General features: G+C 71.0%; 46 protein-coding genes and 1 pseudogene. 27 read left to right on the forward strand and 20 right to left on the reverse strand.

From position 1 onward, the window contains the following. From LQ326_RS41890 to LQ326_RS41900, 3 genes and pseudogenes are all read right to left on the reverse strand, one after another. A pseudogene (locus tag LQ326_RS41890) lies at positions 1-345 on the reverse strand (ABC transporter ATP-binding protein); the annotation flags it as partial. Between the two features lie 309 nt (positions 346-654). Beyond that, positions 655-1,098, reverse strand: a complete 444-nt coding sequence (locus LQ326_RS41895; RefSeq protein ID WP_234544335.1) for a hypothetical protein — start codon at positions 1,096-1,098, stop codon at positions 655-657. Then, complete coding sequence (locus LQ326_RS41900) at positions 1,095-1,802, reverse strand: ATP-binding protein (protein WP_234544336.1); 708 nt, start codon at positions 1,800-1,802, stop codon at positions 1,095-1,097. Before LQ326_RS41900 ends, LQ326_RS41895 begins: the two co-directional genes overlap by 4 nt. Positions 1,803-2,167: 365 nt before the next feature. Here LQ326_RS41900 and LQ326_RS41905 point away from each other — a divergent pair, with 365 nt between their 5' ends. Together LQ326_RS41905 and LQ326_RS41910 are read left to right on the forward strand one after the other, a co-directional pair. Continuing rightward, entirely contained in the window at positions 2,168-3,028 is an 861-nt protein-coding gene (locus LQ326_RS41905; protein ID WP_234544337.1) for a Sco1979 family transcriptional regulator, read from the forward strand. Then, complete coding sequence (locus LQ326_RS41910; RefSeq protein ID WP_181807552.1) at positions 3,029-3,304, forward strand: DUF397 domain-containing protein; 276 nt, start codon at positions 3,029-3,031, stop codon at positions 3,302-3,304. A gap of 402 nt (positions 3,305-3,706) precedes the next feature. Here LQ326_RS41910 and LQ326_RS41915 read toward each other — a convergent pair whose 3' ends face one another. The 3 genes from LQ326_RS41915 to LQ326_RS41925 form a co-directional block, all read right to left on the reverse strand. After that, positions 3,707-5,194: a glutamate synthase subunit beta gene (locus LQ326_RS41915; RefSeq protein WP_234544338.1), complete on the reverse strand. Its 1,488-nt coding sequence runs from the start codon at positions 5,192-5,194 to the stop codon at positions 3,707-3,709. Between the two features lie 242 nt (positions 5,195-5,436). Next, entirely contained in the window at positions 5,437-5,916 is a 480-nt protein-coding gene (locus tag LQ326_RS41920; RefSeq protein ID WP_234544370.1) for an anthrone oxygenase family protein, read from the reverse strand. A gap of 244 nt (positions 5,917-6,160) precedes the next feature. Beyond that, positions 6,161-6,862 carry a DUF2293 domain-containing protein gene (locus tag LQ326_RS41925; RefSeq protein ID WP_234544339.1) on the reverse strand — a complete coding sequence of 234 codons (702 nt, stop codon included), beginning with the start codon at positions 6,860-6,862 and terminating at the stop codon, positions 6,161-6,163. A 163-nt stretch (positions 6,863-7,025) separates the two neighbouring features. Between LQ326_RS41925 and LQ326_RS41930 the strand changes: the two genes are divergently transcribed. Together LQ326_RS41930 and LQ326_RS41935 are read left to right on the forward strand one after the other, a co-directional pair. After that, positions 7,026-7,658, forward strand: coding sequence for a nucleoside/nucleotide kinase family protein (locus tag LQ326_RS41930; RefSeq protein WP_234544340.1), 633 nt, complete (start codon positions 7,026-7,028; stop codon positions 7,656-7,658). Between the two features lie 69 nt (positions 7,659-7,727). Beyond that, positions 7,728-8,141, forward strand: a complete 414-nt coding sequence (locus tag LQ326_RS41935; RefSeq protein WP_234544341.1) for a PPOX class F420-dependent oxidoreductase — start codon at positions 7,728-7,730, stop codon at positions 8,139-8,141. Between the two features lie 23 nt (positions 8,142-8,164). Here the strand turns inward: LQ326_RS41935 and corA are convergent, their stop codons facing one another. Next, complete coding sequence (gene corA, locus LQ326_RS41940) at positions 8,165-9,292, reverse strand: magnesium/cobalt transporter CorA (protein WP_234544342.1); 1,128 nt, start codon at positions 9,290-9,292, stop codon at positions 8,165-8,167. 270 nt (positions 9,293-9,562) lie between these two features. On the opposite strand from corA, the gene LQ326_RS41945 reads away from it, so the two are divergent. Next, positions 9,563-10,357 (forward strand): methyltransferase, encoded by a 795-nt coding sequence (locus LQ326_RS41945; RefSeq protein WP_234544343.1) that lies wholly within the window; start codon positions 9,563-9,565, stop codon positions 10,355-10,357. A 60-nt stretch (positions 10,358-10,417) separates the two neighbouring features. Here LQ326_RS41945 and LQ326_RS41950 read toward each other — a convergent pair whose 3' ends face one another. Together LQ326_RS41950 and LQ326_RS41955 are read right to left on the reverse strand one after the other, a co-directional pair. Then, on the reverse strand, positions 10,418-11,350 hold the full coding sequence (locus LQ326_RS41950) for a carbohydrate kinase family protein (protein WP_234544371.1): 933 nt from the start codon (positions 11,348-11,350) through the stop codon (positions 10,418-10,420). Between the two features lie 32 nt (positions 11,351-11,382). Next, positions 11,383-12,291: a pseudouridine-5'-phosphate glycosidase gene (locus tag LQ326_RS41955; RefSeq protein ID WP_234544344.1), complete on the reverse strand. Its 909-nt coding sequence runs from the start codon at positions 12,289-12,291 to the stop codon at positions 11,383-11,385. Positions 12,292-12,388: 97 nt separating this feature from the next. On the opposite strand from LQ326_RS41955, the gene LQ326_RS41960 reads away from it, so the two are divergent. Further along, positions 12,389-12,817, forward strand: coding sequence for a VOC family protein (locus LQ326_RS41960; RefSeq protein WP_234544345.1), 429 nt, complete (start codon positions 12,389-12,391; stop codon positions 12,815-12,817). 76 nt (positions 12,818-12,893) lie between these two features. Here the strand turns inward: LQ326_RS41960 and LQ326_RS41965 are convergent, their stop codons facing one another. Together LQ326_RS41965 and LQ326_RS41970 are read right to left on the reverse strand one after the other, a co-directional pair. Next, the gene (locus tag LQ326_RS41965) at positions 12,894-13,448 is read right to left on the reverse strand and encodes a methylated-DNA--[protein]-cysteine S-methyltransferase (protein WP_234544346.1); all 555 of its coding nucleotides are present in this window, start codon (positions 13,446-13,448) and stop codon (positions 12,894-12,896) included. Positions 13,449-13,523: 75 nt separating this feature from the next. Further along, positions 13,524-14,393 (reverse strand): glycerophosphodiester phosphodiesterase, encoded by an 870-nt coding sequence (locus tag LQ326_RS41970; protein ID WP_234544347.1) that lies wholly within the window; start codon positions 14,391-14,393, stop codon positions 13,524-13,526. A 277-nt stretch (positions 14,394-14,670) separates the two neighbouring features. On the opposite strand from LQ326_RS41970, the gene LQ326_RS41975 reads away from it, so the two are divergent. The 7 genes from LQ326_RS41975 (at position 14,671) to LQ326_RS42000 (ending at position 23,138) form a co-directional block, all read left to right on the forward strand. Then, the gene (locus LQ326_RS41975; RefSeq protein WP_234544348.1) at positions 14,671-15,537 is read left to right on the forward strand and encodes an MHYT domain-containing protein; all 867 of its coding nucleotides are present in this window, start codon (positions 14,671-14,673) and stop codon (positions 15,535-15,537) included. A gap of 40 nt (positions 15,538-15,577) precedes the next feature. Further along, positions 15,578-17,725 (forward strand): excinuclease ABC subunit UvrB, encoded by a 2,148-nt coding sequence (gene uvrB / locus LQ326_RS41980; RefSeq protein ID WP_234544349.1) that lies wholly within the window; start codon positions 15,578-15,580, stop codon positions 17,723-17,725. A gap of 157 nt (positions 17,726-17,882) precedes the next feature. Beyond that, positions 17,883-18,461 carry a TerD family protein gene (locus LQ326_RS41985; protein ID WP_234544350.1) on the forward strand — a complete coding sequence of 193 codons (579 nt, stop codon included), beginning with the start codon at positions 17,883-17,885 and terminating at the stop codon, positions 18,459-18,461. A gap of 49 nt (positions 18,462-18,510) precedes the next feature. Next, positions 18,511-20,457, forward strand: coding sequence for a TerD family protein (locus LQ326_RS41990; RefSeq protein WP_234544351.1), 1,947 nt, complete (start codon positions 18,511-18,513; stop codon positions 20,455-20,457). A gap of 222 nt (positions 20,458-20,679) precedes the next feature. Next, positions 20,680-21,681: a TerC family protein gene (locus LQ326_RS41995; RefSeq protein ID WP_234544352.1), complete on the forward strand. Its 1,002-nt coding sequence runs from the start codon at positions 20,680-20,682 to the stop codon at positions 21,679-21,681. An 81-nt stretch (positions 21,682-21,762) separates the two neighbouring features. Next, entirely contained in the window at positions 21,763-21,891 is a 129-nt protein-coding gene (locus tag LQ326_RS48110; RefSeq protein ID WP_268208243.1) for a hypothetical protein, read from the forward strand. 146 nt (positions 21,892-22,037) lie between these two features. Next, positions 22,038-23,138 carry a calcium:cation antiporter gene (locus tag LQ326_RS42000; RefSeq protein WP_234544353.1) on the forward strand — a complete coding sequence of 367 codons (1,101 nt, stop codon included), beginning with the start codon at positions 22,038-22,040 and terminating at the stop codon, positions 23,136-23,138. Between the two features lie 15 nt (positions 23,139-23,153). Here the strand turns inward: LQ326_RS42000 and LQ326_RS42005 are convergent, their stop codons facing one another. Further along, entirely contained in the window at positions 23,154-24,425 is a 1,272-nt protein-coding gene (locus LQ326_RS42005) for an MFS transporter (protein WP_234544354.1), read from the reverse strand. A gap of 179 nt (positions 24,426-24,604) precedes the next feature. Here LQ326_RS42005 and aroQ point away from each other — a divergent pair, with 179 nt between their 5' ends. Continuing rightward, the gene (gene aroQ, locus LQ326_RS42010) at positions 24,605-25,078 is read left to right on the forward strand and encodes a type II 3-dehydroquinate dehydratase (protein WP_234544355.1); all 474 of its coding nucleotides are present in this window, start codon (positions 24,605-24,607) and stop codon (positions 25,076-25,078) included. A gap of 4 nt (positions 25,079-25,082) precedes the next feature. Here aroQ and LQ326_RS42015 read toward each other — a convergent pair whose 3' ends face one another. From LQ326_RS42015 to LQ326_RS42035, 5 genes are all read right to left on the reverse strand, one after another. Further along, on the reverse strand, positions 25,083-25,835 hold the full coding sequence (locus LQ326_RS42015; RefSeq protein WP_234544356.1) for an amino acid ABC transporter ATP-binding protein: 753 nt from the start codon (positions 25,833-25,835) through the stop codon (positions 25,083-25,085). Further along, complete coding sequence (locus LQ326_RS42020) at positions 25,832-26,761, reverse strand: amino acid ABC transporter permease (RefSeq protein WP_234544357.1); 930 nt, start codon at positions 26,759-26,761, stop codon at positions 25,832-25,834. Before LQ326_RS42020 ends, LQ326_RS42015 begins: the two co-directional genes overlap by 4 nt. Further along, positions 26,758-27,642, reverse strand: coding sequence for an ABC transporter substrate-binding protein (locus tag LQ326_RS42025; RefSeq protein WP_234544358.1), 885 nt, complete (start codon positions 27,640-27,642; stop codon positions 26,758-26,760). Before LQ326_RS42025 ends, LQ326_RS42020 begins: the two co-directional genes overlap by 4 nt. Before the next feature lie 345 nt (positions 27,643-27,987). Then, positions 27,988-28,644, reverse strand: a complete 657-nt coding sequence (locus LQ326_RS42030) for an MBL fold metallo-hydrolase (protein WP_234544359.1) — start codon at positions 28,642-28,644, stop codon at positions 27,988-27,990. A gap of 44 nt (positions 28,645-28,688) precedes the next feature. After that, a complete protein-coding gene (locus LQ326_RS42035; RefSeq protein WP_234544360.1) occupies positions 28,689-29,378 on the reverse strand; it encodes a maleylpyruvate isomerase family mycothiol-dependent enzyme in 690 nt (229 codons plus the stop codon). 224 nt (positions 29,379-29,602) lie between these two features. Between LQ326_RS42035 and uvrA the strand changes: the two genes are divergently transcribed. After that, positions 29,603-32,650 (forward strand): excinuclease ABC subunit UvrA, encoded by a 3,048-nt coding sequence (gene uvrA / locus LQ326_RS42040; protein WP_234544361.1) that lies wholly within the window; start codon positions 29,603-29,605, stop codon positions 32,648-32,650. A gap of 161 nt (positions 32,651-32,811) precedes the next feature. On the opposite strand, the gene LQ326_RS42045 is transcribed toward uvrA, so the two are convergent. Continuing rightward, entirely contained in the window at positions 32,812-33,729 is a 918-nt protein-coding gene (locus LQ326_RS42045; protein ID WP_234544362.1) for a carbohydrate kinase family protein, read from the reverse strand. Next, a complete protein-coding gene (locus LQ326_RS42050) occupies positions 33,710-34,810 on the reverse strand; it encodes a LacI family DNA-binding transcriptional regulator (RefSeq protein WP_234544363.1) in 1,101 nt (366 codons plus the stop codon). Before LQ326_RS42050 ends, LQ326_RS42045 begins: the two co-directional genes overlap by 20 nt. A 279-nt stretch (positions 34,811-35,089) precedes the next feature. On the opposite strand from LQ326_RS42050, the gene LQ326_RS42055 reads away from it, so the two are divergent. After that, a complete protein-coding gene (locus tag LQ326_RS42055) occupies positions 35,090-35,527 on the forward strand; it encodes a Rieske (2Fe-2S) protein (RefSeq protein WP_234544364.1) in 438 nt (145 codons plus the stop codon). 28 nt (positions 35,528-35,555) lie between these two features. On the opposite strand, the gene LQ326_RS42060 is transcribed toward LQ326_RS42055, so the two are convergent. Next, positions 35,556-36,503 carry a hypothetical protein gene (locus LQ326_RS42060; protein ID WP_234544365.1) on the reverse strand — a complete coding sequence of 316 codons (948 nt, stop codon included), beginning with the start codon at positions 36,501-36,503 and terminating at the stop codon, positions 35,556-35,558. Between the two features lie 582 nt (positions 36,504-37,085). Between LQ326_RS42060 and uvrC the strand changes: the two genes are divergently transcribed. From uvrC to LQ326_RS42115, 11 genes are all read left to right on the forward strand, one after another. Then, on the forward strand, positions 37,086-39,239 hold the full coding sequence (gene uvrC / locus LQ326_RS42065) for an excinuclease ABC subunit UvrC (RefSeq protein WP_234544366.1): 2,154 nt from the start codon (positions 37,086-37,088) through the stop codon (positions 39,237-39,239). Beyond that, on the forward strand, positions 39,236-40,282 hold the full coding sequence (gene rapZ / locus LQ326_RS42070; RefSeq protein ID WP_234544367.1) for an RNase adapter RapZ: 1,047 nt from the start codon (positions 39,236-39,238) through the stop codon (positions 40,280-40,282). The genes uvrC and rapZ overlap by 4 nt, the downstream gene beginning before the upstream one ends. Then, a complete protein-coding gene (locus LQ326_RS42075) occupies positions 40,279-41,346 on the forward strand; it encodes a gluconeogenesis factor YvcK family protein (protein ID WP_234544368.1) in 1,068 nt (355 codons plus the stop codon). Before rapZ ends, LQ326_RS42075 begins: the two co-directional genes overlap by 4 nt. After that, positions 41,337-42,326 carry a DNA-binding protein WhiA gene (whiA, locus tag LQ326_RS42080; protein WP_030347991.1) on the forward strand — a complete coding sequence of 330 codons (990 nt, stop codon included), beginning with the start codon at positions 41,337-41,339 and terminating at the stop codon, positions 42,324-42,326. Before LQ326_RS42075 ends, whiA begins: the two co-directional genes overlap by 10 nt. Before the next feature lie 577 nt (positions 42,327-42,903). Then, positions 42,904-43,914 carry a type I glyceraldehyde-3-phosphate dehydrogenase gene (gap, locus tag LQ326_RS42085; RefSeq protein WP_181806329.1) on the forward strand — a complete coding sequence of 337 codons (1,011 nt, stop codon included), beginning with the start codon at positions 42,904-42,906 and terminating at the stop codon, positions 43,912-43,914. 151 nt (positions 43,915-44,065) lie between these two features. Further along, positions 44,066-45,277: a phosphoglycerate kinase gene (locus LQ326_RS42090; protein ID WP_234544369.1), complete on the forward strand. Its 1,212-nt coding sequence runs from the start codon at positions 44,066-44,068 to the stop codon at positions 45,275-45,277. A gap of 41 nt (positions 45,278-45,318) precedes the next feature. Further along, complete coding sequence (tpiA, locus tag LQ326_RS42095) at positions 45,319-46,074, forward strand: triose-phosphate isomerase (RefSeq protein ID WP_234544372.1); 756 nt, start codon at positions 45,319-45,321, stop codon at positions 46,072-46,074. Between the two features lie 125 nt (positions 46,075-46,199). Then, positions 46,200-46,436: a preprotein translocase subunit SecG gene (gene secG, locus LQ326_RS42100; RefSeq protein WP_181806326.1), complete on the forward strand. Its 237-nt coding sequence runs from the start codon at positions 46,200-46,202 to the stop codon at positions 46,434-46,436. Between the two features lie 208 nt (positions 46,437-46,644). Next, positions 46,645-46,980 (forward strand): RNA polymerase-binding protein RbpA, encoded by a 336-nt coding sequence (locus tag LQ326_RS42105; protein WP_003976875.1) that lies wholly within the window; start codon positions 46,645-46,647, stop codon positions 46,978-46,980. A gap of 138 nt (positions 46,981-47,118) precedes the next feature. After that, positions 47,119-48,369, forward strand: a complete 1,251-nt coding sequence (locus LQ326_RS42110) for an MFS transporter (RefSeq protein ID WP_372497100.1) — start codon at positions 47,119-47,121, stop codon at positions 48,367-48,369. Between the two features lie 71 nt (positions 48,370-48,440). Further along, positions 48,441-49,193: phosphoglucose isomerase-related protein (locus tag LQ326_RS42115; RefSeq protein WP_491074094.1), on the forward strand; the 753-nt coding region annotated here is incomplete at its 3' end.

A 49,193-nucleotide genomic window follows, 5' to 3' on the forward strand; every position in this document is an offset into this window, starting at 1 on the left:
TTCGACCTTGGGTTCCAGACGGCCGGTGGCGTACGTGGAGGCCGCGCGCAGCAGGGCGGCAACGAACAGGACGGCGGCCATGGTCACCAGGGCGGGGGCGGCGCCACGCAGCCGTTCCTCGATGGTGCCGGTGCCGATCAGCCGGCCCAGCACGCTGTTCACGGCGAGCAGGCTCACCGCCTGCGCCGCTCCGACACCCACCTGCGAGGCCAGGACGATCCGCGCGGCCCGGGCGTCCGCCTGCCGGGCCAGCCGCAGACTGGACGCGAGCATGCCGGGCAGCCGGGTCATCATGGCGCGGAAGTCCAGCTCCAGAAAGGCGTCCCCGTGCTGGTTCCAGCCCATGTCGTAGCGGAGCGGTCCCCCGAACAGCAGCTGCTCCGACTCCGACACCTCGGACGCCGCCGTGTCCTGCCTCTTCCTCACCGCGATCCTCCCCGGGGCCGTGGCCGTGGACGAACGGCCACTATCGCGGCCGGAGCCGCCCCCGGGGCAGGGCGCGCGACGAAGCTCGCGGGGCGCGGGGGAGTGCGCGAGGGGTGCGGACCGAGACCGCCCTGGACGGGGTCGCGGTCGGATGGAGGGCGCCTCGGGCTCGCTCACACTCGGACGGGTCGGCCATCCTGGCGTCCGAAGGCGCGCGGCGTCACGCGCTCACGCGCTCAGCGGGCGGGACCACTGCGGTGTCGTCCCCGTCACCCGGCACAGGGTGACGTACAGCGGTATCGGCGGGGTGTACGGCAGCGTGCCGTCGGGGCGGTGGATGAGGCGGGCGGTGCCGGGGAGCGGGGCGCCCGGGCCGTAGAGGGCCGGGGCGGGCCAGGTGAGGGCGTCGTCGGAGTCCGACGGGACGATCCACCACCAGCGCGTGCCATCGGCGAACACGCACCCCACCCGCGGCAGCCGCGACACGACCAGCGGCCCCAGTCGCGCCGGTACCGCCACGGCGTCGCGGCCCAGCGGTGCCGTCATGCCCTCGGGCAGGGGAAACGACCCGTGTCCGCCGGCGCCGTCGGCGGACGACGACCGCCGGTCGCGCTTCAGGCGGACCAGGGTGTCGAGGCCCAGCGACTGGCCGGAACCGGGCGCGCCGTTCATGCCTGCCTCCGCCGGGGTACGGACCCCGGCGCCGCGGACCGCCCCTGCGCGCCGGAGCCCGACGACGGTGGGTGCGCCGGAGTGTGCGCGGGCCCGGGCGACGAGCCGCGCGACGGCCCCGGAGCGGGGCGAGCGCCCCAGCCAAGGTCGCCGCGTGGCTCGGCGGTGTCCAGGGCGCCGTCGGTCTGGCGCGACAGCTCCGCCCACACCAGCAGCCCGGGCCCGTGCTCCTGAGCCCCCCAGGCCTGACACAGCGCGTCGACGAGGAGCAACCCCCTCCCGTGCTCCTCCTCCGGGCGCTGCGGGGACGGGTGGGGCTCATCGGGCGCACAGCCCTCGTCGTGCACGGCAATGCGCACCGTGTCGTCGTGGTCGTGCAGCTCGCACACGACGCGACTGCTCGCGGTGTGCACGATCGCGTTGGTGACCAGCTCGGATATGACCAGGGCGGCGGTGTCGCAGGTGTCCGCGCAGACCGACCAGCCGGTCAGTCGGGCACGCACCAGGCGTCTCGCCTGGGCGGCGGAACCCGGATGAGCGGCCAGCTCGAACCGGAACCGGCGCCTGGCGGTGCCCTCACCTGGGTCGACTGCCTCTCCCACGCTCGAAGCAATGCGCACGGGAGAACCCCCATCGGTACCGAGACCAAGTCGGTCTGCGGCGGCGTCTGTTCCTAAGGGCGCGGACGGAATCACGCTTGCCACTATCGCCCTGCCGTGAACACTTGGCAAGTATCACTCTGAAAAATGCAGAGTGCTGTGTGACGCGGTGAAGGGCCGTGGCACACTGCTCGCAACAACATGCCGAGCGGCGCCAGTTGGGATCAGTGCGGATCCGGCGGACCGATCCGGCCAATGCGACCGATGTCACCGAACGGGAGTGTTCCGGCTGTTCGGGTCAGTTCGGTCTCCCTGGTCGTCACGGTCATTCCGTCAGATCTTCGAATGACTCTTCGAGTGGCGCCGCTGGGTTGTCGGCATGCCGGGTGACACCTGTATGCGCGTTGACGGCCAGGAGGCCGGCGAGCCCGACGGGCGAGCCCGGCCGGGGAACTTCGTGGAGGTGGGGCGTGAGCGAGCCGCGGTCCGCGCCGACGGTGGGCCAGGTGGTCCTCGGCCGGCGCCTCCTCGACTTGCGTGAACGCGCGGGACTCAAGCGCGAGGAGGCCGCCCGGGTGCTCCGCGTGGCGCCCGCCACCGTCCGTCGTATGGAGATGGCCGAGGTCGCCCTCAAGATCCCGTACATCCAACTGCTCCTGAAGGCCTACGGAGTGGCCGACGACGAGGCCGACCTCTTCGTCCGGCTGGCCGAGGACGCCAACAAGCCGGGCTGGTGGCAGCGGTTCCACGACATCCTGCCGAGCTGGTTCTCCATGTACGTCAGCCTGGAGGGCGCGGCGACCCTGATCCGCTCCTACGAGCCGCACTTCGTGCCCGGACTGATGCAGACCGAGGACTACGCGCGCGGGGTGCTGAAGTCGGGCGCCGTCGGCCACACCGAGCCGGACGAGATCGAGCGTCATGTCGCCCTGCGCATGCAACGCCAGCAACTGCTCACCCGCACCGATGCCCCACGCTTCTGGGTGGTGATGGACGAGACCGCCCTGCGCCGCCCGGTCGGCGGTCCGGAGGTGATGCGCGCGCAGATCGACCGACTGCTCGAAGTCACGAAGCTGCCCAATGTGACGCTCCAGGTCGCCCCGCTCTCCAGCGGGCCGCACCCGGGGACGTACGGGCCCTTCGTGCTGTTCCGATTTGCCATGCCCGAACTGCCGGACATGGTCTACAGCGAGTACCTGACCGGCGCCGTTTACCTGGACGCGCGCACCGAGGTGGCGACCCACCTCGAGGTCATGGACCGCATGGCGGCGCAGGCTGCTACGGCACAACGCACGAAGGAGATCCTCCGGGATCTCCGCAAGGAGCTGTGAATGGACCGCATAAAACCCCAGTCCGGGCCGCGGAACCGCATCGGGCGGATCTACAACGGCATGCCTGCCCGGGAACTGGGCAGCGAGGGCTGGCACAAGCCGTGGAGCGGCGGCAACGGGGGCAACTGCCTGGAGGCGATGAAGCTGGCCGACGGCAGGATCGCCGTCCGCCAGTCGACCGACCCGGACGGGCCGGCGCTGATCTACACCACGGACGAGATGACGGCCTTCATCGAGGGCGCCAAAGCGGGGGAGGCCGACTTCCTGCTCTCCTGACCTGTTCCTTTGCCCTGCTTTCCTATGCCTCTGGCCCTCCCCTTCCTGCATCCCCTTTCCTTCCTCCCCTTCCTCGTTGTTCAACTTCTTTGTAATGGTGCTGAACCGAACGTCCACCGCGTAGGAGGCTTACGGAGCGCATGACCGCCAGGACCGCACCCGCCAGGGCGCGTCCACCAGCGGACCACTCCGTGGTCGACCTGTTCGTCCGCGCCGATCTGCCCCGGGCGACGGCGGTCCGGCCGTGAAAGCGACCCGGACCGCCGGCTTCGGCGGGACGGTGACGGGGTCAGATGGGGGTGCCCACGGCCGCCGCACTCCCGGGCGGCCACGACACGCCTCCCGCACCCGTCGTCGCACCGCCGCTGCACCCCATGCCGTCCGGACCCGCGGGGCCTGCGCCTACACCGTCATCGGCCGGTCATGCGGCGATATCGGCGACGGCAGTTGCGAACTCCCCGTCAGATAGCGGTCGACGGCCGCCGCCACGGCCCGTCCCTCCGCTATCGCCCACACGATCAGCGACTGCCCGCGCGCCGCGTCCCCGGCGGCGAACACGCCGGGCACGTTCGTGGCGAACCCCGTGTCCCGGGAGACGGTGCCGCGCGGCTCCGTCGCCACCCCGAGCTGGTCGAGGAGTCCGTCCTTACGGTCGGGCCCGGAGAAACCGAGCGCCAGCAGCACCAGGTCGGCGGGGAGCGTCCGCCCGGTCTCCGGCACCGGCCGCCGCGCCTCGTCCACCTCCACCAGGTGCAGCGACCGCACATGCCCGCTCGCGTCGCCCGTGAAGCGAAGCGTCGACGCGGCGAACAACCGCGCGTCCGCGTCAGCCGAGGGCGCCGTCTCCAGGTCCCGAGCCTCCTCGTGAGCCGCCGACAGCCGGTAGATCTTCGGATACGTCGGCCACGGCTCGACATCCTCGTCCCGCTCCGCGCCGGGCTGCGCGTAGATGTCCAGCTGGGTCACCGACGCGGCCCGCTGCCGTACCGCCGTCCCCAGACAGTCCGCCCCCGTGTCACCCCCGCCCACGATCACCACATGCTTACCGGCCGCCGACATCGGCGACTCCGCCAGATCCCCCTCGCACACCCGGTTGGCCAGCGGCAGATACTCCATCGCCTGGTGTATTCCGTCCAACTCCCGACCCGGCACCGAAAGTTCCCGCCACGCCGTCGCCCCGGTCGCGATCACCACCGCGTCGTACCGGGCCCGCAGCTCCGCCGCCCGCAGGTCCCGCCCGACCACCACCGACGTACGGAACTTCGTCCCCTCGGCCCGCATCTGGTCCAGCCGCCGTTCCAGGTGGTGTTTCTGCATCTTGAACTCGGGGATGCCGTACCGCATCAGCCCGCCGAGCCGGTCGTCCTTCTCGTACACGGCGACCGTGTGTCCGGCCCGGGTCAGCTGCTGCGCGGTCGCGAGCCCGGTCGGCCCGGAACCGATCACCGCCACGGTCCGCCCGGACAGCCGCTCCGGCGGCCGCGGCGAGGCGAGCCCCTCCGCCCACGCGTGGTCCGCGATGGCGCACTCGACGTTCTTGATCGTGACGGCGGGCTGGTTGATCGCGAGCACGCACCCCGCCTCGCACGGCGCCGGGCACAACCGCCCTGTGAACTCGGGGAAGTTGTTCGTCGCGTGCAGCCGGTCGCTCGCCGCCCGCCAGTCCTCCCGCGACACCAGGTCGTTCCACTCGGGGATCAGGTTGCCCAGCGGACACGCGTCGTGGCAGAACGGCACCCCGCAGTCCATGCAGCGGTCCGCCTGTTTGCTGATGATCGGCAGCAGCGCCCCGGGGACGTACACCTCGTCCCAGTCCCGGACCCGCTCCTCGACGGGCCGCCGCGGCCACTCCTCGCGCGGTGTGGTCATGAACCCCTTGGGATCGGCCATGGTCGTCTTCCTCGCATGCGGTTACCCAGGCCGTGCTTCATCTGGCGGCGCTCTTTCGGTCACGATACGTCCCCTCGGTCAGGCCCGCAGGGTGGCTGACAGCGCTTTCTGGCAGGTCTTCCTCAGGGTGGAGCCAGCCGGGGTTCACTCTGAGCCGGCGGAGGGCCGGCGGGGGATCAGAGAGGGGCCAGAGGGGATCCAGGCCGAAGCCGGCCGGGGGTCGGTCTTCTCCCGCGTCTCCCTCAGGACAGGGCCAGGACATAGACGAGTGCCGCCGCGGCCGCTGCGACCGTGCGCACGTGGTTCCAGAGTGTCCACTCACGCACATAAACGGGCCAGTAGGAGACGGCCTCCGGGGTGCCCGGCTCCAGCTTGGCCAGCGCCTCGTTGCGGGGCACGTTCGCCATCGCGGTCAGCCCGAAGGAACCGAACAGGTACAGCCCGCTGCCCAACAGCAGCTCCACCTTGCCCTGGTCCGGCCACACCACGAACGTCACCACCGCGATCATCGCGCACAGCACCGCCGACCCCGCGAACACCAGCATGAACGCCGGGGCCAGGGCCGCCCGGTTGATCGCGTTCATCGCGGCGACGCCCTGCGCCGGCGGCAACGAGGCCAGCCCGCGCATCACGAAGGCCGAGAACCCGCAGAACACCCCCGCCACCAGTCCGGTCCCCAGCACCCCCACCAGGACCAGCACGTAATACGGCCCGTCGATCACGACCACCACACCCACTCTCGCCCCCGGACACCTCCGCCACTCAAGTCAATGCCCACGAGTCGCCCCTCCCCATGGCTGTGAAGCCCGTCCCCACACACATCCGACCGGAATTCACCCCATACCTTTCCCAGGTGACGGCGCCCCGGCTCCCAGGGCCTGACGGGCCGCTCCCCGCGGCGAGGACGCGCGTTCTCGCGACGGATCACGCCGTCCCGCCGTCCCGTCGTCCCGCCCTTGACCGGCGTCACCCGGTCAAGCGGATCTCCGCCCCGGCCTCCCACTCCCGCAGCACCGCCTCCACCGTCCGCGCGATCCGCCGCCGCGCCTCGTACCGCGGAACCCCGCTCATCAGCAACTGGTCGTACGGCGTGTCCACGTGCCGTACCCCCGCCACCACCGCCGAAACCACCGCCCGCTCCGTCAGTGCCCGCCCGGCCGCCGTGCGCCCGACCCGCCCGCTGCCCCGCACCGACGCGTGCGCCGCGATCGCCCGGGCCCGCTCCGCCGGACAACCCGGGAACAGACGCAGGATCTCCGCCGCGAACGCGTCCGTGAACCGCACGTCCTCGGCCGCCCGCCGCTTGGCGTCCCGCGCCCGGCGCCGCCGCCGCGCCTCGGCGTCGGCCAGGCACCGCGCCTCGGCCCGGGCCAGCGCGGCCTCCTCCACCAGGATGCCCCGTCGCTCGTAGCGGCTCTTGCGCCGGTTGAACCGCACCACCACCGCCGACAGCGTGCTCTCCTCACGCGCCCGCCGGGTCAGCGCGGTGTCCCCACGTGGCAGGAACACCAGATGCCCGAGATCGGCACACTCCAGGCACCGCGGCACCCCGTCCTCCACCACCAGGAGCGGCAGCGGCCCCCGCCGGCACGCCGCACACCGCCTGTGCCGCAGCGGCTGTACGACGAGAAGCCCACCGCGCTGAGGGGGAGTTGCAAGGCGCGTCATATGCGGTACCTTCCCCTCTCCGGGGGGTGATCTCACGTGGTTCGCGGCACCCGGCGAGCCGGACCGCGTCGTTCTTCCGCCCTGCTCGCGGCCCGTCCCGCCACCGCCGCCGCACCCGGAACCTCCCCGCCGTGTCGAACGGCCGACCCGGCATCATGATCCTGTGCGACTCGAAGCGATCACCTGGGACCGGCTCGCCGAGCGTCTCGCCGAGCGGCTGGCCGAACTGAGGCCCGCCGACGGGAGTGCCTGGCCACGCGTCGCCTTCGACGGCGCTCCGGCCGCCCGGCCGGGCGGCCTCGCGGAGCGCGTCGGCGAGGCGCTCCGGGTCCGGGGCCGGCCGTCGCTCGTCGTGGGCACCGAGGGCTTCCTGCGCCCCGCCTCGCTGCGACTGGAGCACGGGCGCCGGGACGCGGAGTCGTACTACGGCGGCTGGTTCGACACCAACGCCCTGTGGCGCGAGGTCTTCGGCCCCCTCGACCCCGGCGGGACCGGCCGTGTCCTGCCCGATCTGTGGGACCCGGCCACCGACCGCGCGACCCGCAGTGCCTATGTCCAACTCCCGCCCAGCGCCCTCCTGTTGCTGCACGGGCCGCTTCTGCTGCGGCACTGGTTCCCGTTCGACCTGACCGTCCACCTCCTGCTGACTCCCGGCGCCCTGCGCCGCCGTACCCCCGAGACCGACCACTGGACCCTCCCCGCCTTCGAGCGCTACGCGGCCGAGACCGACCCCACCGGTACGGCCGACGTCCTGGTCCGCGCGGACGACCCGCGGCATCCGGCGTGGAACGGCTGAGCGGCCCTGCGCGGGGCGTGATCCGGCAAACCTCTTTTATATGCGCGTGCATCTAAGTAGCCTGGCCGCATGACGAACTCCTCGATCACTCCCGTCGCCTTCGACGAGTCCCTCCGCGCCCTCCTCGATGCCAGGAACTTCGCCAGCGTGGCCACCCTCGGTCCCGACGGTGCCCCGCACAACTCGGTGGTCTGGATCAAGCGCGAGGGCGACACCGTCCTCTTCTCCTCCACCGACGGCCGTCAGAAGGTGCGCAACCTCCGCCGTGATCCCCGCGTCAGCCTCACGGTCTTCGACCTGGCGAACCCCTACCACTCGGCCGAGATCCGCGGCACCGCCGAGATCCTCCCGGACGCGGACAAGCGGCTCCCGCACGAGCTCTCCCACAAGTACCTCGGCATCGACCCGCCCGCGGAGAAGGACGAGGAGACCCGCCTGATCATCAGGGTCGTGCCGCGCAGGGTCGTTGCCTTCTCGGCCTGAGGCGCCGCTCGTGGGCGGACGGCTCAGAGCCAGCCGTTGCGCCTGAAGCCCCGGTACAGCACCAGGCACGCCACGGCTATGACGCCGATGACGAGCGGATAGCCGAATCGCCAGTGCAGCTCCGGCATGTGATCGAAGTTCATGCCGTACACGCCGCACACCATCGTCGGCACGGCGATCACCGCGGCCCAGGCCGTGATCTTCCGCATGTCCTCGTTCTGCGCGACCGTCACCTGTGCCAGATGGGCCTGGAGAATGGAGTTGAGCAACTCGTCGAAGGCTGCGATCTGTTCCTTCGCGCGCATCAGATGGTCGAGCACGTCCCTGAAGTAGGCCTGTATCTCCGGAGCGATCACCCGTATCGGCCGGGTGGTCAGCTCCTCCATCGGCCTGCCGAGCGGCACCACCGCCCGCTTCAGCTCCAGGAGTTCACGCTTCATCTGGTAGATCCGGCCCGGGTCGGCCCGCGCGCCGTTCTCCGCGAACACGTCCGCCTCGACCTGGTCGATGTCGCCCTGCACCGCGTCCGTGACGTTCAGGTAGTCGTCGACCACGTGGTCGGCGATGGCGTGCAGCACCGCCGCCGGCCCCTTGGCGAGCTGGTGCGGCGCGGCCTCCAGCTCCTCGCGCAGCGGCCCCAGCGAGCTGTGCCGGCCGTGCCGTACCGTGATCACGAAGTCCTCGCCGAGGAACACCATGATCTCGCCGGTGTCGACCACCTCGCTGGTCGCCGTCAGCTTCTCGTGCTCGACGTAGCAGACGGTCTTGAACACCGCGAACAGCGTCTCGCCGTACCGCTCCATCTTCGGGCGCTGATGGGCCTCGACCGCGTCCTCCACGGCCAGCGGGTGCAGGTCGAACAGTTCGGCGATGCCTGAGAACTCCGTGTCCGTCGGTTCGTGCAGCCCCAGCCAGACGAACCCCTCGCCCTTCTTGCGCACCCGTTCCACGGCGGAGAACAGATCACTGCACTCCGGGACCCGTACCCCGTGCTCGTACGTCACGCAGTTGACCACCGAGGAGCCGAGCGGGGACCGCGCGTGATGGTTCAGGTCGACGCGCGGCAGCCGCCGGGCCAGCCGCGCCACCCTGCGCAGGCCGCCGGACCTGCCCAGCTCCGTGACCTTCCGCAGATTCCCTGCCATCGTCATCCGGATCTCCTCGCGTGGATCCACTCGCGCAACGCTTCCCGCCTTGCCCGGCAAAGTCTGCCAGCCCGGTGTGAGACACGGGTAAGCCTGTGGGAACGGCGGGTTCCGCTTGGTTCCCGCCTGTGGACAACCGGATACCCGGCTCGGACACCCGCCCGCCGACAGCGAGTTGTCCCGGTAACCGGAGTTCCCCGTCTCCGCCGACAGCACGCTCGCCGCGGCCGGGCGCCGGCTGCCCCGGACAAGCCGGGCAACTGGGATCATCGCTTCATGACACAGGCCGACGGATATCTCCTCGACAACCGCCAGAGCGAGGCCGGAGAGCGCTTCGACGCCTTCGCGGACCTCTTCGACCCGACCACCTTCCGCCACCTCGAGGCACTCGGTCTCGGACCGGGCTGGCGCTGCTGGGAAGTCGGGGCCGGCGGCACCTCCGTGGTGTCCTGGCTGGCCGAGAAGGTCGGGCCGGCCGGTCGGGTCGTCGCCACCGACATAGACACCTCGCTGCTGGCCGCGGCCGCCCAGGCGCCGGTCGAGATCCGTACCCACGACGTCGGTGCCGAGGAGCCGCCGGGGGAGGGCTTCGACCTGGTGCACGCCCGGCTGGTCCTGGTCCATGTGCCGGACCGGGACAGGGCGTTGAGCTCCATGGTCAAGGCCCTGCGCCCCGGTGGACGACTGCTGATCGAGGACGCCGACCCTGCACTCCAGCCCCTCATCTGCCCCTACGAGTACGGCCCCGAGCAGCGGCTCGCCAACCGGCTGCGCCAGGGCTTCCGCAAGCTCCTCGCCGAACGCGGCGCCGACCTCTCGTACGGCCGCAAGCTCCCCCGGCTGCTCCGTGAGGCCGGGCTGCACCAGGTGGAGGCCGACGCCTGCTTCCCCGTCGCCTCGCCCGCCTGCACCGCCCTGGAGACCGCCACGGTCCGGCAGATCCGCGACCGGCTCGTCACGGCCGGTCTGGCCACCGACGAGGACATCGACCAGCACCTGGCCAATGTCGCGACGGGCAGCATGGACCTCGCCACCGCCCCGATGATCTCCGCATGGGGCCGCAAGCCGTAGCCGGCCGCTTCCGGGCGCCGCGCCGTGGCCGGCCGCGCCGTTCCGTGGCCGATGCAGTGGTCACTCGCGGGCGGGCGGTCTCGCGCCCACGCGTTCCACCGCCCGGGCGCCCGCCCGGCAGCCCCGCTCCGCCGCCTGCCGCGCATCCGCGCCGGCGACCAGCGCGGCGAGGAACGCCCCGGTGAAGGCGTCACCGGCGCCCGTGGTGTCCCGGGGCGTGGCCGGTGCGGCCGGGATACGCGCGAGGACCTCGCCCGACCGTGCCACCAGCGCACCGTCCGCCCCCGCCTTGGCCACCACCAGCGGCACCTGGCGGCTCAGCTTGGCCGCGGCGTCCGCCGGATCGGGCAGCCCCGTCAGCAGACAGGCCTCGTCCCGGCTCGGCAGCAGGACGTCCACCCCCTCGACGAACTTCAGGAAGCGGTCCACGCCCAGCGCCACGAGGAACCCGGCCGACGCCGGGTCAAGGCTCACCGGCACGCCACGCGCGCGTGCCGCCGAAAGGGCCACCGCCACCAGCGCCCGGCTTGGTTCGGAGAACAGCAGATAACCGGAGAGATGCAGCCGGGCCACTCCGTCGAGCAGCGTGTCCGACCAGTCGGCGGGTTCCAGCCGCAAGGAGGCCCCGCTGTCCGTGAGAAAGGTGCGTTCGGCCGAGGCACCATGGTCGACCAGGCAGATCACCGTTCCCGTCGCCGCCTCCGGGTCCACCACGAGCCGGGGCCGCACCCCGGCGGCGACCAGTTCCCGCTCGTGCCACCGTGCCACGTCCGCGCCCACCCGCCCCAGCAGCCGTACGTCCGCACAGCCTGTGTGGGCGGCCCAGCTGGCCACATTGGCGCCCGCCCCGCCGGGCAGCGTCCGGATTCCGGCGGCCGTGTCGGTGCCGGCCGCGAGCGGCCCCCGGTACCGCGCGACGACATCGGTGACGACGTCCCCGACGACCAGCAGCGCCCCGCCTCCGCCCGGCGCCCGGTCGCCGCGAGGCGTCACCTCGCCGCCCGGTGCCGCCTCCCGCCCGGTCGTCACCCCCTGGCCCACGCCGAGGCGATCCGCGCCGCCAGCCGGACGTTGCCGCGTACGGCTGCGAGGTTGGCCTCCAGCGAGGCGCCGTCCGTGTGCCGGACCAGATAGCCGAGCAGGAACGGTGTGACCGCCTGACCGGTGATCCCTTCCGCGTGGCACGCGTGCAGCGCGTCGGCGAGCACGCGCGCGTGCAGCACGGGGTCGAGCTGCTCCGCCTCCGGGACGGGGTTGGCGACGATCAGCGCCGTGTCCGACGCGTCGAGCGCGTCCTGCGCCCGCATGACGTCCGCGACCTGTTCCGGGGTCTGAAGCGTCCAGTCGACCGGATGCCCGGAGTCGGACAGGTAGAAGCCGGGGAAGCGGTCCGTACCGTATCCGGCTACGGCCACCCCCAGGGTCTCCAGCCGCTGGAGGGTCGCCGGCACGTCCAGGATCGACTTCACGCCCGCGCACACCACCGTGATCCGGGTGCGGGCCAGCAGGCCCAGGTCGGCGGACTCGTCCTGGGTCACCGTCCACTCCCGGTGCACGCCGCCCAGACCGCCCGTCGCGAACACCCGGAGGCCGGCCAGCGCGGCCAGCTGCGCCGTCGCGGACACGGTGGTCGCCCCGCTCGCCCCCGCCGCCACGGCGAGCGGCAGATCGCGGTGGCCCAGCTTGCGGATTCCCTCCTCGTTCGCGACCCGCTCCAACTGGTCCTTGTCCAGGCCGACATGAGGCCGCCCGTCCAGCACGGCGATGGTCGCGGGCACCGCGCCCGCACGCCGTACCGTGTCCTCCAGCTCCAGTGCCACCTGGAGGTTGCGCGGGCGCGGCAGCCCGTGCGCGATGATCGTGGACTCCAGGGCGACCACCGCGCGGCCCGCGTCGAGCGCCTCCCTGACCTCTTCCGACACCACCAGCACCACGCCTGCCTCCTGTCCGTCGGTCTTCCCTCATCTCTGGCGGGGGCCACCCCCGGATAAACGTTTGCGGCCTGTGGGGGACGCCACCAGGCTGGGCGGCATGACGCATCACACGGCACGTCTGGACCATGTCGTCCTCTGGGTGTCCGACCCGGCCGCCGCGGCCGGCTTCTACGAGCGGATGCTCGGCCTGGAGCCGCTGCGGGTGTCCGAGTTCACCGCGGGAGCGGTGCCCTTTCCCTCCGTACGCGTCAACGAAGAGTCCATCATCGACCTCGCGCCGCTCACCCTGGCCGAGCGCATGCCCGCGCTACCCGGCGCCGCCGACAGCGCGGGCCACCCCGTGAACCACGTCTGTCTGTCCCTGCCGTCCGACGCCTTCGACGCCCTGCGCGCCCGCCTCGCCGAGCACGCCGTCCCCATGACCGACATCGGACACGACTCCTTCGGCGCCCGCGGCCCGGCTCCGCGCAACTTCTACTTCCGGGACCCCGACGGAAACGTCGTGGAGGTACGGCACTACGGCTGACACCCCGGCGGGGCGCCGCACGACCAGGGCTGACCGCGCCGACGGGGCGCCGCACGACCGCGGCTCGGGCCGCGTCTCAGAACAGCGGCTCTGGCAGCACACCCTCCAGGGCGAGCAGTCTTCGCTTGGTCTCCAGACCGCCCCCGAACCCGCCGATCCCGCCGTCGCTCTCCACCACCCGGTGACACGGCACGACGACCGGCAGCGGGTTGGCTCCCATCGCCGCGCCCACCGCCTGCGCCCCGCCGGGCTGCCCGACCCGCCTCGCCAGATCGCCGTATCCGACCACCGTGCCGTACGGGACACCGGCGGCCAGTTCGCGCAGCACCTGCCGGTTGAAGCCCGAGATCAGCGACCAGTCCAGCGGCAGGTCGAAGTCCTGCCGTCGGCCCGCGAAGTACGCGTCCAGCTGGGACACGGCCTCGGCCAGCAGCGGGTCCGCGGGATCCTCGACGGGCTCGGTGCCCAGCCGGGCCGCCAGCCGCTCCAGGGTCCGCTCCCGTATCGCGTCGGTGGCGTGGAACACCACATTGACCAGCCCGCTGCCGGTCGCCGCGAGCAGCAGCGGACCGATGCCGGTGCCCACGACGGCCCACACCACCCGCTGCCCGTACTGCCCTTCGCTGTCCATGCGTCCCACCGTACGGCCCGCCACTGACAATGCCCCCGGCCCCGGCCCCGGCCCCGGCCCCGGCCCCGGTCCAGGTCAGCTCGCGCGCAGCGCGGCGCGCACCACGTCCGGCTTGTTGGTGATGATCCCGTCGACGCCGTAGCCGACGGCCTTCCAGGTGGTGACCGCGTCGTCCACCGTCCAGGTGAAGACGCGCAGTGGCCTGCCGTGCGGTCCGTCGAGCGAGTGCACGGTGTTCACATAGCCGGCGGAGATCGAGTTCACCGAGGGGTTGACCAGGTCGGTGAAACCCGCGTACCGGTGCAGGGACGCCACGGACGGTGTGCCGAGGTAGCCGGTCGTCACAGCGGGCCGGAGACCGTGCACGACACGCAGGCTGTCCGCGCTGAAGCTCTGCACGACGAGCCGGTCCAGGTGCCGGCGGTCCAGCCACCCCTCGTCGCCCAGCAGCCCGAGGATCTGCCGCTCGATGCCGGGATACAGCTCCGGGTTCTTGATCTCCAGAAGCAGCTTCTCGTGGTTGTGCTCGACCCGGCGCAGGTACTGCGGCAGCGTCGGCACGCGCGTGCCGGTGTAGGAGCGGGAGAACCAGCTGCCCGCGTCCAGCCGGGCGATCTCGGCCGCGGTGAAGTCCTTCACCTTCCAGGGCGCCCGGCCGGGGAAGACCTGTTCGGCGTCGGTGGTGCGCCGAAGGCTGTCGTCGTGGATGACGACGAGCCGGCCGTCCTTGGTGCGCTGGACATCGTTCTCGACCCAGGTGAAGCCCAGCGCGGCCGCCCTGTCGATGGCGGCCAGCGTGTTCTCCGGGGCGTAGGCGGAGGCGCCCCGGTGCGCGAGCACGGTGGGCTCGGCGGCGTCACCGGCCCGGGCGGCGGGGACAGGGCTCAGCAGGGCGGCCGTTCCCAGCAGCGCGGTGGCCGTGGCGGCGACTGCGCGCGCGTGCATGCGTAGTCCTCACGTCGAGCGAATACGGACAGCACCAGAGTGACAGCAGTCAGTCAACAGCGGTCGGGTACGGAACGGCCACAGATTGAATGGAGTTGCCCAAGCCCGCTCACTGTTGCCGCACAACTGCGGCAAGGGCGTGTTTCTTTGCCGGAAAATCGTTCGACCATTCCGGTGCGGGTCATACTCTCTGCGTCGACCCTGACCGCTCGGGCGGTCCTGGGGCGGGGGCGCATGGCACATATTCCGGGTCGCAAAGGGTGAAGGGCAGCCGCGCATGCAGGGCACGGTCGACGGATTCAGCTATGGGGTCGTCACCCCGCTGGTGGCCTATGTGATGGCCTGCCTCGGTGGCGCCCTGGGGCTGCGCTGCACGACCCGGGCGATGCTGGTGGCCCACTCCTGGCGGCCCGCCTGGCTCGCCCTGGGCTCGGCGGCGATCGGCTCCGGCATATGGACCATGCACTTCGTCGCCATGATGGGGTTCAGCGTCAAGGAGACGCCGATCCACTACGACAAACCGATCACCTATGCGAGCCTCGGCCTCGCCATCGTCATGGTGAGCGTCGGGATCTTCATAGTCGGCTACCGAGGCGCCACCGGGACCGCGCTCTTCACGGGCGGCACCGTCACCGGTCTGGGCATCGCCTCCATGCACTACCTCGGCATGGCCGGCCTGCGCCTCAACGGAAGCCTGACGTACGACACGCCCACGGTGGCCGCGTCCGTGGTGATAGGGGTCGTGGCCGCCACCTCGGCCCTGTGGGCGGCCGGACAGGTCCGCGGCTTCCTGTGGAGCGTCGGCGCGAGCCTCGTCATGGGACTCGCCGTCAGCGGCATGCACTACACCGGCATGGCCGCCCTCTCCGTCCACCTCCACAGCGCCGGCGTGACGACGCCGGGCGACTCACCGGCCTCGCTGCTCGCCCCCATGCTGATCGGCCCGCTGGCCTTCCTCTGCATCGCCGCCGCCGTCGTGATCTTCGACCCGCTGATGGTCATGGGCAAGCCCGGCCGGCTCCGCGTGGAGCACAAGCCGGGCGTCCCGGCCGACGAGGTCACCCACCACCCGAGCCGCCGCCCGTCCCTGCGCGTCGGCCGCCAGCAGAGCCACCACGCCTCGCGAACCCCGCAGAACCGCTGATCAGAACCGGTTGTCAGTGCGGGGTCGTACGGTGGAACCCATGCGGCCCGTTTCCCACATCGAACGCACGGTGGCGCCCTTCGAGGTCGTCAGCCCGTACCAGCCCAGCGGCGACCAGCCGGCGGCCATCGCCGACCTGGCCAGGCGGATCGAGGCCGGTGAGAAGAACGTCGTCCTCCTCGGCGCGACCGGCACCGGCAAGTCCGCCACCACCGCGTGGATGATCGAGAAGCTCCAGCGCCCCACCCTGGTGATGGCGCCGAACAAGACGCTGGCCGCCCAGCTGGCCAACGAGTTCCGCGAGCTCCTCCCGAACAACGCGGTCGAATACTTCGTCTCGTACTACGACTACTACCAGCCCGAGGCGTACGTCCCGCAGTCGGACACCTACATCGAGAAGGACTCCTCGATCAACGAGGAGGTCGAGCGGCTGCGCCACTCCGCCACCAACTCGCTGCTCACCCGCCGCGACGTGATCGTGGTCGCCTCCGTCTCCTGCATCTACGGCCTCGGTACGCCGCAGGAGTACGTCGACCGGATGGTCCCGCTGCGGGTCGGCGACGAGATCGACCGCGACGACCTGCTGCGTCGTTTCGTGGACATCCAGTACACGCGCAACGACATGGCGTTCACCCGCGGCACCTTCCGCGTCCGCGGCGACACCATCGAGATCTTCCCGGTCTACGAGGAGCTCGCGGTCCGCATCGAGATGTTCGGTGACGAGATCGAGGCGCTGTCCACGCTCCACCCGCTCACCGGCGAGATCATCAGCGACGACCGGCAGCTGTACGTTTTCCCGGCCTCCCACTACGTCGCCGGCCCCGAGCGCATGGAGCGGGCCGTCAACGACATCGAGAAGGAGCTGGGGGAGCGCCTGGCCGAGCTGGAGAAGCAGGGCAAGCTCCTGGAGGCCCAGCGGCTGCGCATGCGTACCACGTACGACATCGAGATGCTCCGCCAGATCGGCACCTGTTCGGGCGTGGAGAACTACTCGATGCACTTCGACGGCCGCGCGCCCGGCTCCCCGCCGAACACCCTGCTCGACTACTTCCCCGAGGACTTCCTCCTCGTCATCGACGAGTCGCATGTCACCGTGCCGCAGATCGGCGCCATGTACGAGGGTGACGCCTCCCGCAAGCGCACCCTGGTGGACCACGGCTTCCGGCTGCCCTCCGCCCTGGACAACCGCCCGCTGAAGTGGGAGGAGTTCCAGGAACGGATCGGACAGGCCGTCTATCTGTCGGCGACCCCCGGCGCGTACGAGCTCTCCCGGGCGGACGGCGTCGTCGAACAGATCATCCGCCCCACCGGCCTCGTCGACCCCGAGGTCGTCGTCAAGCCCACCGAGGGCCAGATCGACGACCTGGTGCACGAGATCCGCAAGCGCACCGAGAAGGACGAGCGCGTCCTGGTCACCACGCTCACCAAGAAGATGGCCGAGGACCTCACCGACTACTTCCTGGAGCTCGGCATCCAGGTCCGCTATCTGCACAGCGACGTCGACACCCTGCGCCGCGTCGAGCTGCTGCGCGAGCTGCGCTCCGGCGAGTACGACGTCCTGGTCGGCATCAACCTCCTGCGCGAGGGTCTCGACCTGCCCGAGGTGTCCCTGGTGGCGATCCTCGACGCGGACAAGGAGGGCTTCCTGCGCTCCGGCACCTCGCTGATCCAGACCATCGGCCGCGCGGCGCGCAATGTCTCCGGCGAGGTCCACATGTACGCCGACAAGATCACCCCGGCGATGGCGAAAGCCATCGACGAGACCAACCGGCGGCGGGAGAAGCAGGTCGCCTACAACACGGCCAACGGCATCGACCCGCAACCGCTGCGCAAGAAGATCAACGACATCGTCGCCCAGATCGCCCGCGAAGAGGTCGACACCGAGCAGCTGCTCGGCTCGGGCTACCGCAAGCTGAAGGACGGCAAGGCCGCCAAGGCTCCCGTCCCGGCCCTGGGCGACAAGGCGGCCAGGGGCGCGAAGGCCGGCAAGACCGCCAAGGGCAAGGCCAAGGAAACGGTGCCCACCGACCGGCCGGCCGCCGAACTCGCCGAGCAGATCGAGGAGATGACGGAGCGTATGCGTGCCGCCGCCGCGGATCTGCAGTTCGAGATCGCGGCCCGGCTGCGCGACGAGGTCTCCGAGATGAAGAAGGAGCTGCGCCAGATGAGAGAGGCAGGCCTGTCCTGACCTCTGGACCGCTGCCGAACCCCGGCAAGGGCGCGAAGTGTTGCAAGACCGACACAAAGCGCGGGCCGGGGTTCGGCACTGTCAGCGGCGCTGCATAGGGTTTGGGGCAACCGCGCACTTCGCGGGAACCGGGGACATCCGACGAGGGGAAGCAGCCGTGACCGTCAACATGACCAAGGGCCAGGCCATCAGCCTGGAGAAGAAGGACGGCGGCTCCCTGAGCGCGGTCCGCATGGGTCTTGGCTGGAAGGCGGCACCCCGGCGCGGGCTGTTCGGCTCGCGCACCCGTGAGATCGACCTGGATGCCTCGGCGGTGCTGTTCGCCGACAAGCAGCCCGTCGACGTCGTGTTCTTCCGGCACCTGGTGAGCGACGACGGCTCGGTCCGCCACACGGGCGACAATCTCGTCGGCGGCGCCGGCCAGGGCGGCGACGACGAGGCCATCCTCGTCGACCTCGCGCGCGTCCCGGTCCACGTCGACCAGATCGTCTTCACCGTCAACTCCTTCACCGGGCAGACCTTCCAGGAAGTGCAGAACGCCTTCTGCCGACTGGTCGACGAGACCACCGGCCAGGAACTCGCGCGCTACACGCTCGACGGCGGCGGGGAGTACACCGCCCAGATCATGGCGAAGGTGCACCGGTCGGGATCCGGCTGGACGATGACGGCCCTGGGCGTCCCGGCCAGGGGCCGCACCTTCCAGGACCTGGTGCCGGCGATCCTGCCGAACCTCTAGCAGCGGCCCGACGGCACACGAGGACACGACACACAGGGGGACGTGCGCAATGGCGGCCGAGCTGGTGCGTGGGCAGAACCATCCGCTCGCGCGGAACCGGATCGAGATCCGGATCTCGGCCGACGCGCCCTTCGTGGCCGGCGCGACCCTCGCCGACGAGAGCGGCCGGGTGCGGGGCGCCGACGGGGTGGCCCATCCGGGCGCGCCCACGCTGCCCGGGATCGAGGTCTCCCGGCAGGCGGCCGCCGAGCACCGGCTCGCCGTCGATCTCGACGCCATGCCCGAGACCGTGCACCGGGTCAGCGTCCTGATCGCCCTGCCCGCCACGCCCGGCGGCCCGACCCGCTTCGGCGCCCTCGCGGCGCCGCGCGCCGCGGTGACCGGACTCGACGGCACCGAGGTCGCCGGCTACACCCTCACCGGCCTGGACGCCGAGTCCGCGGTCGTCGTTCTGGAGCTCTACCGCCGCCACACCGCCTGGAAGATCCGCGCGGTCGGCCAGGGATACGCGGCGGGCCTCCCGGCGCTCCTCGACGACCAGGGCCTGCCCCAGGCCGCCGAACTCGCCCGCGGGATCGAGGAAGCGGTGGCGCGGGGCCTGGCCCGCTCGGTCCCGGCGCCCACCACGGACGCCGACCGCTCCCGCCGCACGGCCGCCTCCGCCCATGGCCCTGACCTGCCGGGCACCGCCACCGCCGCCGGATCGCCGTACGACGTCCAGACCCCCGGTGACAGCGCGGTGCGGCCCGCTCCTCCCGAGGGACCGGCGGCCGCTCCGCCCACCGGCGGCCCCGTCGACTACACGCATCCGAAGCGACGTCAGCCGCCCTCGCCCCCGGCCCCCGAGGCCCCAGCCCCGGCGGACGGGCCCGTGCCGCCCGTCGCGGGCGACGCGGTCGGCTGGTCCATGGACGAGCGGCTCTACAACCAGGTCTGGGGCATGTTCGAGGACCTGGCCCGGTCCACCGCCGCCTATCGCAGCGCTGTCGACTTCGCCGACTCCCGCCTGGAGAAGGAACTCGACCAGGTCCTGTCGGACCCGCGCAGCCGACTGGGCTCGGCGGGTGACGCCGCCCGCGAGGCGGCCCGGGCCCGGCAGGCCCAGCTGGTCGATCAGGCGCAAGCGGTTCTCGACCGGGACCTCGCCCAGCTCGCCGCCGAGTCCGAGGTCGTCGAGCCCGCACTGCCACCGGCGTACGCCCGCTGGGACAACCCGGCCTGGCACGGCTACCGGGTGCCGACGGAGCCGCCGATGGCCGTCCGGCTGGGCGACCTCCACCTTCCGGAGAGCGACCCGCTGCGCATTCCGATGCTGGTCCGGCTACCCCTGGAGCGGGGCCTGTGGATCGACAGCGGGGTGCCCGACGAGTCCCGGTCCGTGGAGGCGGGTGAGCTGCGGCACCTCGCCCTGCAGACGGCGGTGGCGCTCGCGGCCCGGCTGCTCGCCGTTCATCCGGCGGGGGAGTTCGGCGTGCGGGTCATCGATCCCGCGGGAGCCGGCGCGTCCGCGCTCGCACCGCTGACGGAGACCGGTGCGCTGGACACGCCGCCCGCGACGGGCGCCGCCGGAGTGGCCGGCACACTGGGGTCGCTCACCGAGCGCGTGGACCTGGTGCAGATGGCGGTGCGCGGCGGTGCCTCCGACGCGCTGCCGTCCGGTCTGGACACTTCACGGCAGCTGCTGATCGTGCACGACTTCCCGCACGGCTTCGACGACCGGGCCGTCACCCAGCTGCGCTATCTGGCGGACGAAGGCCCGGACGTCGGCGTCCATCTCCTGCTGGTCGCCGACCGTGAGGACGCCGCCGCCTACGGCCCGTTGCTCGATCCGCTCTGGCGTTCACTGATGCGACTCACGCCGGTCCCGGACGATCACCTGGCCGACCCGTGGGTGGGGCATGCCTGGACGTACGAGCCCTGCCTCGTACCGCCTGGCAGTCATGTGCTCCAGGGGGTGCTCACCCAGGTCGTGGCCGCCCGCACAAAGCGCACGTAAAGCACCTTGACCAGGTGATTTGGTCTTTCTTTTACTAAGTTCTTTACCTTCCCTTGGTGATTGGGGTACTGTTTTCCGTACGGAGGGGAGTACTCCCTGTCTGCTGCGGCGTACCCGTCAATACGGATCCGATCGGATCCCGGGGCGTCGGCCCGTCCCGGGTGGAAGAGACCTCCGGTAGCGCAACGCCAAATCTTTGCCGTTCACTAACCGGAGGCGACAGTGGATGTATCCCCGACCTTGTGGGTCCTCACCGTCCTGGGGCTGGCCGCCCTTATCGCGGTCGACTTCCTCATCGGCCGCAAGCCCCACGACGTATCCGTCAAGGAAGCCGGTATCTGGACCGTCGTCTGGATCGCCCTGGCCGGGCTCTTCGGCCTCGGCCTGCTCGTCTTCGGCGGCGGCCGGCCCGCCGGCGAGTTCTTCGCGGGCTTCATCACCGAGAAGTCGCTGAGCGTCGACAACCTCTTCGTCTTCGTCCTGATCATGGCGAAATTCGCCGTGCCCTCGCGGTACCAGCAGCGGGTGCTGCTCGTGGGCGTCCTCATAGCCCTGGTGCTGCGGGCCGCCTTCATCGCCGCGGGCGCCGCGATCCTCGCCAGCTTCTCGTGGGTCTTCTACCTCTTCGGTGCGTTCCTGATCTGGACCGCCTGGAAGCTGGTCCAGGAGGCCCGGGCCGACCAGGAGGAAGCGGAGTTCGAGGAGAACAAGCTGCTCAAAGCCGCGGAGCGCAAGTTCGGCGTGGCCGACCGCTACCACGGAACCAAGCTGTGGATCCAGCAGAACGGCAAGCGGGTCATGACCCCGATGCTCGTCGTGATGCTCGCGATCGGCACGACCGACGTCCTGTTCGCGCTGGACTCCATTCCCGCCATCTTCGGCCTGACGCAGGACCCGTACATCGTCTTCACGGCCAACGCCTTCGCGCTGATGGGCCTGCGACAGCTGTACTTCCTCATCGGCGGACTGCTGAAGAAGCTGGTACACCTCTCCTACGGCCTGTCGATCATCCTCGGTTTCATCGGCGTCAAACTGGTGCTGCACGCGCTGCACGAGTCCGGCGTCCACGTCCCGGAGATCAGCATCCCGGTCTCGCTCGGCGTGATCTGCGCGGTCCTGACCGTCACCACGATCACCAGCCTGTGGGCCTCGAGGAAACAGGTGGCGGCCGAGACGGCGCAGGCTCGGAGCGAAGGCGCTCCGAAGGACAGCATCGACGTCTGACCACGCGGACACGGGAACAACCATCCCGCGAGCGGTGCGAAGCGCATTGCCGGCCCACCGCCGCGGATGTTCCGCCACCCCGTGGCCGCAACCGTGGCATGTGCCCAGCTCATCGGCTTCGAGACCGACCGCATCGAGGAGACGGAGGCCCTCGCCGACGGGATGGGCAGCCGGTTCGCCGGCGTGAGAACAGTCCCGCACGCCGTCTGATCCCCCAGGGACCGGAACCGGCCCGGCCGCTGCCTTCGCGTGATCGAGGTCAACTCCCGCCCCGGACTCGTGCCGCCCGCGTGGCCGGTCCCGGAGCCCGAAAGGACCCGAATGCGAAGCCCGCACGCCTCTGCCACCATCGCTGCATGATCACTCGGCTCAGGTCGCTCACCACCCAGTGGACGCTTCTCGTGCCGGTGCTCGCGGTCGTCCTGCTCCTGTTCACCTGGGGCCGTGATCTGCCCGGCGCGGTCGTCGCGCTGGTGACCGTCGTCCTCGCCGGATCGGTCCTCGCCGCGGTTCACCACGCCGAGGTCGTGGCCCACCGGGTCGGCGAACCCTTCGGGTCGCTGGTCCTCGCGATCGCCGTCACGATCATCGAGGTCGCCCTGATCGTCACCCTCATGGCCGACGGCGGCGACAAGAGCTCCACCCTGGCCCGGGACACCGTCTTCGCCGCCGTGATGATCACCTGCAACGGTATCGTCGGCCTCTGCCTCCTCGTCGCCTCGCTCCGCCACGGCACCGCGGTCTTCAACCCCGAGGGCACCGGCGCCGCCCTGGCGACCGTGGCCACCCTGGCCACGCTCAGCCTGGTGCTGCCGACCTTCACCACCAGCAGACCGGGCCCGGAGTTCTCCAGTGCGCAGCTCGCCTTCGCGGCCCTGTCGTCACTGATCCTGCACGGCCTGTTCGTGGCCACCCAGACCGTGCGGCACCGCGACTACTTCCTGCCGATCACCCAGCAGGGCGAGGTGATCACGTCCGAGGACCGCGCCGCGGCCCCGTCCGGGCGCGCCGCCTCGGTCAGTCTCGGCCTGCTCGGCCTCGCTCTCGTCGGGGTCGTCGGACTGGCCAAGGGCGTGTCGCCGACGATCGAGTCCGGGGTGGCGGCGGCCGGCCTGCACCAGGCCGTCGTCGGTGTGGTCATCGCCCTGCTGGTACTGCTGCCCGAGACCATCGCCGCTCTGCGGTCGGCCCGCCGCGACCGAGTGCAGACCAGTCTCAACCTGGCGCTGGGTTCCGCCATGGCCAGCATCGGCCTGACCATCCCCGCCGTGGCCCTCGCCTCCGTCTGGCTGTCCGGCCCCCTGGTCCTCGGTCTGGGCGCCACCCACATGCTGCTGCTCGCACTGACCGTGGTGGTCAGCTCGCTGACGGTGGTGCCGGGCCGGGCCACGCCGCTGCAGGGCGGCGTCCACCTGGTGCTGTTGGCCGCCTACCTGGAACTGGCGATCAACCCGTAGCCGGTCCGCGAACACTCACCCGGCGACCGGCTCGACCGCGGCCACCGCCACCGGACGCGTCTCCGGCAGCAGCGCGAAGCACCCCAGGCTCAGCAGCGCGATCGCCGTCAGATAAGCCCCCACGGCCCACGGCACGCGTCCACTGTGTTCCGCCAGAGCCGTCGCCACGATCGGCGTCAGCGCACCCCCGAGGACGCCGCCGAGGTTGTACCCGACGGCGGCACCGGTGCACCGCACCCGGGGCTCGTAGAGTTCCGGCAGGTAGGCGGCGACCACCGCGAACATGGTGATGAAGGCGACCAGGGCACCCGTGAACCCGAGGAACATCAGCAGCGGTTGTCCGCTCGCGAGCAGCGCGACCATCGGGCACATCCACAGCGCCGAGGCCGTGCACCCCACCAGACACAGCGGCCGCCGCCCGTAGCGGTCGCCCAGCAGGGCCATCACCGGCGTGAGCGCCCCCTTCACCACCACGGCGGCCATGACGCAGGTCAGCATGACGGTACGGCTCACCCCGAGCCGCTCCGTCCCGTACGCCAGCGACCAGGTCGTCACCGCGTAGAACACCGCGTACCCGACCGAGAGAGCCCCCGCGGTCAGCAGCACCAGCCGCCAGTGGTGCCGTACGACCTCGGCGAACGGCATGCGCGCGGGCTCGTCGATCTCCAGGAACTGCGGAGTCTCGGCGAGCGACGAACGCAGCCAGAGCCCGCCCAGCGCCAGCGCCCCGGCCGCCCAGAACGGCACCCGCCACCCCCACAGCGCGAACTGGGCGTCCGTCAGGGACGCCGAGAGCGCGAGCATCACGCCGTTGGCGAGGAGAAAACCGATGGCCGGACCGATCTGCGGAAAGCTCGACCACAGGGCGCGCCGCCCGGCAGGCGCGTGCTCCGCGGCGAGCAGCACCGCCCCGCCCCACTCTCCGCCGAGCCCGAGCCCCTGCAGAAAACGCAGCAGCAGAAGCAGCAGGGGAGCGGCGACGCCGATCCTGTCGTAGGACGGCACGAACCCGACCGCGACCGTCGACGCCCCCGTCAGCAGCAGGGACGCGAACAGCACCGGCCGCCGGCCGCGCCGGTCCCCGACGTGCCCGAACAGCACCGAGCCCAGCGGCCGGGCCACGAACCCCGCGCCGAACGTCCCGAACGCCGCCAGTGTCCCCGCGAGCGGCGAGAACGTCGGGAAGAACAGCGGTCCAAGGACGAGCGCCGCGGCCGTCCCGTAGACGAAGAAGTCGTAGAACTCGATCGCGGTCCCGGTGAGGGAGGCGGCGGCCAGCCGCAGCATCGAGGGGGCCCTTACAGTGCGTGCATCATGCATGCTCCGTCAACTACCCAGGGTGATCAAGGGTTACGGGGGCGCACGGTGGTGAGACGCCTCGCGCGGGAGCCGCCGCGGACCGTGATAGACCGGACCGAGCGGCGCCTTCCCGGGCCGTCCGCCTTCCCCACCGGACCGGAGGAATCGTGCCCCGCACCCTGGCCAACGCCCCGATCATGGTCCTCAACGGACCCAACCTGAACCTGCTGGGCCAGCGCCAGCCCGAGATCTACGGCTCCGACACCCTCGCCGACATCGAGGCCCTGTGCGCCAAGGCGGCGGCCGCACACGGCGGCACCGTGGACTTCCGGCAGTCCAACCACGAGGGCGAACTGGTCGACTGGATCCACGAGGCACGCCTCGACCACTGCGGGATCGTCATCAACCCGGGCGCCTACTCGCACACCTCGGTCGCGATTCTGGATGCTCTCAACACCTGTGACGGGCTGCCCGTGCTGGAGGTCCACATCTCCAACATCCACAAGCGCGAGTCGTTCCGGCACCACTCCTACGTCTCCCTGCGGGCCGACGGAGTGATCGCCGGATGCGGCGTGCAGGGCTATGTGTTCGGCGTGGAGCGGGTGGCGGCGCTGGTCGGCGCCACCACCGCGGACGCGTAGCGGCTCAGAGCCGTCCGGCCTCCACGATCCGCCGCAGGAAGCGCCGGGTGCGCTCCTGCCGCGGGTCGCCGAACACCTGCTCGGCCGTGCCGCGTTCGAGTACGACGCCGCCGTCGAGGAAGCAGACCTGGTCGGCGACGTCCCGGGCGAAACCCATCTCGTGCGTCGCCAGCACCATGGTCATCCCCTCGCCCTTCAGGTCCCGGACCACGGTGAGCACCTCGCCCACCAGCTCCGGGTCGAGGGCGGCGGTGATCTCGTCGAGCAGCAGCAGCCGGGGCCGTACCGCCAGGGCGCGTACGATCGCGACCCGTTGCTGCTGGCCGCCGCTCAGCCGGTCGGGGTAGGCGTCTGCCTTGTCGCCCAGTCCGAGGCGTTCGAGCAGTTCCCTGGCCCGCTCCTCGGCCTCCGCGCGGGCGACGCCGTGCACCCGGCGCGGCGCCAGGGTGATGTTGTCCAGCACGGTCATGTGCGGGAAGAGGTTGTACGCCTGGAAGACCACGCCGATACGGCGGCGCACCGCGTCCTGGTCGGCGCGCGGGTCGGTGATCTCCTCGCCGTCCAGCCAGATCGCGCCGTCGTCGATCTCCTCCAGAAGGTTGGCACAGCGCAGCAACGTCGACTTGCCGGAGCCGGAGGCGCCGATCAGTGCCGTCACCGTGTGCGGGGCGACCTGCAGGTCCACGTCCCGCAGCACGACCGAATCCCCGAACGTCTTGCGGACGGACTCCATGCGCAGGACAGGCGCGTCACTCATACGGATCCTCCCTGGGCCCGCCGCCGGTCCATCCGGGCCGTCACCCAGTCCGTGAAGCGGGTCATCGGGATGGTCAGTGCCACGAAGACCAGCCCGGCGACGATGTACGGCGTGTAGTTGAGACTGCGCTGGGCGATGATGTCGGACGCCCGTACGGCGTCGATCGCGCCGCCGATGGACACGAGCCCCGTGTCCTTCTGCAGTGACACCAGGTCGTTCAGCAGCGGCGGCACCTGACGGCGCACGGCCTGGGGGAGCACCACGTACCGCAGCGCCTGCCGGTTGGTCAGCCCCAGAGAGCGGGCCGCGGCGCGCTGCGAGGGGTGCACGGACTCGATGCCCGCACGGAACACTTCGGCCACGTAGGCGGAGTACGTCAGCGTCAGCGCCGTACCGCCCAGCAGCACGGGATCGACGGTCACGCCCTGGAGGCGCAGCGCGGGTACCCCGAAGACCACGATCATCAGGTTGATGATCAGTGGCAGACCACGGAAGAAGTCCGTGTAGGCCGCCGCCAGCGCGCGCAGCGGGAAGAACACCGGCCCCGGCAGCGTGCGGGCGACGGCGATCAGCATGCCGAGGACGAGCACCAGCACGCCGCAGATCAGCAGCAGCCGGACGTTGAGCCACAGGCCTTCGAGCACCTTGGGGAACGCCTCGCGCGCGTACTGCCCGTCGAAGAAGGTCTCCTTGGTGCGCTCCCAGCCCGGCGCGCTGACCACGACCATGTACAGGACGACGGCCGTGACCAGGGTCGACAGCGCGGCGATCGCGATCGCGCGACGGGCGCGGGCACGCTTGTAGCGCTCCCGTTCCAGCCGTCGTCCGGAGGGGGTGTAACCGTGGGCGCCCGCGGGGGCACCGGCCGGCATGTCGCCCTGGCCGTCCGCACCCTCCTGACCGGACTCGTCCTTGGTGACCGTCACTTGAGCACCGGAGCGTCGACGGCGTCGGACAGCCACTGCTTGTCCAGCTTCGCCAGGGTGCCGTCCTTGCGCAGGGCGTCCACGGCCGACGTCACGCAGGACGTGAGGTCACTGCCCTTGTCCAGGACGAGCCCGAACTGCTCGGGCGTGCCGCCCTGGTTCTCGAACTGGCCGACGATCCTGGCGTTCGTCACCTGGGCCGCCGTGACGTAGAAGGCGGTCGGCAGATCGGTGACGATCGCGTCCACCTGGCCGTTCCTGAGCGCCGAGACGGCCTGGTCGTTCTTGGAGTAGGCGGCCGCCTCCTGGGACGGCTTCACCACGTCGCTGATGTAGTTGAGGCTCGTCGTGCCGACCTGGGCGCCCAGCTTGAGGCCCTTGAGATCCGCGATGCTCGTCGCCTTCGCGGCCTTGCCGCCCTTGAGCGCGATGACCGCCTGGCGGACGTCGTAGTAGCCGGAGGAGAAGTCCACGGCCTTCTTGCGCTCGGTGCTGATGGACACCTGGTTGATGTCGAAGTCGAAGGTCTTCACGCCGGGCGCGAACGCCTTGTTGAACGGCACCCGCTGCCAGACGACCGCGCTCTTGCCGTACCCCAGTTGCTTCGCCACGGCGTAGGCGACCGCCGACTCGAAGCCCTCGCCGTTGGCCGGCTTGTCGTCCTTGAACCACGGTTCGTACGCCGGTTCGTCCGTCGCGATCGTCAGCTTGCCGGAGGTCTTGGTGGCCAACTTGCCCTTGGCGCAGGTGGCTCCGGCCGAGGAGGAGGACCCGCCGGACGCCTTGTCGTCCGGCTGCGGAGCGCAGCCGACAGCGGTGGCGAGCAGGGCTATGGTGGCGGCGGCGACAGCGCGACGCAGTGCGCTCGGGGCAGGATGCATGGCGGGAGAGTGACAGCGAACGCCGCGTTTGTCCACGTCAAACGGGCATCTGTCCGCATAGTGGGAACGGGTGTTGCGGTCTTGTGAACGTCGCCGTGGAGGGCGGACGCGCCGGGGCCGCCGGCCGAGGGCGGGGAATGCTGACCGGCGGCCCGTACCGCGCAGGAGCCGTCATCCTGTGCGGGGCTGCCACCAGTTGACTGCGCGACGACGCGCGCCGGGAGCGTGCGCTGGGGGCCGGCGCGGGCGAACCGTTCACACGGGGCGCGCGCGTGGAAGAAACGCGCGCCCGCGCTCATGATGGGAACGCGCGCTTGCGCTCACGCCGGGAACGCGCGCCCGCGCTCACCACCCGCGCGCGTGCCACTCCGGCAGATGCGGGCGCTCCGTGCCCAGCGTGGTGTCGTTGCCGTGTCCCGGATACACCCAGGTCTCGTCCGGCAGCGCGTCGAAGATCTTCGTCTCGACGTCGTGGATCAGGCTGGCGAAGGCCTTCGCGTCCTTGAACGTGTTGCCGACACCACCGGGGAAGAGGCAGTCCCCGGTGAAGACGTGCGGGTGGCCGTGCGGGTCGTCGTAGACCAGGGCGATGGAGCCCGGGGTGTGACCCACCAGGTGACGGGCGGTCAGTTCGACGCGGCCGACCCGGATCACGTCGCCGTCGCCCACGAGGACGTCGGTGGTGACCGGGATGCCGGGGGCGTCCTCGCGGCCCGCGTACGTCCGCGCGCCGGTCGCGGCGACGACCTCGGCCAGTGCCTGCCAGTGGTCGCCGTGCCGGTGGGTGGTGACGACGGACGCGATGCCGTCGTCACCGATCATGCCGAGGAGCGTCTCCGCGTCGTTGGCCGCGTCGATCAGCAGTTGCTCGTCGGTGGCGCGGCAACGCAGCAGATAGGCGTTGTTGTCCATGGGCCCGACCGCGATCTTGGTGATCATCAGGTCTTTGAGCTCGTGCACGTCCGCCGGTCCGCCGACCGTGACCTCTCCGCTGTACGTCATGGTGATCAGCCTATAGCGGGGAGGGGGCGCCGACGTGCCGGTCGCTACAGCGGCGGAAGCGCGGGCAGGGTGCCGCCCTTCACGACCAGGGCCGAGCCGTCGCGGCGGCCGGCGAGCCAGCCCATCAGGTCGGCGGCGGATCCCTCGACGGCGATCGGACCCCCCGGCGCGCCGCCGCCGGTGGTCCAGACCCGGCCGCTGTCGCTGCGCAGTCCGGTCGACGGGACCTCCCGGTGCCCGCCGAAGCGCTCCGCGAGAAAGTCGATCTCCCGTTCGGTGAACTCCTCCGGCAGGTCCTCCAGCTCGTACCCGATCCCGAGGTCGGCATGGTGCAGCTCGACCTCGGCCCAGCGGCGGAACGGCACCCGGGCCGCGGTGTCGGTGACCCCGTTGCGCAGCTCCACCGTGCGCGACCAGTCCGCGGGCTCGGCCGCCCGGGCCCGGAATCCGGCATGGCTCGTCCGCAGGTCGTCCAGCTGCACACCGAGCGGGCGCGGCGCGTCGCGCTCGATGTCGGCGTCCCGTGCCTCGGCGGAGGCGTACATGGGACGCCCGTCCAGGACGGCGGCGAGCGCGTCCGCGTTGCGGGCGAGGTGGGCGAGGACGTGGCCGACCGTCCAGCCGGGCAGCCGTGACGGTCGCGCGCCGGCCGCGTTGTCCAGTGCGGCGACTGCGGTGAGGAGCCGGTCGGTCGCTTCCTGTACAGACGCCAGGTCATGAGCGTGATCAATCATGGGGTTGACAGTAGCCCCGCCACACCTTCGGGTGAAGGTTTCGCACGGGCTCCGTAAATCGAATGGGCGTGCTATATCGTCGGTGGCGGCGTCGGGCATGCTGGATGGTCCGGGATTGTTTACGCATCCAGGAATCCGACCGGCGTTGTCAGTGGCTCCCCCTAGTCTGAAGAAGCACGGGGCCCTGCCCCTGTCACTTCTCTCAAGAAAGGTGCGGACCGGCTGTGGCCGACCGTCTCATCGTCCGTGGCGCGCGCGAGCACAATCTGAAGAACGTCTCGCTCGACCTGCCTCGTGACTCGCTCATCGTCTTCACTGGCCTGTCGGGGTCGGGCAAGTCCTCCCTGGCCTTCGACACGATCTTCGCCGAGGGCCAGCGTCGTTACGTGGAGTCGCTCTCCTCGTACGCCCGCCAGTTCCTCGGACAGATGGACAAGCCGGACGTGGACTTCATCGAGGGCCTGTCCCCGGCGGTGTCCATCGACCAGAAGTCGACCTCGCGCAACCCGCGCTCGACGGTCGGCACCATCACCGAGGTCTACGACTACCTGCGTCTGCTGTTCGCGCGCATCGGCAAGCCGCACTGCCCCGAGTGCGGCCGCCCGATCTCGCGCCAGTCGCCGCAGGCCATCGTGGACAGGGTCCTGGAGCTGCCGGAGGGGAGCCGCTTCCAGGTGCTCTCTCCTCTGGTGCGCGAGCGCAAGGGCGAGTTCGTCGACCTCTTCGCCGACCTCCAGACCAAGGGCTACTCACGCGCACGCGTGGACGGCGAGACCGTCCAGCTCTCCGACCCGCCGACCCTGAAGAAGCAGGAGAAGCACACCATCGAGGTGGTCGTCGACCGCCTCACGGTGAAGGACACCGCCAAGCGCCGCCTCACCGATTCCGTGGAGACCGCGCTCGGACTGTCCGGCGGCATGGTCGTGCTCGACTTCGTCGACCTCCCCGAGGACGACCCAGAGCGCGAGCGCATGTACTCGGAGCACCTGTACTGCCCGTACGACGACCTGTCCTTCGAGGAGCTGGAGCCCCGCTCCTTCTCCTTCAACTCGCCCTTCGGCGCCTGCCCCGAGTGCACCGGCATCGGCACGCGCATGGAGGTCGACCCGGAGCTGATCGTCCCGGACGAGGACAAGTCGCTCGACGAGGGTGCCATCCACCCCTGGTCGCACGGCCACACCAAGGACTACTTCGGCCGCCTGATCGGCGCCCTCGCGGACGCGCTGGGGTTCCGCACCGACATCCCCTTCGCCGGGCTGCCGCAGCGTGCCAAGAAGGCCCTGCTCTACGGCCACAAGACGCAGATCGAGGTCCGGTACCGCAACCGGTACGGCCGCGAGCGGGTGTACACCACGCCCTTCGAGGGCGCCGTGCCGTTCGTCAAGCGCCGGCACAGCGAGGCCGAGAGCGACGCAAGCCGCGAGCGCTTCGAGGGCTACATGCGCGAGGTGCCCTGCCCCACCTGCCAGGGCACCCGCCTCAAGCCGATTGTCCTCGCGGTCACGATCATGGAGAAGTCGATCGCCGAGGTCTCGGCGATGTCCATCAGCGACTGCGCGGACTTCCTGGGCGAGCTCAAGCTCAACGCCCGCGACAAGAAGATCGCCGAGCGCGTGCTCAAGGAGGTCAACGAGCGGCTGCGGTTCCTGGTCGACGTCGGCCTGGACTACCTCTCGCTGAACCGCGCGTCCGGCACTCTCTCCGGCGGCGAGGCCCAGCGCATCCGCCTGGCCACCCAGATCGGCTCCGGCCTCGTCGGCGTCCTGTACGTCCTCGACGAGCCGTCGATCGGCCTGCACCAGCGCGACAACCACCGGCTGATCGAGACCCTGGTCCGGCTGCGCGACATGGGCAACACGCTCATCGTCGTCGAGCACGACGAGGACACCATCAAGGTCGCCGACTGGGTCGTCGACATCGGCCCCGGCGCCGGTGAGCACGGCGGCAAGGTGGTGCACAGCGGGTCTTTCAAGGAACTGCTCGCCAACGCCGAGTCGCAGACCGGCCAGTACCTGTCCGGCAAGAAGTCGATCCCGCTGCCCGACATCCGCCGCCCGCAGGACCCGTCCCGTCGGCTCACCGTGCACGGCGCCCGGGAGAACAACCTCCAGGACATCGACGTGTCCTTCCCGCTGGGCGTGTTCACGGCAGTCACGGGCGTGTCCGGCTCCGGCAAGTCGACGCTGGTCAACGACATCCTGTACACGCACCTGGCCCGCGAGCTGAACGGCGCGCGGAACGTCCCCGGCCGGCACACGCGCGTGGACGGCGACGACCTCGTCGACAAGGTCGTGCACGTCGACCAGTCGCCCATCGGCCGCACCCCGCGATCGAACCCGGCGACGTACACCGGCGTCTTCGACCACATCCGCAAGCTGTTCGCCGAGACCACTGAGGCGAAGGTCCGGGGCTACCAGCCGGGCCGCTTCTCCTTCAACGTCAAGGGCGGCCGCTGCGAGAACTGCGCGGGCGACGGCACCATCAAGATCGAGATGAACTTCCTCCCGGACGTCTACGTCCCGTGCGAGGTCTGCCACGGCGCCCGGTACAACCGGGAGACCCTGGAGGTCCACTACAAGGGCAAGTCCATCTCCGAGGTCCTGAACATGCCCATCGAAGAGGCCATGCACTTCTTCGAGGCCGTCCCGGCGATCAACCGCCACCTCAATACGCTGAACGACGTCGGTCTCGGCTACGTCCGCCTCGGCCAGGCGGCGACCACCCTGTCCGGCGGTGAGGCACAGCGTGTGAAGCTCGCCAGCGAACTGCAGAAGCGCTCCACCGGGCGCACCGTCTACGTCCTCGACGAGCCGACCACCGGTCTGCACTTCGAGGACATCAGCAAGCTGCTGAAGGTCCTCGGCGGCCTCGTCGACAAGGGCAACACGGTCATCGTCATCGAGCACAACCTCGACGTGATCAAGACCGCCGACTGGGTCGTCGACATGGGTCCGGAAGGCGGCGCAGGCGGCGGACTCGTCGTCGCGGAGGGCACCCCCGAGGAGGTCGCCGCGGTCCCGGCCAGCCACACCGGCAAGTTCCTGCGCGAGATCCTCGGCGCCGACCGCGTCAGTGACGCCAGCTCGGTGAAGGCGCCGCGCAGGACGGCGGCGAAGAAGACGGTCGCGGCGAAGTCGACGGCGCGGAAGACGGCGACCGCCACGACGGCCGACAACACGGTCACGAAGAAGGCGGCCGGAGTCACGGAGAAGGCGACGCCCGCGAAGAAGACCACGCCCGCGAAGAAGGCGACGCGAGCCCGCAAAGCCTGAAGTCCCAGCCGGTTCACCTGCTCAGGCGGATTCCGGCAGATCCCGGCAGATCGGATCAGACGCGGCGCCCCACGGGAACTTCCCGTGGGGCGCCGCTCGTTCCACGATCAGCCGCCCGTTCCCCGCGGCCATGACGGACCTTGACTCCTCAACAGCGAGCGCTACACAGGCAGGTCTCCGAGTTCGGAGGCATACGGCGGTTCCGCACCCGCCCGGGAGCACGTGATCGCGGCCGCCCGCGCCGCGAACCGCAGCAACCTCGTCCAGCCGTCGGCGCCCAGTCCCAGGAGCGCCTCGGCGGACAGCGCGTCCTGAGCGGCCAGACCGTGCAGCAGGGCCGCGTTCACCGTGTCACCGGCGCCGATCGTGTCCACGACGGCGACCTTCTCACCGGGGACGGCGTACACGGTGCCGTCGCGGGTGAAGGCACTGAGACCGTCACCGCCGTGGGTGATCACCACGGCCGAGGGGCCCGCCGCCAGCCATTCGTGCGGTGTGCCGCCCAGCCACAGCGCGTCCTCCTCCGAGAGCTTGAGGAGAGTCACCGAGGGCAGCCAGCTCTTGAAACGGGCCCGGTAGGCGTCCGGATCCGCGACCAGACCCGCCCGGATGTTCGGGTCGAGTGCGGTGAACAGGCCCTGCCCGGCCGCGTCGCGCATCAGCTGCTCGTAGGCGCTCGCCCCCGGTTCCAGGACGAGCGAGAGCGTGCCGAAGGAGACGGCACGGGTGGCGGCGGGGAGGCCGGCGGGGGCGGTGAACAGGCGGTCGGCGGTCCCCTCGACGTAGAAGGAGTAGGCGGCGGAGCCCTGCGGATCGATCGTGGCGGCCGCGAGAGTGGTCGGTTCCGGGCCACGTGCCACTAGGGAGACGTCCACGCCCGCCCGGCGCAGCCCGTCCAGCAGGGCCTCGCCGAAGGCGTCGCGGGAGGCACGGGAGCAGAACGCGGTGGCAGAGCCGAGGCGGCCGAGGGCCACGGCCGTGTTGTAGGGGCCGCCGCCGAGTGCCGGCTGCAGGGCCGCGAGGGCACCCGTGCCCTGCGGTACCAGATCGATCAGTGCTTCACCGGCGACGACGATCACGAGAGGTTCCTTTCTCGGGGTGCTGGGGGTCCCTGGGGGCGCTGGGGGTGTCCGCAACGCCGTCCTCCTCCCGGCACCCGCACGACGTCCGGTGCACGAAGGCACACGGCAGCCGTAGGGTCCGGGCGGGCCGGTCGGGTGCGGCCAGCCGTTCGAGGAGCACCCGGACCGCCTCGGCGCCGAGTTCTCTGCTGGGCTGGGCGATGGCGGTGAGCCGGGGCGAGAAGAGGTCGGCCCAGGCGAAGTCGTCGAAGCAGCACAGGGCGATGTCGTCCGGTACGGACAGACCCCGCGCCCGCAGGGTGCGCAGGGCGCCGATGGTCATCGCGTTGTTGGCGGTGACGAGCGCCGTGGGCGGGGCGGCGAGCGACAGCAGAGCGGCGGTGGCCTGCTCGGCGCCCGTGGTTTCGGAGTTGCCGGGGGCGATCAGGCCGTCGTCGAGGGCCAGCCCGGCCGTGGACAGCCCCTGCCGGTAGCCGGTGATCCGCTCGCCGGTGGTGCTCAGCCCGGGCAACCCTGCGACCAGGCCGATCCGGCGGTGGCCGAGACCGGCGAGGTGGGTGACGAGCCGGGCCATCGGCTCGGTGTTCTCGGTGCAGACCTGGTCGAAGGCCGGGGCGGTGTCCGCGCCGCCGCCGACGACCCGGTCGAGGAGGACGGTCGGTACGGCATGACGGCTCAGGTAGGCGAGAAGCGCGCGCGGGTCGGCGGAGGGGGCGACGACCAGGCCGTCGACGCGGCGCTCGTGGAGGAGCTGGACGACCTTGCGTTCGTGCTCGGGGTCGTCGTGCGGGTCGGCGATGAGCAGGCTGTAGCCGTGCTCCAGGACGGCGGCCTCGACGCCCTGGAGGATCTCCGTGAAGTAGGGGTTGCTGATCGCCGACACCGCGAGCCCGATGGACCGGGTGCGGGAGGTCACCAGGGAGCGGGCGAGGGTGTTGGGCGTGTAGCCCAGTTCCTCGATGGCGTCGAGCACGGCCTGACGGGTGTGGGGCAGTACCGGGCGGGTCCCGTTCAGCACATGGGAGACGGTCGCCACCGAGACACCGGCACTCCGGGCGACGTCGGCCATGGTGGGCATCGGGCTCCCCTCGTCGCTTCCCGCCCCGCCCCGTACCGGGCTGGGGCTCGCGGGTTCCGGCTCGGGCCGCCGGGTTCCGCTCGGGACGCCATGCCCCGTCGGCCGGGACGCCATGCCCCCTTCGGCCGGGAAGCTACCTCATCGGACAGGGGCGCGTAAACGCTTGCGCAAGCGTTTACGCCCCATGGGGTGACGCCTCGCCCCCCGCCCCGAAGCGGGACGATCCGCCCAGGTAGTGTCGTCCCGCACCGCACCACCCCGATCCACCTGGAGCCCCTCGTGCCCACCCGCCCCTTCGCGAGTCGCCGTACCGTCCTGCGCGGAGCGGCCGTCACATCGGTCGCCGGGCTGGGGGCGGCCGCCTGCAAGGCACCCGGCGGTGCGGCCACGGCCGGAGCCGCCGGAGCCACGCCGACCGCGCCTGTCGACCTCGGAGCCGAGAGCGAGGTCGCCAAGGGCGGCGCTCAGCTCTACCGGGAGCACAACGTGGTGGTCAGCAGGACCGCCGACGGCGCCCTGAAGGCGTACAGCACGATCTGCACGCACGCGGGGTGCCCGATCAACAAGCTCCAGGGCACGACGTTGGTCTGCCCCTGCCACGGCAGCGAGTTCGACGCCCTGACCGGGAAGGTGGTGCGGTCGCCGGCCACCGAGCCGTTGGACGCACTGCCGGTGAAGGCGGCGAACGGGCGGATCGTGGCGGGCCCCGGCGCCTGATCGACGAGGGCTGGACCGCAGCGCCGGTTCAGTCCCAGTCCCAGCCGATCCCCAGCAGGCCCGGCCGTACCCGGGGCTCCACCAGGTGGACCGAGCGGTGCGGCCCGCTCAGCGGCAGGGCCTGCCGGCCGCCGCGCGGGGCCGCCGCCGAGTGCTGGGCGAACCGGTGGCAGCGGGTCGGCAGCGCGTCGGCGGAGAAACTCACCTGAAGGGTGTACTGGCCGCCGGGAAAGCCGAAACCGCGGACGTACTCGCGTGAGACACCGGCCGTGCCGTCCTCGACCGCGTAGCGGAAGAGAAAGGTGTCGCCGGAGCGCAGCCGGGTGCCGAAGAGGAGTTCGGCGACGAGGAGACCGGTCTCCTCGTCCGAACGGACGCGTCCCGCGCGGCAGTTCTCCAGCGCGTGCACGGTCATGTGCCGCGGGGCGCAACCGGGGTCGCCGTGGTGGACGGCCACGAAGCGGTCGACGCCGTCGTGGTGGGCACGCACGATGTGCTGGGACTCGCGGGCGGCCAGTTCCCGGTGACCGCCGATCCGTACCCGGTCGTGGTGCCCCAGGGTGTGCAGGCCGCCGTCGAGGGACCAGCCGAGTTCGGCCTGCAGCCGGTCCAGGACGTCACAGGCCTCGATGAACGAGCGGTACGAGCGGGCGGCGGGCCGGCGCACCGCGGGATCCTGCTCGGTGTCGGCGAGCAGCCGGATCAGGGACTCGTCCGGGAGCTGGAGGATCTCCTCCAGCGCGCGGACGGCCCGCAGTGACTCCGGGCGCTGGGGGCGGCGGGCACCCTGTTGCCAGTAACTCAGGCTGGTGACGCCCACTTTGACGCCGTAGCGCGACAGATGGTGCTGCACGCGCTGGAGCGGCAGCCCACGGGCGGCGATCGCGGCGCGCAGGGCCACATGGAAGGGGCCGCCGCGCAGGGCCGAGTCCAGTTCCGCGGTGGCGACGTCCGCGTGCTGTGTGCCGTGCCGCATGCAGGGGGCCTTTCTGTCGGGGGCAACGGCTGGTCAGGCCGTTGACGCGGTTCGGGGCCACCCCGTCGGCGCCGGGGACGGCCGCACCTGGGCATGCCGCGTCCGCAGGCCGTCGCACACGGCCCCGAGTTTCCCCGCATTGAAGCGTGTTGACCAATCACCGACAACACCTTCGACCGGTCGAGAACGCCCGCCTGGCCGAGGCGCGACCCCCTGACCGGCGGGATCGTGCGCGCGGCGGCGATGCCGCCGACGGCCGGGCGGCCGGAGACCGTTCACGGGGGGGGTGCCTGTTCACGGAGGAAGCCGTGCGAGATCCGCCACGCTCGGCCCGACGGCTCCGCCCCGGTCGTGAACCGGGTCCGCGAGTGCGGCATGCCGGAACCGTTCGCGATGTCACCGAGGTGTCCGATTCAGCGAGCCGAGCCCAGGCGGGGTGTGGCTACGAGCAGAAAGGAGACAGGCCGAGGCCGCTCCCTTCTGTCGGTCCCGCCCCCTGGGGCACCCGCCCTGCCGCCCGTCCCGCCGACGGTTGTCCACAGGCTCGTCGCGGTGTCGGTGCTCGCCAGTAGGGTGTGAGACATGGCCGATCCCTCCAGCTACCGCCCCAAGCCGGGACAGATCCCGGACTCCCCCGGGGTGTACCGGTTCCGTGACGAGCACCGTCGGGTGATCTACGTCGGAAAGGCGAAGAGCCTGCGCCAGCGCCTGGCGAACTACTTCCAGGACCTGGCGAGCCTGCACCCCCGCACCCGGACGATGGTCACCACCGCGGCGTCCGTGGAGTGGACCGTGGTGTCCACGGAGGTCGAGGCGCTCCAGCTGGAGTACTCCTGGATCAAGGAGTACGACCCCCGCTTCAATGTGAAGTACCGCGACGACAAGAGCTACCCGTACCTCGCGGTGACGATGAACGAGGAGTTCCCGCGGGTCCAGGTGATGCGCGGTCACAAGAAGAAGGGCGTGCGCTACTTCGGGCCGTACGGCCACGCGTGGGCGATCCGGGACACCGTCGACCTGCTGCTGCGTGTGTTCCCGGTGCGCACCTGCTCCGCCGGGGTGTTCAAGAACGCGGCCCGCACCGGCCGCCCCTGCCTGCTCGGCTACATCGGCAAGTGCTCGGCCCCCTGCGTCGGCCGGATCTCCCCGGAGGAGCACGGCGAACTGGCCGAGGAGTTCTGCGACTTCATGGCCGGCCGCACCGGCACCTACCTCCGCCGTCTGGAGAAGCAGATGATGGAGGCGGCCGAGGAGATGGAGTACGAGCGGGCCGCCCGGCTGCGCGACGACATCGGGGCCCTGAAGAAGGCCATGGAGAAGAACGCGGTCGTGCTCGCCGACGCGACCGACGCCGACCTCATCGCCGTCGCGGAGGACGAGCTGGAGGCGGCCGTGCAGATCTTCCACGTGCGCGGCGGACGGGTGCGCGGGCAGCGCGGCTGGGTGACGGACAAGGTGGAGGACGTCACCACCGGGGCTCTCGTCGAGCACGCCCTCCAGCAGCTCTACGGCGAGGAGACCGGGGACGCGGTCCCGAAGGAGGTGCTGGTCCCGGCCCTGCCCGAGCCGGTCGAGCCGGTCCAGGAGTGGCTCACCGGCCGTCGCGGGGCGAATGTCTCGCTGCGCATCCCGCAGCGCGGCGACAAGAAGGCCCTGATGGAGACCGTGCAGCGCAATGCCCAGCAGGCGCTGGCGCTGCACAAGACCAAGCGCGCCTCCGACCTCACCACCCGCTCGCGCGCGCTGGAGGAGATCGCCGACGCCCTGGACCTGGACAGCGCCCCGCTGCGCATCGAGTGCTACGACATCTCGCACCTCCAGGGCGACGACGTGGTGGCCTCCATGGTCGTCTTCGAGGACGGCCTGCAGCGCAAGAGCGAGTACCGCCGCTTCCAGATCAAGGGCTTCGCCGGTCAGGACGACGTGCGCTCGATGCACGAGGTGATCACCCGCCGGTTCCGCCGCTACCTCGCCGACAAGGAGCGGACCGGCGAGTGGGTGGAGGACAGCGCCGACGACGTCCTCATGGACTCCGGCACTTCCAGCCCCAGCCCCAGCCCCAGCTCCGCTCCCGATTCCGCCGCCACCTCCGAAACCGACCCCGACGCAGCCTCGGTCAACGGTTTCAAGGACGATGACGGCCGCCCCAAGAAGTTCGCCTACCCGCCCCAGCTCGTGGTGGTCGACGGTGGCCGGCCGCAGGTCGCCGCCGCGAAGCGGGCGCTCGACGAGCTGGGGATCGACGACATCGCCGTCTGCGGCCTCGCCAAGCGCCTCGAAGAGGTCTGGCTGCCCGAGGACGACGACCCGGTGGTCCTGCCCCGCACCAGCGAGGGGCTCTACCTGCTCCAGCGCATCCGTGACGAGGCGCACCGCTTCGCCATCACCTACCAGCGCGCCAAGCGGGCCAAGCGCTTCCGTTCCAGCCCCCTGGACGACGTACCGGGCCTGGGCGAGACCCGCAAGCAGGCGTTGATCAAGCATTTCGGCTCGGTGAAGAAGCTGCGGTCCGCCACAATCGAGCAGATCCAGGAAGTGCCTGGGATAGGCCGCAAGACGGCCGAGACCATCGCCGTGGCCCTCGCCCAGGCGGCCCCGGCCGCACCCGCCGTGAACACGGCCACTGGAGAGATCATGGATGACAGGGAAGACGAGGCGCCCGAGACGACGGCGGACGCCTCGGGGGAGCCCGTACCCGCGGGCGCCCCGGACGATCGACGGGGGCAGGAGAGATGACCGAGCGCGACGCACAGCCCACAGCACAGCGAGATCCGGCGTTCAGCGAAACGCAGGGCGGGCCCGAGGAAACGCACAGCGAGGCGCGCCAGGATCAGCCGCGGCAGGCGGAAGCCGAAGCGGTCCAGGACGACGGAGCGGAAGTGAGTACGGACGCCACTGCGCCCGGGGTGCCCGAAGCGGCCATCCCCGAACTGGTGATCATCTCCGGCATGTCGGGAGCCGGCCGTTCGACAGCGGCGAAGTGCCTGGAGGACCTCGGCTGGTTCGTCGTGGACAACCTCCCGCCGGCCCTCATTCCCACCATGGTGGAGCTGGGCGCCCGCTCCCAGGGCAACGTGGCGCGGATCGCGGTCGTGGTCGACGTGCGCGGCCGGCGCTTCTTCGACAACCTGCGCGAGTCCCTCGCCGACCTCGACAGCCGGGGCGTCACGCGCAGGATCGTCTTCCTGGAGTCCTCCGACGACGCCCTGGTCCGCCGCTTCGAGTCGGTGCGCCGCCCGCACCCGCTGCAGGGCGACGGCCGGATCGTGGACGGCATCGTCGCCGAGCGGGAGTTGCTGCGCGAGCTGCGCGGCGACGCCGACCTGGTGATCGACACCTCCAGCCTCAACGTGCACGAGCTGCGCGCCAAGATGGACGCCCAGTTCGCCGGCGAGGAGGAGCCCGAGCTGCGGGCCACGGTGATGTCGTTCGGCTTCAAGTACGGCCTGCCGGTCGACGCCGACCTGGTTGCCGACATGCGGTTCCTGCCCAACCCGCACTGGGTGCCGGAGCTGCGCCCGTACACCGGCCTCAACGAGGAGGTGTCGGCGTACGTCTTCAACCAGCCCGGCGCCAAGGAGTTCCTCGACCGCTACGCCGAGCTGCTGCGGCTGATCGCGACCGGGTACCGGCGGGAGGGCAAGCGCTACGTGACGATCGCCATCGGCTGCACGGGCGGCAAGCACCGCTCGGTCGCCGTGTCCGAGAAGCTCGCCGCCCGGCTGGCCGCCGAGGGAGTGGAGACCGTGGTCGTGCACCGGGACATGGGGCGCGAGTGACCGAGCGCACCCCAAGGCTGAGCAGGCTGCGCCGGATGGTGCCCGAGTCCCGCGCGGGCCGTCCCGTCGAGGCCCGCGGCGCCCGGCCGCGCCGCCGTGGTGCCCAGCCCAAGGTGGTCGCGCTGGGCGGTGGCATGGGGCTGTCCGCCTCGCTCGCCGCCCTGCGCCGGATCACCGGCGATCTCACCGCCGTCGTCACCGTGGCCGACGACGGCGGTTCCAGCGGGCGCCTGCGCGACGAGCTGGGCGCGCTCCCCCCGGGTGATCTGCGCAAGGCCCTCGCCGCCCTGTGCGGTGACGACGACTGGGGCCAGACCTGGGCCCGGGTCATCCAGCACCGCTTCCAGTCCAAGGGCGACCTGCACGAGCACGCCGTCGGCAATCTGCTGATCGTCGCCCTGTGGGAGCAGCTCGGCGACCACGTCCAGGCCCTGGACCTGGTCGGCAAGCTGCTCGGCGCGCACGGGCGCGTGCTGCCCATGTCGGCGGTGCCGCTGGAGCTGCAGGCCCTGGTCAAGGGGCACGATCCGGAGCGGCCCGAGGAGGTGGACATCGTCCGGGGGCAGGCCACCGTGGCGCTCACGCCCGGTGAGGTGCAGTCCGTGCACCTGGTCCCGCACGACCCGCCGGCCGTGCCGGAGGCGGTGGCGGCCGTCCTGGACGCGGACTGGGTGGTGCTCGGCCCCGGATCCTGGTTCTCGTCGGTGATTCCGCACCTGCTCGTCCCCGAACTGTTCGACGCGCTCACCGAGACCAAGGCCCGCAAGGTCCTGTCCCTGAACCTGGCACCGCAGCCGGGAGAAACCGAAGGCTTCTCACCGCAGCGTCATTTGGAGGTTTTGGGGCGACACGCCCCTAAACTCGCCCTGGACGTGGTGCTGGCCGACGAGGCCGCCGTGCCCGACCGCGACTCGCTCACCGAGGCCGCCAAGCGGCTGGGAGCCGCGGTCGAGCTGAGCCCCGTGGCCCGGACCGACGGTTCACCCCGGCACGACCCGGAGCTGTTGGCCGCCGCGTACGACCGTATTTTTCGGATGCATGGAAGGATCGGCCCATGGCGATGACGGCAGCGGTGAAGGACGAGATCTCCCGGCTACCCGTCACCCGGACCTGCTGCCGGAAGGCGGAGGTCTCCGCCATTCTGCGGTTCGCGGGCGGCCTTCACCTGGTGAGCGGGCGCATCGTGATCGAGGCGGAGCTGGACACCGCGATGGCGGCGCGGCGCCTGAAGCGGGACATCCTGGAGATCTTCGGTCACAGCTCGGAGCTGATCGTGATGGCCCCCGGCGGGCTGCGCCGCGGCTCCCGGTACGTCGTGCGCGTGGTGGCGGGCGGCGACCAGCTGGCCCGCCAGACCGGTCTGGTGGACGGCCGGGGCAGACCGATCCGGGGCCTGCCCCCGCAGGTCGTCTCCGGGGCCACCTGCGACGCCGAGGCGGCCTGGCGCGGCGCCTTCCTGGCGCACGGCTCGCTGACCGAACCCGGCCGCTCCTCCTCCCTCGAGGTGACCTGCCCGGGCCCGGAGGCCGCGCTCGCGCTGGTCGGCGCCGCCCGCCGGCTGTCCATCGCCGCGAAGGCCCGTGAGGTGCGCGGGGTGGACCGGGTGGTCGTCCGTGACGGTGACGCGATCGGCGCCCTGCTGACCCGCCTCGGCGCGCACGAGTCGGTGCTGGCCTGGGAGGAGCGCCGGATGCGCCGTGAGGTCCGCGCCACGGCGAACCGCCTGGCCAACTTCGACGACGCCAACCTGCGCCGCTCCGCCCGCGCGGCCGTCGCGGCCGGCGCCAGGGTCCAGCGTGCCCTGGAGATCCTCGGCGACGAGGTGCCCGAGCACCTCGCGGCGGCCGGCCGGCTGCGCATGGAGCACAAGCAGGCCTCCCTGGAGGAACTGGGCGCGCTTGCCGACCCGCCGCTCACCAAGGACGCGGTCGCCGGCCGGATCCGCCGGCTCCTCGCGATGGCCGACAAGCGTGCGTCCGATCTGGGTATCCCGGGCACCGAGGCCAACCTCTCCGAGGAACTGGCCGACAACCTCGTCGGCTGAGGCGGCGTCACTCCGCCGGTGCCGGCGGCCCGTACGGGCCGCCGGCACCGGCGTTCGCGTCTCCGGAGGGCGCCCGCTCACCGCCCCGAGCACCGGCGGGGACGGCGTCCTCGTCGGCGACGCCGTGCTGGTGCCCGGCGGGACGGCCACCGAGACCGAGGGAGGTCCGGAGCCCTCTTCAAGACCTACGCGGCGATCACCGCCGACCGCACCGTGCTGCTCGGTTTCGGCCTGGAACCGGTCACTTCCGCGGCCGATCGGGCGGCTCTGGTGAAGGAGGCGTTGACAGCACTCGACAACTGACGCCGACCGCACGCGACAAGTGAGCCGACCCGCTCACGAACGAGTGAAAGCTCGGCGAGAACGGGTCGGCATTCCATGACAAAAACCAGCGATATCACTCTCGATCAGGGACGGTCCGTACGCCTACTGGCGGGTACGGACCGCCTCGCCGTGTATGGGGCATCTGGATGCCGCCAAGGGGGCCCCAGGGAGGTAGGGTCGTGGGTGGTCGGGGACATCCCAAATACAGCTCGCCGGCACCGCATGGCCGGCGTACCAACGAGGAGATCGGTTCGTGACGATCCGCGTAGGCATCAACGGCTTCGGTCGTATCGGTCGCAACTACTTCCGCGCGCTGCTGGAGCAGGGCGCTGACATCGAGATCGTGGCTGTCAATGACCTGGGTGACACCGCGACCACCGCGCACCTGCTGAAGTACGACACGATCCTCGGCCGCCTCAAGGCCGAGGTGTCGCACACCGCCGACACGATCACCGTCGACGGCCACACCATCAAGGTGCTGTCCGAGCGCAACCCCGCCGACATCCCGTGGGGCGAGCTGGGCGTCGACATCGTCATCGAGTCGACCGGCATCTTCACGAAGAAGGCGGACGCCGAGAAGCACATCGCAGGCGGCGCCAAGAAGGTCCTCATCTCGGCTCCGGCCAAGGACGAGGACATCACCATCGTGATGGGCGTCAACCAGGACAAGTACGACCCGGCGAACCATCACGTCATCTCCAACGCCTCCTGCACCACCAACTGTGTGGCCCCGATGGCGAAGGTCCTCGACGAGAACTTCGGCATCGTCAAGGGCCTGATGACGACGGTGCACGCGTACACCAACGACCAGCGCATCCTGGACTTCCCGCACAAGGACCTGCGTCGCGCGCGTGCCGCCGCCGAGAACATCATCCCGACCACCACGGGTGCCGCGAAGGCCACCGCGCTGGTTCTGCCGCAGCTCAAGGGCAAGCTGGACGGTATCGCCATGCGTGTCCCGGTCCCGACCGGCTCCGCCACCGACCTGGTCGTGACGCTGCAGCGCGAAGTCACCAAGGACGAGGTCAACGCCGCGTTCAAGAAGGCCTCCGAGGACGGCGACCTGAAGGGCTACCTGGCCTACACCGAGGACGAGATCGTCTCCTCGGACATCGTCAGCGACCCGGCCTCCTGCACCTTCGACTCCTCCCTGACCATGGTCCAGGAGGGCAACACGGTGAAGGTCCTCGGCTGGTACGACAACGAGTGGGGCTACTCCAACCGCCTCGTCGACCTCACGGTCTTCGTCGGCGAACAGCTCTGATCGGCCGAACAGGCATCTCGATGCGGTAGCAGGGCTCGGGCAGCGCACGGTCGCGCCGCCCGGGCCCTGACGCGCGTAAGGATCGACCCGACGACATACGGTTCGATCAGTCCTCGTACGATCAAGAGCCCTCCTGTAGGAGTCCCCAACCATGAAGACGATCGACGAACTCCTCGCCGAAGGGGTCGACGGCAAGCGGGTCTTCGTCCGCGCCGACCTCAACGTGCCGATGGCCGACGGTCTCATCACCGACGACGGCCGCATCCGTGCCGTCCTGCCCACCGTCAAGGCCCTCGCCGACGCGGGCGCCAAGGTGGTCGTCGCCTCCCACCTGGGCCGCCCCAAGGGCGCCCCGGACCCGAAGTTCTCCCTGCTCCAGGCCGCCGAGCGGCTCGGTGAACTGCTCGGTGCCCCGGTCGCGTTCGCCCAGGACACCGTCGGCCCCGCCGCCCACGACGCGGTGAACGGCCTGCAGCCCGGCCAGGTCGCGGTCATCGAGAACCTGCGTTTCAACGCCGGCGAGACCTCCAAGGACGACACCGAGCGCGGCGAGTTCGCCGACCGGCTCGCCGCCCTCGCCGACGTCTACGTCGGTGACGGCTTCGGCGCGGTGCATCGCAAGCACGCCTCCGTCTACGACCTCCCGGCCCGGCTGCCGCACTACGCCGGCTACCTGATCGCCACCGAGGTCGGCGTCCTGAGGAAGCTCACCGACGACGTCCAGCGGCCCTACGTCGTCGTGCTCGGCGGCGCCAAGGTCTCCGACAAGCTCGCCGTGATCGACCAGCTGCTCGGCAAGGCCGACCGCATCCTGATCGGCGGCGGCATGGTGTACACCTTCCTCAAGGCCAAGGGTTACGAGGTCGGCAGCTCCCTCCTCCAGGAGGACCAGCTCGCCGCGGTCACCGAGTACATCGAGCGCGCCGAGAAGACCGGCGTCGAGCTCGTGCTGCCCGTCGACACCCTGGTCGCCCCCGAGTTCCCGGACCTGTCGGCCAAGACCCCCGGCAACCCCGCCACGGTCCCCGCCGACGCCATGCCGGCCGGCCAGATGGGGCTGGACATCGGCCCGGAGACCGCCAAGCTGTACGCCTCGAAGCTCGCCGACGCCGCCACCGTCTTCTGGAACGGTCCCATGGGCGTCTTCGAGCACCCCGACTACGCCGCGGGCACCAGGGCGGTCGCCCAGGCTCTCGTCGAGTCCAAGGGCTTCACCGTCGTCGGCGGCGGGGACTCCGCAGCCGCCGTGCGCATCCTCGGCTTCGACGAGAACGCGTTCGGACACATCTCGACCGGTGGCGGCGCCTCCCTCGAATACCTCGAGGGCAAGACGCTCCCCGGCCTCGCCGCACTGGAGGACTGACCCACATGGCCGCATCTGTTTCTTCCGGGCGCACGCCGATCATGGCGGGCAACTGGAAGATGAACCTCAACCACCTTGAGGCCATCGCCCACGTCCAGAAGCTCGCCTTCGCCCTGGCCGACAAGGACTACGAGGCCGTCGAGGTCGCCGTCCTGCCGCCCTTCACCGACCTGCGTTCGGTGCAGACCCTGGTCGACGGCGACAAGCTCAAGATCAAGTACGGCGCCCAGGACCTCTCGGCCCACGACTCCGGCGCCTACACCGGCGAGATCTCCGGACCCATGCTGGCCAAGCTGAAGTGCACCTACGTGGTCATCGGCCACTCCGAGCGCCGCCAGTACCACGCCGAGACCGACGACATCGTGAACGCCAAGGTCAAGGCCGCCTACAAGCACGGTCTGACCCCGATCCTGTGCGTCGGCGAGGAACTGGACGTCCGCGAGGCGGGCAACCACGTCGCCCACACCCTCGTCCAGGTCGAAGGCGGTCTCAAGGACGTCCCGGCCGAGCAGGCCGAGTCGGTCGTGATCGCCTACGAGCCCGTCTGGGCCATCGGTACCGGCAAGGTCTGCGGCGCCGCGGACGCGCAGGAGGTCTGCGCCGCGATCCGGGCCAAGCTCGCCGAGCTGTACAGCCAGGAGCTGGCCGACCAGGTGCGCATCCAGTACGGCGGCTCCGTCAAGGCCGGCAACGTCGCCGAGATCATGGCGCAGGCCGACATCGACGGTGCCCTGGTCGGCGGTGCCTCGCTGGACGCGGACGAATTCGTCAAGATCGTGCGCTTCCGCGATCAGTGATCGGGCCGAGCGAGTAGGCCCAGGGGGCGATCCGTCGTACCCTTGCGGGGACAAGGCGGCTTGCCGCTTTGTCCCCCTCGTTCATCCGAAGTCGTTCATCCGAATCCGAGAGAGTTGGTCCAGCCGTGGTTTTGGGGTTCTCGATCGCCCTGATCGTCTTCAGCCTGCTGCTGATGCTGCTGGTGCTGATGCACAAGGGCAAGGGCGGCGGCCTCTCCGACATGTTCGGTGGCGGTATGCAGTCCTCCGTCGGCGGCTCCTCGGTCGCCGAGCGGAACCTGGACCGGATCACCCTGGTGATCGGTCTGCTCTGGCTCGCGTGCATCATCGTCCTCGGGATCCTGATGAAGACAAGCAGCTGATCCGCGACGCACACACGCACAATCTGTACGTAAGGCCCCATGTTCGGTACGCGCACCTGAGCGCGGCCTATCATGGGGCTTGCGTCTAGGTGCGGGGGCGGTAACTCCCACCACTGGACGCGCGTTGGGCCTTACGTAGACTGAGGCGCTCGCAACGAAGCGACACGCCGACTCGCTTCGCGGCACCATCACGCAGGGAGTTACGACCGTGGCAAGTGGCAACGCGATCCGAGGTAGCCGGGTCGGGGCGGGGCCGATGGGCGAGGCCGAGCGCGGCGAGTCCGCGCCGCGTCTGCGCATCTCCTTCTGGTGCTCCAACGGGCACGAGACGCAGCCGAGCTTCGCCAGCGACGCGCAGGTGCCCGAGACCTGGGACTGCCCGCGCTGCGGCTTCCCGGCCGGTCAGGACCGGGACAACCCGCCGGACCCGCCGCGCACCGAGCCGTACAAGACGCACCTCGCGTACGTACGGGAGCGGCGCAGCGACGCGGACGGCGAGGCGATCCTCGCCGAGGCGCTCGCCAAACTGCGGGGCGAGATCTAGAAGTTGAGGCCGGCCGGGTGCCCGAGGGCGCCTGGCCGGAGCTGTCTTCGCGGCTGGGTCCGGGTCCGCGTCCGGCCCACTGTCAGTGGTGCCCTCTACGGTTTGTGCATCGGCGAATCGTGAGGGGCGGCGGTGACGGTGAGCGAGGGGGCGCCCGCGTGGCGCGGGGGCTTCGGGCGGCTGTGGACGGCCGCCGTGGTCTCCCGGTTCGGGGACGCGTTACGGACGTCCGCGCTGCCCCTGCTGGCCGCGCGCCTGACCGGCGACCCGCTCGCCATCGCCTCGGTGACCGCCTGCGGCTATGTGCCGTGGCTGCTGTTCGGGCTGCTCGGCGGTGCCGTCGCGGACCGGGTGGACCAGCGGCGCGCGATGTGGGCCGTGGACACGGTACGAGGGCTGCTCGTCGCCGCCTTCGCGCTCGCCGTGGCCCTCGGCCACGCCTCCATCCCGCTGCTCCTCCTGCTCGCCTTCGCGCTCACCACCCTGCAGACGCTCTTCGACAACGCCTCCACCGCGCTGCTGCCCTCCCTGGTGGACCGGCACGCCCTGGGCGGAGCCAACGCCCGGCTGATGACCGGCCAGCAGATCGCCGGAGGACTGCTCGGGGCCCCGCTCGTGCCGCTGCTCCTGGCGGCCGGCGCGTTCATGCCCTTCGCGGCCGACGCGAGCACCTACCTGGCGGCCGCCGCCCTGGTCGCCTCCCTGCGGACACGGCCCCCGAAGCGGGCGCCACGCCCGGCCGGCAGCACCCTGCGCAGGGAGATCGGCGAGGGCCTGCGCGCCCTGTGGCAGGACCGCGCCCTGCGGACCGTCTGCGTCGCCACCCTGCTGTGCAACATCGGCATGGGCGCCCTGATCGCCACCCTGGTCCTGCATGTGACGCGCTGGCTGCACGCGGGCACCGCGGGCTACGCGGCGGCGATGACCGCGTACTCGGCCGGCAGCATCACCGGCGGCTTCCTCGCCCAGCGCGTCGCCCGCCGTACCGGCCGGATCCGGGCCCTGCTGGTCGCCGGGACGGTCCAGACGTCGGCCCTGCTGCTCATGGGCACCGTCCGGCACCTCGGCGCCCTCGTCGCCGGCATGCTGCTGCTCGGTGCGATGAACATGGTGTGGAACGTCAACCAGGTCACGTTGATGCAGCAACACGCGCCCGAGTCGATGACCGGCCGGATCGCCGCCGCCTTCCGCACCTCCTCCACATCCGGCGCGCCGCTCGGCGCGCTGCTCGGCGGAGTCGTCGCGGGAGCCTACGGTCTGAACGGCCCCGCGCTGCTGGCCGCCGCTCTCTTCGGTCTGGCCGTCACCTCGTTGATACCGGTGCGCAAGCCTGACGTACCTGTTGTTGCGCCGCAGGAGAGCGCGACGGCAGGCCGTGCCCCGAGCTGATCAACTAGGTTGGAACGGCGGCGGCACAGGCACGCAACAGGACAGGTGCAAGGAAGAAGGCTGAAGTCGGAATGAACGCAGACGGCCGTACCAGGCTCAACCAGACGCCCGAGTGGACCGCGCTCGCCAAGCACCGGGAGGAGCTCGCCGACACCCGTCTGCGGGACCTGTTCGACGCCGACCCGGAGCGCGGCACGGGCCACACCCTCCAGGTCGGCGACCTCCACATCGACTACTCGAAGCACCTGGTCAACGACGAGACACTGCGGCTGCTGCGGGAACTGGCCGCCGCCACCGACGTGTTCGGGCTGCGGGACGCCATGTTCCGCGGCGAGAAGATCAACGTCACCGAGAACCGCGCGGTGCTGCACACCGCCCTGCGTGCCCCGCGTGACGCGGTGGTCGAGGTCGACGGCGAGAACGTGGTGCCCCAGGTGCACGCCGTCCTGGACAAGATGAGCGACTTCGCCGAGCGGGTCCGCTCCGGCGCCTGGACCGGCCACACCGGCAAGCGCATCAAGAACGTCGTCAACATCGGCATCGGCGGCTCCGACCTCGGCCCGGCGATGGCCTACGAGGTGCTGCGCGGCTTCACCGACCGCGACCTGACGGTCCGCTTCGTCTCCAACGTCGACGGCGCCGACCTGCACGAGGCCACCCGCGACCTGGACCCGGCGGAGACGCTGTTCATCATCGCCTCCAAGACGTTCACCACGATCGAGACGATCACCAACGCCACTTCCGCCCGCAACTGGCTCCTCACCGAGCTGAAGGCCGGTCAGGAAGCGGTCGCCAAGCACTTCGTGGCCCTCTCCACGAACTCC

The organism is Streptomyces shenzhenensis, from assembly GCF_021462265.1.
GTDB classification, from domain to species: Bacteria; Actinomycetota; Actinomycetes; order Streptomycetales; family Streptomycetaceae; genus Streptomyces; species Streptomyces shenzhenensis.

What these genes read in the sequence shown, in the direction of transcription:
- LQ326_RS42050 (WP_234544363.1), bottom strand. Translation starts at nt 34,810, where the DNA reads ATGCCCACCATGGCCGACGTCGCCCGGAGTGCCGGTGTCTCGGTGGCG.
- LQ326_RS42030 (WP_234544359.1), bottom strand. Translation starts at nt 28,644, where the DNA reads ATGACGTACAGCGGAGAGGTCACGGTCGGCGGACCGGCGGACGTGCAC.
- LQ326_RS42005 (WP_234544354.1), bottom strand. Translation starts at nt 24,425, where the DNA reads ATGCTGCGGCTGGCCGCCGCCTCCCTCACCGGGACCGCGATCGAGTTC.
- LQ326_RS41935 (WP_234544341.1), top strand. Translation starts at nt 7,728, where the DNA reads ATGACGAACTCCTCGATCACTCCCGTCGCCTTCGACGAGTCCCTCCGC.
- LQ326_RS41910 (WP_181807552.1), top strand. Translation starts at nt 3,029, where the DNA reads ATGGACCGCATAAAACCCCAGTCCGGGCCGCGGAACCGCATCGGGCGG.
- corA (WP_234544342.1), bottom strand. Translation starts at nt 9,292, where the DNA reads ATGACGATGGCAGGGAATCTGCGGAAGGTCACGGAGCTGGGCAGGTCC.
- LQ326_RS41895 (WP_234544335.1), bottom strand. Translation starts at nt 1,098, where the DNA reads ATGAACGGCGCGCCCGGTTCCGGCCAGTCGCTGGGCCTCGACACCCTG.
- LQ326_RS41975 (WP_234544348.1), top strand. Translation starts at nt 14,671, where the DNA reads ATGCAGGGCACGGTCGACGGATTCAGCTATGGGGTCGTCACCCCGCTG.
- LQ326_RS42015 (WP_234544356.1), bottom strand. Translation starts at nt 25,835, where the DNA reads ATGAGTGACGCGCCTGTCCTGCGCATGGAGTCCGTCCGCAAGACGTTC.
- rapZ (WP_234544367.1), top strand. Translation starts at nt 39,236, where the DNA reads ATGACCGAGCGCGACGCACAGCCCACAGCACAGCGAGATCCGGCGTTC.
- LQ326_RS42025 (WP_234544358.1), bottom strand. Translation starts at nt 27,642, where the DNA reads ATGCATCCTGCCCCGAGCGCACTGCGTCGCGCTGTCGCCGCCGCCACC.
- LQ326_RS41965 (WP_234544346.1), bottom strand. Translation starts at nt 13,448, where the DNA reads ATGGACAGCGAAGGGCAGTACGGGCAGCGGGTGGTGTGGGCCGTCGTG.
- uvrB (WP_234544349.1), top strand. Translation starts at nt 15,578, where the DNA reads ATGCGGCCCGTTTCCCACATCGAACGCACGGTGGCGCCCTTCGAGGTC.
- LQ326_RS41960 (WP_234544345.1), top strand. Translation starts at nt 12,389, where the DNA reads ATGACGCATCACACGGCACGTCTGGACCATGTCGTCCTCTGGGTGTCC.
- LQ326_RS41990 (WP_234544351.1), top strand. Translation starts at nt 18,511, where the DNA reads ATGGCGGCCGAGCTGGTGCGTGGGCAGAACCATCCGCTCGCGCGGAAC.
- whiA (WP_030347991.1), top strand. Translation starts at nt 41,337, where the DNA reads ATGGCGATGACGGCAGCGGTGAAGGACGAGATCTCCCGGCTACCCGTC.
- LQ326_RS42035 (WP_234544360.1), bottom strand. Translation starts at nt 29,378, where the DNA reads ATGATTGATCACGCTCATGACCTGGCGTCTGTACAGGAAGCGACCGAC.
- uvrC (WP_234544366.1), top strand. Translation starts at nt 37,086, where the DNA reads ATGGCCGATCCCTCCAGCTACCGCCCCAAGCCGGGACAGATCCCGGAC.
- LQ326_RS41970 (WP_234544347.1), bottom strand. Translation starts at nt 14,393, where the DNA reads ATGCACGCGCGCGCAGTCGCCGCCACGGCCACCGCGCTGCTGGGAACG.
- LQ326_RS42060 (WP_234544365.1), bottom strand. Translation starts at nt 36,503, where the DNA reads ATGCGGCACGGCACACAGCACGCGGACGTCGCCACCGCGGAACTGGAC.
- LQ326_RS42090 (WP_234544369.1), top strand. Translation starts at nt 44,066, where the DNA reads ATGAAGACGATCGACGAACTCCTCGCCGAAGGGGTCGACGGCAAGCGG.
- LQ326_RS41925 (WP_234544339.1), bottom strand. Translation starts at nt 6,862, where the DNA reads ATGACGCGCCTTGCAACTCCCCCTCAGCGCGGTGGGCTTCTCGTCGTA.
- LQ326_RS42000 (WP_234544353.1), top strand. Translation starts at nt 22,038, where the DNA reads ATGATCACTCGGCTCAGGTCGCTCACCACCCAGTGGACGCTTCTCGTG.
- LQ326_RS41915 (WP_234544338.1), bottom strand. Translation starts at nt 5,194, where the DNA reads ATGGCCGATCCCAAGGGGTTCATGACCACACCGCGCGAGGAGTGGCCG.
- LQ326_RS41945 (WP_234544343.1), top strand. Translation starts at nt 9,563, where the DNA reads ATGACACAGGCCGACGGATATCTCCTCGACAACCGCCAGAGCGAGGCC.
- tpiA (WP_234544372.1), top strand. Translation starts at nt 45,319, where the DNA reads ATGGCGGGCAACTGGAAGATGAACCTCAACCACCTTGAGGCCATCGCC.